This is a genomic window from Pseudomonas sp. NPDC098740 (assembly GCF_044760065.1).
Classification (GTDB): domain Bacteria; phylum Pseudomonadota; class Gammaproteobacteria; order Pseudomonadales; family Pseudomonadaceae; genus Aquipseudomonas; species Aquipseudomonas rossensis.
Genome location: NZ_JBIWAM010000035.1, coordinates 1 through 48,401 on the forward strand (window position 1 = coordinate 1; position 48,401 = coordinate 48,401).

The 48,401-nt window shown below is 57.8% G+C and carries 44 protein-coding genes and 2 pseudogenes; 17 read left to right on the plus strand and 29 right to left on the minus strand.

The window, feature by feature from the left end; all coding sequences use genetic code 11:
- Nucleotides 1–203: 203 nt before the first annotated feature.
- Complete coding sequence (locus tag ACIQU2_RS26915) at nucleotides 204–1,967, minus strand: cation:proton antiporter (RefSeq protein WP_403145259.1); 1,764 nt, start codon at nucleotides 1,965–1,967, stop codon at nucleotides 204–206.
- Between the two features lie 205 nt (nucleotides 1,968–2,172).
- On the opposite strand from ACIQU2_RS26915, the gene ACIQU2_RS26920 reads away from it, so the two are divergent.
- Nucleotides 2,173–2,655, plus strand: a complete 483-nt coding sequence (locus tag ACIQU2_RS26920) for an acyl-CoA thioesterase (RefSeq protein ID WP_074872148.1) — start codon at nucleotides 2,173–2,175, stop codon at nucleotides 2,653–2,655.
- Between the two features lie 92 nt (nucleotides 2,656–2,747).
- On the opposite strand, the gene pdxY is transcribed toward ACIQU2_RS26920, so the two are convergent.
- Nucleotides 2,748–3,620 carry a pyridoxal kinase PdxY gene (gene pdxY, locus ACIQU2_RS26925; RefSeq protein ID WP_403145262.1) on the minus strand — a complete coding sequence of 291 codons (873 nt, stop codon included), beginning with the start codon at nucleotides 3,618–3,620 and terminating at the stop codon, nucleotides 2,748–2,750.
- 120 nt (nucleotides 3,621–3,740) lie between these two features.
- Here pdxY and ACIQU2_RS26930 point away from each other — a divergent pair, with 120 nt between their 5' ends.
- Nucleotides 3,741–4,154, plus strand: a complete 414-nt coding sequence (locus tag ACIQU2_RS26930; protein WP_348125050.1) for a DUF3301 domain-containing protein — start codon at nucleotides 3,741–3,743, stop codon at nucleotides 4,152–4,154.
- A gap of 1 nt (nucleotide 4,155) precedes the next feature.
- Here the strand turns inward: ACIQU2_RS26930 and ACIQU2_RS26935 are convergent, their stop codons facing one another.
- Entirely contained in the window at nucleotides 4,156–5,127 is a 972-nt protein-coding gene (locus ACIQU2_RS26935; protein WP_403145266.1) for a CobW family GTP-binding protein, read from the minus strand.
- A gap of 27 nt (nucleotides 5,128–5,154) precedes the next feature.
- On the opposite strand from ACIQU2_RS26935, the gene ACIQU2_RS26940 reads away from it, so the two are divergent.
- Nucleotides 5,155–5,511: an NADH:ubiquinone oxidoreductase gene (locus tag ACIQU2_RS26940; protein ID WP_347803308.1), complete on the plus strand. Its 357-nt coding sequence runs from the start codon at nucleotides 5,155–5,157 to the stop codon at nucleotides 5,509–5,511.
- A gap of 4 nt (nucleotides 5,512–5,515) precedes the next feature.
- Here the strand turns inward: ACIQU2_RS26940 and ACIQU2_RS26945 are convergent, their stop codons facing one another.
- Nucleotides 5,516–6,166 (minus strand): DUF1826 domain-containing protein, encoded by a 651-nt coding sequence (locus tag ACIQU2_RS26945; protein ID WP_403145269.1) that lies wholly within the window; start codon nucleotides 6,164–6,166, stop codon nucleotides 5,516–5,518.
- The gene (gene zigA / locus ACIQU2_RS26950) at nucleotides 6,166–7,374 is read right to left on the minus strand and encodes a zinc metallochaperone GTPase ZigA (RefSeq protein ID WP_403145271.1); all 1,209 of its coding nucleotides are present in this window, start codon (nucleotides 7,372–7,374) and stop codon (nucleotides 6,166–6,168) included. The genes ACIQU2_RS26945 and zigA overlap by 1 nt, the downstream gene beginning before the upstream one ends.
- Before the next feature lie 143 nt (nucleotides 7,375–7,517).
- On the opposite strand from zigA, the gene ACIQU2_RS26955 reads away from it, so the two are divergent.
- A complete protein-coding gene (locus ACIQU2_RS26955; RefSeq protein WP_403145274.1) occupies nucleotides 7,518–7,895 on the plus strand; it encodes a glutamine synthetase in 378 nt (125 codons plus the stop codon).
- Here ACIQU2_RS26955 and ACIQU2_RS26960 read toward each other — a convergent pair.
- Entirely contained in the window at nucleotides 7,892–9,088 is a 1,197-nt protein-coding gene (locus tag ACIQU2_RS26960; protein WP_403145276.1) for an N-acetylmuramoyl-L-alanine amidase, read from the minus strand. The genes ACIQU2_RS26955 and ACIQU2_RS26960 overlap by 4 nt on opposite strands.
- Nucleotides 9,089–9,174: 86 nt before the next feature.
- Here ACIQU2_RS26960 and folE2 point away from each other — a divergent pair, with 86 nt between their 5' ends.
- The 7 genes from folE2 to ACIQU2_RS26995 are packed head-to-tail and all read left to right on the plus strand — an operon-like array spanning nucleotide 9,175 to nucleotide 15,285.
- A complete protein-coding gene (gene folE2, locus ACIQU2_RS26965) occupies nucleotides 9,175–10,071 on the plus strand; it encodes a GTP cyclohydrolase FolE2 (RefSeq protein WP_403145279.1) in 897 nt (298 codons plus the stop codon).
- The gene (locus tag ACIQU2_RS26970; RefSeq protein ID WP_403145282.1) at nucleotides 10,068–10,736 is read left to right on the plus strand and encodes a metal ABC transporter ATP-binding protein; all 669 of its coding nucleotides are present in this window, start codon (nucleotides 10,068–10,070) and stop codon (nucleotides 10,734–10,736) included. Before folE2 ends, ACIQU2_RS26970 begins: the two co-directional genes overlap by 4 nt.
- A complete protein-coding gene (locus tag ACIQU2_RS26975; RefSeq protein ID WP_403145284.1) occupies nucleotides 10,736–11,602 on the plus strand; it encodes a metal ABC transporter permease in 867 nt (288 codons plus the stop codon). The genes ACIQU2_RS26970 and ACIQU2_RS26975 overlap by 1 nt, the downstream gene beginning before the upstream one ends.
- Before the next feature lie 11 nt (nucleotides 11,603–11,613).
- Complete coding sequence (locus ACIQU2_RS26980) at nucleotides 11,614–12,489, plus strand: metal ABC transporter substrate-binding protein (protein ID WP_403145286.1); 876 nt, start codon at nucleotides 11,614–11,616, stop codon at nucleotides 12,487–12,489.
- The gene (locus ACIQU2_RS26985) at nucleotides 12,486–13,046 is read left to right on the plus strand and encodes a DapH/DapD/GlmU-related protein (RefSeq protein ID WP_046044954.1); all 561 of its coding nucleotides are present in this window, start codon (nucleotides 12,486–12,488) and stop codon (nucleotides 13,044–13,046) included. Before ACIQU2_RS26980 ends, ACIQU2_RS26985 begins: the two co-directional genes overlap by 4 nt.
- A gap of 2 nt (nucleotides 13,047–13,048) precedes the next feature.
- A complete protein-coding gene (locus ACIQU2_RS26990) occupies nucleotides 13,049–14,386 on the plus strand; it encodes a dihydroorotase (RefSeq protein ID WP_403145289.1) in 1,338 nt (445 codons plus the stop codon).
- A 17-nt stretch (nucleotides 14,387–14,403) separates the two neighbouring features.
- Nucleotides 14,404–15,285 carry a His/Gly/Thr/Pro-type tRNA ligase C-terminal domain-containing protein gene (locus tag ACIQU2_RS26995; RefSeq protein ID WP_403145292.1) on the plus strand — a complete coding sequence of 294 codons (882 nt, stop codon included), beginning with the start codon at nucleotides 14,404–14,406 and terminating at the stop codon, nucleotides 15,283–15,285.
- Nucleotides 15,286–15,308: 23 nt separating this feature from the next.
- Here ACIQU2_RS26995 and ACIQU2_RS27000 read toward each other — a convergent pair whose 3' ends face one another.
- On the minus strand, nucleotides 15,309–15,830 hold the full coding sequence (locus ACIQU2_RS27000) for a DUF3617 domain-containing protein (RefSeq protein ID WP_347803298.1): 522 nt from the start codon (nucleotides 15,828–15,830) through the stop codon (nucleotides 15,309–15,311).
- Nucleotides 15,831–15,962: 132 nt separating this feature from the next.
- On the opposite strand from ACIQU2_RS27000, the gene cls reads away from it, so the two are divergent.
- A complete protein-coding gene (cls, locus tag ACIQU2_RS27005) occupies nucleotides 15,963–17,402 on the plus strand; it encodes a cardiolipin synthase (RefSeq protein ID WP_403145295.1) in 1,440 nt (479 codons plus the stop codon).
- Here cls and cfaB read toward each other — a convergent pair.
- The 5 genes from cfaB to hflK (ACIQU2_RS27030) all read right to left on the minus strand — a co-directional run bounded on the left by cfaB (nucleotide 17,399) and on the right by hflK (ACIQU2_RS27030) (nucleotide 24,759).
- Nucleotides 17,399–18,583, minus strand: a complete 1,185-nt coding sequence (gene cfaB / locus ACIQU2_RS27010) for a C17 cyclopropane fatty acid synthase CfaB (RefSeq protein WP_403145297.1) — start codon at nucleotides 18,581–18,583, stop codon at nucleotides 17,399–17,401. The genes cls and cfaB overlap by 4 nt on opposite strands.
- A 224-nt stretch (nucleotides 18,584–18,807) precedes the next feature.
- Complete coding sequence (locus ACIQU2_RS27015) at nucleotides 18,808–20,718, minus strand: cation-translocating P-type ATPase (RefSeq protein WP_403145299.1); 1,911 nt, start codon at nucleotides 20,716–20,718, stop codon at nucleotides 18,808–18,810.
- Nucleotides 20,715–21,773, minus strand: a complete 1,059-nt coding sequence (gene hflK, locus ACIQU2_RS27020) for a protease modulator HflK (RefSeq protein WP_403145302.1) — start codon at nucleotides 21,771–21,773, stop codon at nucleotides 20,715–20,717. Before hflK (ACIQU2_RS27020) ends, ACIQU2_RS27015 begins: the two co-directional genes overlap by 4 nt.
- A complete protein-coding gene (gene hflC, locus ACIQU2_RS27025; RefSeq protein WP_403145304.1) occupies nucleotides 21,770–22,804 on the minus strand; it encodes a protease modulator HflC in 1,035 nt (344 codons plus the stop codon). The genes hflK (ACIQU2_RS27020) and hflC overlap by 4 nt, the downstream gene beginning before the upstream one ends.
- Nucleotides 22,801–24,759, minus strand: a complete 1,959-nt coding sequence (hflK, locus tag ACIQU2_RS27030) for a protease modulator HflK (RefSeq protein WP_403145348.1) — start codon at nucleotides 24,757–24,759, stop codon at nucleotides 22,801–22,803. The genes hflC and hflK (ACIQU2_RS27030) overlap by 4 nt, the downstream gene beginning before the upstream one ends.
- Before the next feature lie 221 nt (nucleotides 24,760–24,980).
- On the opposite strand from hflK (ACIQU2_RS27030), the pseudogene ACIQU2_RS27035 reads away from it, so the two are divergent.
- The 3 genes and pseudogenes from ACIQU2_RS27035 to ACIQU2_RS27045 form a co-directional block, all read left to right on the plus strand.
- Nucleotides 24,981–26,018 (plus strand): annotated as a pseudogene (locus tag ACIQU2_RS27035) (FAD-dependent oxidoreductase); the annotation flags it as partial.
- A 178-nt stretch (nucleotides 26,019–26,196) separates the two neighbouring features.
- Nucleotides 26,197–26,696: pseudogene (locus ACIQU2_RS27040) on the plus strand (Hcp family type VI secretion system effector).
- Complete coding sequence (locus tag ACIQU2_RS27045) at nucleotides 26,689–27,375, plus strand: DUF4225 domain-containing protein (protein WP_403145307.1); 687 nt, start codon at nucleotides 26,689–26,691, stop codon at nucleotides 27,373–27,375. The pseudogene ACIQU2_RS27040 and the gene ACIQU2_RS27045 overlap by 8 nt, the downstream one beginning before the upstream one ends.
- 350 nt (nucleotides 27,376–27,725) lie before the next feature.
- Here the strand turns inward: ACIQU2_RS27045 and ACIQU2_RS27050 are convergent, their stop codons facing one another.
- Nucleotides 27,726–28,199, minus strand: coding sequence for an Lrp/AsnC family transcriptional regulator (locus ACIQU2_RS27050; RefSeq protein ID WP_403145309.1), 474 nt, complete (start codon nucleotides 28,197–28,199; stop codon nucleotides 27,726–27,728).
- 145 nt (nucleotides 28,200–28,344) lie between these two features.
- Here ACIQU2_RS27050 and ACIQU2_RS27055 point away from each other — a divergent pair, with 145 nt between their 5' ends.
- Nucleotides 28,345–28,974, plus strand: coding sequence for a LysE family translocator (locus ACIQU2_RS27055; protein WP_403145310.1), 630 nt, complete (start codon nucleotides 28,345–28,347; stop codon nucleotides 28,972–28,974).
- A gap of 3 nt (nucleotides 28,975–28,977) precedes the next feature.
- Here the strand turns inward: ACIQU2_RS27055 and ACIQU2_RS27060 are convergent, their stop codons facing one another.
- From ACIQU2_RS27060 to ACIQU2_RS27115, 12 genes are all read right to left on the minus strand, one after another.
- Nucleotides 28,978–31,092, minus strand: a complete 2,115-nt coding sequence (locus ACIQU2_RS27060) for a hypothetical protein (protein WP_403145312.1) — start codon at nucleotides 31,090–31,092, stop codon at nucleotides 28,978–28,980.
- Entirely contained in the window at nucleotides 31,079–32,272 is a 1,194-nt protein-coding gene (locus tag ACIQU2_RS27065; protein WP_403145315.1) for a DUF3142 domain-containing protein, read from the minus strand. Before ACIQU2_RS27065 ends, ACIQU2_RS27060 begins: the two co-directional genes overlap by 14 nt.
- A gap of 51 nt (nucleotides 32,273–32,323) precedes the next feature.
- A complete protein-coding gene (locus tag ACIQU2_RS27070; protein ID WP_403145318.1) occupies nucleotides 32,324–34,354 on the minus strand; it encodes a pyridoxamine 5'-phosphate oxidase family protein in 2,031 nt (676 codons plus the stop codon).
- A 63-nt stretch (nucleotides 34,355–34,417) separates the two neighbouring features.
- Nucleotides 34,418–35,044, minus strand: coding sequence for a glutathione S-transferase family protein (locus ACIQU2_RS27075; protein WP_403145320.1), 627 nt, complete (start codon nucleotides 35,042–35,044; stop codon nucleotides 34,418–34,420).
- 130 nt (nucleotides 35,045–35,174) lie between these two features.
- Nucleotides 35,175–36,077, minus strand: coding sequence for a LysR family transcriptional regulator (locus ACIQU2_RS27080; RefSeq protein ID WP_403145322.1), 903 nt, complete (start codon nucleotides 36,075–36,077; stop codon nucleotides 35,175–35,177).
- Between the two features lie 136 nt (nucleotides 36,078–36,213).
- Nucleotides 36,214–36,657 carry a DUF3291 domain-containing protein gene (locus tag ACIQU2_RS27085; protein ID WP_403145325.1) on the minus strand — a complete coding sequence of 148 codons (444 nt, stop codon included), beginning with the start codon at nucleotides 36,655–36,657 and terminating at the stop codon, nucleotides 36,214–36,216.
- A gap of 297 nt (nucleotides 36,658–36,954) precedes the next feature.
- Complete coding sequence (gene argC, locus ACIQU2_RS27090; RefSeq protein ID WP_347803315.1) at nucleotides 36,955–37,893, minus strand: N-acetyl-gamma-glutamyl-phosphate reductase; 939 nt, start codon at nucleotides 37,891–37,893, stop codon at nucleotides 36,955–36,957.
- A gap of 74 nt (nucleotides 37,894–37,967) precedes the next feature.
- The gene (locus ACIQU2_RS27095; protein WP_403145327.1) at nucleotides 37,968–38,822 is read right to left on the minus strand and encodes a ThiF family adenylyltransferase; all 855 of its coding nucleotides are present in this window, start codon (nucleotides 38,820–38,822) and stop codon (nucleotides 37,968–37,970) included.
- Between the two features lie 17 nt (nucleotides 38,823–38,839).
- Nucleotides 38,840–39,295, minus strand: coding sequence for a GNAT family N-acetyltransferase (locus tag ACIQU2_RS27100; protein ID WP_347803280.1), 456 nt, complete (start codon nucleotides 39,293–39,295; stop codon nucleotides 38,840–38,842).
- Between the two features lie 41 nt (nucleotides 39,296–39,336).
- Nucleotides 39,337–40,059 (minus strand): 2OG-Fe dioxygenase family protein, encoded by a 723-nt coding sequence (locus ACIQU2_RS27105; RefSeq protein WP_403145330.1) that lies wholly within the window; start codon nucleotides 40,057–40,059, stop codon nucleotides 39,337–39,339.
- 15 nt (nucleotides 40,060–40,074) lie between these two features.
- On the minus strand, nucleotides 40,075–40,998 hold the full coding sequence (locus tag ACIQU2_RS27110) for an iron-containing redox enzyme family protein (protein ID WP_347803278.1): 924 nt from the start codon (nucleotides 40,996–40,998) through the stop codon (nucleotides 40,075–40,077).
- A 105-nt stretch (nucleotides 40,999–41,103) separates the two neighbouring features.
- Nucleotides 41,104–42,024, minus strand: coding sequence for a fatty acid desaturase (locus tag ACIQU2_RS27115; RefSeq protein ID WP_347803277.1), 921 nt, complete (start codon nucleotides 42,022–42,024; stop codon nucleotides 41,104–41,106).
- Between the two features lie 331 nt (nucleotides 42,025–42,355).
- Here ACIQU2_RS27115 and ACIQU2_RS27120 point away from each other — a divergent pair, with 331 nt between their 5' ends.
- Nucleotides 42,356–43,288 carry a LysR family transcriptional regulator ArgP gene (locus ACIQU2_RS27120; RefSeq protein ID WP_403145334.1) on the plus strand — a complete coding sequence of 311 codons (933 nt, stop codon included), beginning with the start codon at nucleotides 42,356–42,358 and terminating at the stop codon, nucleotides 43,286–43,288.
- A gap of 282 nt (nucleotides 43,289–43,570) precedes the next feature.
- Here the strand turns inward: ACIQU2_RS27120 and glmS are convergent, their stop codons facing one another.
- The 4 genes from glmS to ACIQU2_RS27140 all read right to left on the minus strand — a co-directional run bounded on the left by glmS (nucleotide 43,571) and on the right by ACIQU2_RS27140 (nucleotide 48,293).
- Nucleotides 43,571–45,403 (minus strand): glutamine--fructose-6-phosphate transaminase (isomerizing), encoded by a 1,833-nt coding sequence (gene glmS / locus ACIQU2_RS27125; RefSeq protein ID WP_403145336.1) that lies wholly within the window; start codon nucleotides 45,401–45,403, stop codon nucleotides 43,571–43,573.
- 1 nt (nucleotide 45,404) lies between these two features.
- Complete coding sequence (locus tag ACIQU2_RS27130) at nucleotides 45,405–46,181, minus strand: DeoR/GlpR family DNA-binding transcription regulator (protein ID WP_134421074.1); 777 nt, start codon at nucleotides 46,179–46,181, stop codon at nucleotides 45,405–45,407.
- A 202-nt stretch (nucleotides 46,182–46,383) separates the two neighbouring features.
- Complete coding sequence (gene glmU / locus ACIQU2_RS27135) at nucleotides 46,384–47,751, minus strand: bifunctional UDP-N-acetylglucosamine diphosphorylase/glucosamine-1-phosphate N-acetyltransferase GlmU (protein ID WP_403145339.1); 1,368 nt, start codon at nucleotides 47,749–47,751, stop codon at nucleotides 46,384–46,386.
- A 116-nt stretch (nucleotides 47,752–47,867) separates the two neighbouring features.
- Nucleotides 47,868–48,293: a F0F1 ATP synthase subunit epsilon gene (locus tag ACIQU2_RS27140; RefSeq protein WP_008155716.1), complete on the minus strand. Its 426-nt coding sequence runs from the start codon at nucleotides 48,291–48,293 to the stop codon at nucleotides 47,868–47,870.
- Nucleotides 48,294–48,401: the final 108 nt, after the last annotated feature.

Sequence of the window (48,401 nt, forward strand, 5' to 3'; positions counted from 1 at the left end):
TACATAGATGCAACGGGGCGGCGGTTTTTCAAAAGCGGGTAGACAGTGGGGGCGAGTCCATACATAGCAGCTGGCGCAGCCTGCGTTCGGCTGCGAAGCAGCCGCTAATCAAGCAATGAGGTGTTTCAGGGTAACCGAGTCGTCAGGTTTTACGACTGCTTCGCAGCCGAACGCAGGCTGCGCCAGCTGCTACAAGTGCGATGTCAGTGGCCAGATGCATCCTTGTGGTTGTCCAGTGTTTCGAGCAACGCCACCTGCATGCGCGTGTGAACGCGGATGAACCAGCGCCAGAGTAGCGCCGCTACAGCGGCCGCGACGACGACGATCAGCACCAGCAACTTGTTGGTCGGCAGAATACTGGCCGACAAGGCTGCCAACAGCAGGAAAATCACCAGCAGCGAGAGGATCGGGATCACTTCGGCGATCACCCGACGCACTCGCTGCGTGTGGCGGCCGGCCATCTCCGGCTTCACGCCCATCTCCGCCAACAGCATCGAGAGCGCCTTGAGCTTGCGATAGGCGGCGATCAGGAACGGTAGCGACAACAGCAACGCCCCGCCCCAAATCAACGCTTTCTGCCAGCTCGGATTGCTGATCCAGTCTTGCAGGTAAGCGGACATGCGCTCGGCGAAATAAGCGCCCGAGAAGAAGATCGCAATCACCAGCGCCAGATTGACTCCCACCTGCAACAGAATTCGCCGAATCATCGATGCCAGCAGCGCGCCCTCGCCCTGAGGCTGGATGCTACGCAGCCATTCGCCGTACATCCCCAATACCCTGCCCAGTCGCTTCGGCATCACCGCGGCAAGCTTGACCGACAGCGGATCAGCCGCGCGGATCAGGTAGGGCGTCAGCAACGTGGTGATCACCGAGACGGCAACGGCGACCGGGTAAAGGAAGTTGCTGGTGACCTGCAACGTCATGCCCAGCGCCGCGATGATGAAAGAAAATTCGCCAATCTGCGAAAGCCCCATCCCGACTCGAAGTGAGGTGCGTCCATCATTGCCAGCGATAAAGGCGCCAAGGCCGCAAGAGAACATTTTGCCCAGCACCACGGCCACGGTGATCACCGCAATCGGCCATGCGTATTGCAGCAGGATCATCGGATCGAGCATCAGCCCAATGGCGACAAAGAAGATCGCACTGAACAGATCGCGAACCGGTTCGATCAAGCGCTCGATTTTCAGCAATTGCCGGGATTCAGCCATGATCGCGCCAATCAGGAAGGCACCGAGCACCATGCTGTACTCAAGTTTGACCACCAGCAAACAGAAGCCGAAACACAGGCCTAACACCGTGATCAGCAGCATTTCATTGCTTTCGAACTTCGCCACGTAAGCCAGCAATCGCGGCACCAACAGGATACCGATGACCAGCGCGACGATCATGAACAGCGAGAGCTTGCCGACCGTGGAAAATACTTCGCCGGAACTGACCGTGCCGCTGACCGCGATGCTCGACAGCAAGGCGATGATGCCGATGCCAAGGATGTCTTCAACGATCAGCACGCCGAAGATCAGCTGCGCAAAACGTTCGTTCTTCATCTTCAGATCGTTGAGCGCCTTGACGATGATGGTGGTCGAGGAAATCGCCAGGATCGCGCCAAGGAACAATGAGTCCATGGTGTTCCAGTCGAACCAGCGACCGATCTCGTAGCCGATCCAGATCATCAGCACGATTTCCAGAAACGCCGCGATGAACGCCGTGGCGCCGACCTTGAACAGCTTTCGCAGGCTGAACTCAAGGCCCAGACAGAACATCAGGAAAATCACCCCGAGTTCGGCGAGGGTCTTGATGGTTTCTTCGTCGTGGATAAAGCCGAACGGCGGGGTGTGCGGGCCGATGATGAAGCCGGCGACGATGTAGCCCAGCACCACAGGCTGTTTGAAGCGATGGAAAAGCACGGTCACCACACCTGCGACCAACATGATCACTGCCAGATCCTGAATAAAACTGATGGCATGCATGGTGTGGGGCTCCTTAAGTTGGACTTTTGGAGGGTAACACCGCGACTTCAGCCGGAAAGGCGGTGCAATATATGGAAACAGATCGATCCGGGCGTGACGGCAGCCACCCGCCCGGCGTCCCGATAACTGTTGGTTTGAAAAAGCTGACGAGGCCCCCGCAGAGGTGCCGCCCTCCCGAAATTCTGCCTTGAACCGTGAGAACGCTATGGAACCCGGAAACGCACAACTGTCGATGACGGTATTGATGACCCCCGACATGGCCAACTTCTCTGGCAATGTCCACGGCGGCACCTTACTCAAATACCTCGACGAAGTGGCCTACGCGTGCGCCAGCCGTTATGCCGGCCGCTACGTGGTGACCCTGTCGGTGGACCAGGTGATTTTCCGTGAGCCGATCCATGTCGGCGAACTGGTGACCTTTCTGGCCTCGGTGAACTACACCGGCAACACCTCCATGGAGGTGGGCATCAAGGTGGTGACCGAAAACATCCGCGAGCGCTCGGTGCGCCACACCAACAGCTGCTTCTTCACCATGGTCGCAGTGGATGACGACCGCAAACCGGCTGCTGTCCCGCCACTGCAACCGCAGAACAGCGAAGACAAACGCCGCTTCATGCAGGCCCAGCAACGTCGGCAGATTCGTCAGGAGCTGGAAAAGCGCTATCAGGACATCAAGGGCGACGCCTAAATCAAAAGATCGCAGCCTGCGGCAGCTCCTACGGGGTACGCGTTCCCGTGTAGGAGCTGCCGCAGGTTGCGATCTTTTCGCTGTGACCCCGATTACAAACTGATCGCCGTCGCCTCGAACCGCACCCGGGGATGGGCAATCCGGTCCTGAGCCCGTACCAGCTCCAGCTCATAGTTGGAGCAAGCCTGGGTTTCCAGCAGCACTTCATGCACCGCCGACGCGGCGAATTCGAAAGCCGCCACCAGGCTATCGCCCAACAGGACGCGAGCCAGAAACAGTCCGGAAGTCAGGTCGCCGACGCCCACGGGCTGACGCGGGAACGCCAGCAGCGGGCGGCGCAAATGCCAGCTGCCTTCGGCTGTCACCAGCAACATCTCGAAAACATCCGCCGGTTTACCGGGATAGTCCAGATGCTTGACCAGCACAGCCTTCGGACCGCGAGCCAGCAACGCTCGCGCCATGGACAGGCAATCGAACAACGATTGCGGCTTGCGCCCCGAAAAGCTGTCCAGCTCCAGCTGGTTCGGGCACATGAAGTCCGCCACGGCAGCCGCCTCCTCCAGCAGAAAATCGCTGACTTCCGCGGGCACGCTGCAACCCTTCTCCGGATGGCCCATCACCGGGTCACACAGATACAGTGCCTTGGGATTCATCGACTTGATCCGCGCCACCCCCGTCAGGATCGCCCGACCCTGGGCAGCACTGCCGAGATAGCCAGACAGCACGGCGTCGCAGTTGCCCAGTTCGCCAATCGCCGCGATGCCTTCGACCAGGTCGGGAATCTGATGCGGCGCCAGCACCTCACCGGCCCATTGGCCGTACTGGGTGTGGTTGGAGAACTGCACGGTATTGAGCGGCCAGACATTCACCCCGACCCGCTGCATCGGGAAAACCGCGGCGCTGTTGCCAGCGTGGCCGAACACCACGTGGGACTGGATGGCGAGCAGATGGGGCGTACGTTTCATGCGGTGGGTTTTCCGTCAAACGATTGAAATTCAAGCCGCGCAGTATGCGACTAAACGCAGCCTGTACGACAGACCGGCGACGCAGTTAAGCTGACACTATCTTGTTGGAGCAACGTGTTGATGCTGACCCTTGGAAATATCTTCGTCCTGATGCTGCTTGCCACCGGTGGCGCGTGGTTATGGCACAACCATGGCTTGCGCGAGCGCGCGCTGGAGCGGGTCAAGCTGCATTGCGCAAAGCTTGGAATCGAGCTGCTGGACGGCAACGTGGCCTTGAAGAAGATCGCGTTCATTAAAGACGCCAACGGCCGGCGGCGCCTCGCCCGTGTGTATAACTTCGAATTCACCGTGACCGGTGAAAGCCGTCACAACGGCACCATCACCCAGTTCGGCGCCCACAGTGCGCAGATTGAGCTGGCGCCCTACCCGATGCCGTTCGACGACACACCTGCGGTGGCCGATGTAGTAAAACCGCGCGCTGAGGTGATCGAGATGAGTCAGTGGCGGCAAGAACACACTAAATGGCGTCCTTGATTCAAGTCTTGCTCGACCGGCAGTCGGCTAGATCTCTTTGTAATGAATCAACATCCTGCGGCTCGCTGAAAATCAGCTCGATACGTGAATCACGCCGCCATTCGCTGGGCTGCCAGTCCAGCACCGGGTTTTCCAGCGCATTCGCCGAAACCCAACCGTCGACGCTGTGGATAACCAGTTTCGCCCGCCGCCAGGCAAGGCTTTCAAGCCAACGGCCAACGAGCATCGCATCGAAAGTCTGACTCGGATGCCAGCGCCACCCAACGCTCCAACCGCCCTCCTGTTCCTGACTCAAGCAAATTGGCAGCGCAGGATCGGTCCAGATGGCTGGCAGCTGTGCCAATCCTTTGGGCACAACGAAGTTATCCACACCCGCTACAGCCTGAACCCCAAGCCCTGGTAGCTCACTCAATGGCAACGCGGCTTGCTGCGTCCAGTACAACGGACGCGCCGGCAACTGTGCGGCGATTCGCTGGCGATCAGCGTCGTCGATATTTTCGGCTTTATTCATCAGCAACAACCCGGCGCTCTTGAGCGCTTCCTGTTGCGCCACCGGCAGCGCTTTGCCGGCAGCAAGTGCCTGGGCGTCCAGCACCAGCACGCAGGGTTGAACAGCCAACACGCCTTGCCACGGCGCCTCACTCAATTGCCTGAGCAATTGCGCCGGATGCCCCAGCCCGGAGGGCTCGATAAACAGCCGATCCGGCCGCGCCTTGCGCAGCAAACGTCCGAGGCCGATCTGAAACGGCGCGCCATTCACGCAACACAAACAGCCCCCGGCCACTTCACCCAGTGCGATACCATCGGCGTCCCGGGTCAGCAACGCAGCGTCGAGGCCGATCTGGCCGAACTCGTTGATCAGCACCGCCCAACGCTCATTTGCCGGCCGCTGCGCCAGCAGGTGCTTGATCAGGCTGGTCTTGCCGGCACCCAATGGGCCAGCAATGACGTGAGTGGGAATGTTCTGCAACATGATCGAAGTTTTCTGAGGAGGTCAAGGATGCGGTTGATGGGGTTGTCGGTGCTCTTGGCGCTCATGTCCGGCGACGCGCTGGCCCAGGCTTGCGTGGTACATAGCACGGCTGCGCGACTCGACGTGAAAATCTGCCAGCAGAACCGCAACATCCCGGAAAAGCTATTCGCCGATGGTTTCTGCCAGCCGAACCTTCCTGGCCAGAAAGTCGAAGTGCAGTACGTCGACCAATGCCCCACCGGCGCGTTCGGCGTGTGCAGCAACGCCCAAGTCGCCAATATGCCTTACCGGCAGGATATTCACTATTACGGCGTAGCCACGGATGCGGCGTATTTGAAGCCGTTTTGCGAAGCCCAGAGCCAGGGAACCTGGCTCAAACCGTGAGCCGCTAGCTCAGCCAGTCGAGCGTCAGGATCAGCCGCCGCTCACCGGACACAAGCTGTGGCGACCGGTGAATAAGGCCGAAGCCTTCGTTGCCATGCCATTTCTCGCCTTTGAGTAACGCGACTTCGCCGCTGGCGATCTGCTCGATCAGCGAATCGTCCTGGGGTTCGACTTCGGCTTTACCCAGTTGTCGGCGATCCATCGCACCTTCCTTCAGCCACTGGCTGCCGATCCCGCAATACGTGGTGATCAGCCGCACCGGAACGTGATCGACGTGGAAACGCGGGCACATGGCCTTGTCCAGGACCCGCAAGCGCAGGCCGACACGCTTGGCGCCCATCAAACAGGCGAAAGCACTGACCAGCCAGGAGACGTCAGCGATGAAACCTTCGTAACCTTCGAGATCGCTGAAACCTGAGGCTAATCCGTGAAGATTGGGTTCGGTGTCGTCGCTGGGCAGTTCCAGGACCCGCGACTCGGCTAACGGCTCGTTCAGGGACAGCAGCAAACGCCCGAAATCAGCGATGTGCGCCGGCAGTTGGCGCTGCCAAACAGCGAGGTTAACGCCGTCATCCAGTATTCGGGTCAGCGCTTGCGGCGTCTCAGCTTGAACCTGATAAATGATCGGCCGCAGTTTCAGACTGGGTGCCAACATCAGGCTGCCGCCTCTTCATGCCACGGGCCGAATGGATCTGGCAGTAAGCGCCAGCCCTCGACACCCAGCGCCATTTCATCGTCGGTCAGCAGGCAATTGTCGAGTTCGGCGGTGAGTTGCGCGAAGTCGATGTTCTGGCCGATGAACACCAGTTCCTGACGGCAATCGCCGGTGGCTGCAGTCCAGTTTTCCATGATCCCGGCCGTGCTTTCTTCGTCCTGCGGCCACTGGGTTTTCGGCACGAAACGCCACCAGCGCCCGGCGAAACCATGGCGCATCAATCCGCCGGCCTGGGACCAGCTACCGGCGTCCATGTGCTTGCTGGCCAGCCAGAAGAAGCCCTTGGAGCGCAGCAGTTTGCCGTTCACCCACGGGCGGTCGATGAAGCTGAAAAAGCGCTGCGGATGAAACGGTCGGCGTGCTCGGTAGGCTGTCGAGGCGATGCCGTATTCCTCGGTTTCGGGCACGTGTTCGCCACGCAATTCCTGTAGCCAGCCCGGCGCCTGAGCGGCCTTCTCGAAGTCGAAACGACCGGTATTCAGGATCTTCGCCAAGGGAATTTCGCCCATGACCATCGGGATGATTTCCGCCTGGGCGTTAAGCCGCTCAAGGATCGCGATCAGCTCCTGGCGTTCGCTGCTGCTGATCAAGTCGATCTTGCTGATCAGAATCACGTCGGCGAATTCGATCTGCTCGATCAACAGGTCGGTGATCGAGCGTTCGTCTTCCTCGCCCAAGGTTTCACCACGGGAAGCGAGACTTTCGGCAGCCTCATAGTCGAGCAGGAAGTTCATGCCATCGACCACGGTGACCATGGTGTCGAGCCGGGCGATGTCCGCCAGGCTCTGCCCTTCTTCATCGCGGAAGGTGAAGGTTTCCGCCACGGGCAGCGGCTCGGAAATTCCGGTGGATTCGATCAACAAATAATCAAAGCGACCCTCCTTGGCGAGTTTACTCACCTCTTCCAGCAAGTCTTCGCGCAAGGTGCAGCAGATGCATCCATTGCTCATCTCCACCAGTTTTTCTTCCGCACGATTCAGGGTGACATCGCGCTGAACTTCACCGCCATCAATGTTGATTTCGCTCATATCATTGACGATCACGGCGACGCGCAGGTTGTCGCGATTGCGCAGCACGTAGTTGAGCAGCGTGCTTTTGCCAGCGCCGAGAAAGCCCGACAGGACGGTTACGGGGAGACGATTGGGCATCAGGTATTCCTCACAGAGATGCCCGGTCGCAGTGTCGGGCATAATTTGATGTTATAGTATAACAACACAATCAAGCCACTCTCCTCTTGCCCACGATGACAAAGGGCACGATGCTCAAGCCCGTTCGGTCCGTGAGAAATCCTATGCGTGTCGCCCTGAAAATAATGCTGATGAGCGTTTCGTTGCTGATTGCTGTCGACGCCTGGGCGCAAATCCCGAGCCTGGCCAAATGCACCCGAAGCGCCAATCTGCTGGCCTGCGTGGATGGCGACGGCAATGCCTACAGCGTCAACACCGTCGGGAGCACGATCTATTTGCGGGGCTTCGAAGCGGCCGGAAAACGCCACTGGGCACAGACCAACAGTCGCTACGGACAACTCACGTTTTTCACTGGGCTCGCTTCCGATGGCGAGGCCTGGGTCGGCTACAACCGTCGCGTCGGCTGGACCACCATCAATCGGTTTTCCAGTTCTGGTGGCAGCAGCGGCAAGTTCACCTGTAGCCGAATTGCGGGATGTTAGGCTTGGGATTTTTTTTGCTCTTGCTGCCAAGCGATGTAACTGTTTACCGGCGGATTTTTCTGGAAGTAGCGCTGTAACCCTTCGAACAAGCCATCGGCTACGGCCTGCTGATGGCGCGCGGTGACCAGTCGCTGACTGTCGCGAGCGTTGGAGATGAAGGCGGTTTCCACCAGGATCGACGGCACGTCCGGCGACTTCAGCACCGCAAATCCCGCTTGTTCCACGCGCTTCTGATGCAGCGTGGTGATGCCCGCCAGACTGCCGAGCACCGAGCTGCCCAACTGCAAACTGGCGGCGATGGTCGCGTTCATCGACATGTCGAGAATGACCCCGGCGAGCATCGGGTCCTTGTCTTTGAGATTAAGCAGGTTGGTAGCCCCCAGCAGGTCCGCGCCGTTCTCCCGTTGCGCCATGAAGCGTGCCGTGGCGGAAGTCGCTCCACCTTCAGACAAGCAATACACGGAGGCGCCTGACGCGGTGAGACGCGGCGCCGCGTCCGCGTGCACCGAGATGAACATGTCGGCGTTGTGCTTGCGGGCAATCTCCACGCGTTTACGCAGCGGTACGAAGAAGTCGTCGTTGCGCACCAGTTTCACGTCGAAGCCCTTCTCGCGCTTCAGCCGCTTGGCCAACAACTGGGCGATAGACAACACCACGTCTTTCTCACGTTCACCTTTGGCGCCGACCGCACCGGGGTCTTTGCCGCCGTGACCAGGGTCGACTACGACGATGATGTCGCGCTTGGAGTGAGCCTTGTCGACGGACGCCTTGGGCGAAGCCGCCATTTGTATCGGTGAAGCAGTGTTCAGATCAAGCACCAGTCGATGACCCTGACCGTCCTGTGGCGGCAGCAAAAAACTGGCGAGCTGCACCGGGCCGCTGAGGTCGAGGACGATTCGCGTATCGCCCTGGCCGAAGGGCCCGGAGCGTATCGAGCGAATCACGGTGTTGCTGAGCGCCAACTGACAGAAGTCGCCACTGAGGTTGGCACCACTCAGATCGATGATCAGCCGTTCGGGGGCGCTCAAGGAAAACGTCTTGTATTGCACCGGCCCGCTCAGATCGAACACCAATCGCAGCTTGTCATCCGAACGCCAGAGCCGCGCATTGCGAATCTGTGTGGCCGAGACGCCAAACGGTAAAGCGAAGGCCGCGCTGGCCAGGATCAAGTTCAACAACTGACGTCTGTGCATGATGAAAGCCTGTTCATAAAAAAGGCATGGTTGATTTTAATGTAATAACATAACATGTAGAATCGACTCCCACGATGGACCTGCTCATGAATGCGCTGACTCTGCCGGATATCGCCGCGCAGGCCTCACGCCAAGCCCTGCCACTCGACTGGGTGGGCATGTGCGGCATTGCTCTTCCTGTTTTATTCGATGGCCAACGACTGAGTGCGAAAGCCGACGCCGGCGTTAGCCTCGATGATGGAGAGGCGCGCGGGATTCATATGTCACGGCTGTATTTGGCGCTGGAAATACTTGAGCAAGAAAACCTGACACCTGCCTTGTTGCGGCGAGTTTTGCAAAGTTTTCTCGAGACTCATGAAGGATTGTCCAGCAGCGCGTACTTAAAAATACACACCGATTTACTGCTCAAAAGACCGGCGCTGGTCAGTCCATTGGCCGGCTGGAAAACCTATCCAGTGAGCATCGAAGCACGTTTGAAAAACGCTATGTTCCACGTGGAACTAAAAATCGACGTGCCTTATTCCTCGACCTGTCCGTGTTCGGCCGCGCTTTCCCGGCAATTGATTCAGCAGCAATTCGTCGATGACTTCGCCAACAAGCCGCTGCAACATGCCGATGTGTTGGCTTGGCTCGGCTCCACAAAAGGCATCGTCGCAACGCCTCACAGCCAACGGAGCAATGCGAAATTGCGGCTTCGAGTGGACGACTATCTGGATGACTTACCGCTGATCGCGATCATCAACGACGCCGAAGCGGCCCTCGGCACCGCCGTACAAACCGCCGTAAAACGCGCCGACGAACAAGCCTTCGCGTTGGCCAACGGTCAAAACCTGATGTTCTGCGAAGACGCCGCACGACGTTTGAACCTGGCGCTAAAACGCTCACCCGGCATCAACGCCTTCCACATACGAGTCGTCCACGCAGAAAGTCTTCACGCGCACGATGCGGTCGCCGAAAGTCGCTGGAACTGGGAGGCCGCATGATTCATTGCCAAGCCTTGCGTTGGGGTGCACCCGGCCAGCCACTGACTCCTACCGTGGATTTCGAACTGGCCAAAGGAAGTCTCACCGCCGTAATCGGTGCCAACGGTTCGGGTAAAAGCAGCCTGCTGAAAGTCATCGCGGGCTTGCAAAAACCGCTGACCGGCAAAGTCATCCTGGATGTTCAACGCAAGGGCAAGCTGTCGTTCCTACCCCAGCAACAACACTTGGACCGCCAATTCCCCATCAGCTTGCAAGAGCTAGTGGCCGCCGGTTTCTGGGGTAGCACGCAGTCTCCCGAGATACGCAGACAACGCCTCAAAGCCGTCCTGGAAAACTGGTGTCTGAGCGGACTGGAACAGCGCCCATTGATGGCCTTGTCCGGCGGCGAATTACAGCGTGCCCTGCTCGCCCGTTTGAGCCTCGCCGACGCACCATTGCTATTGCTCGACGAACCCCACGCCGCCCTCGACGAACTCGGCCAAGCGCTGCTCTGGACACACATCCACGCCTGGCATGCCGAAGGCCGAACCCAGGTGATCGTGTGCCATGACCTGGCCGCCGTTCGCCAATACATTCCCCAAACATTGCTGATCAAAAGCACCGGCTGCGTCCTTGGGTCGAGCGTTGATCTGATCCATCAACAACCACATACGCGGGTGGCCTGATGCTCGCTGCCGCTCATCTTTGGCAACCGTTCCACGAGTTCGTGTTCATGCGGCGAGCGCTTCTCGGCGGGTTGGTTCTGGCATGCAGCACCGCACCGTTGGGCGTGTTTTTGATCCTGCGACGCATGAGCCTGATCGGCGACGCTGTGGCTCACGGCATTCTGCCGGGGGCTGCATTGGGCTTCTGGTTTGCCGGATTGAGTCTGCCGGCGCTGACCGTCGGCGGCCTCGGTGCCGGTCTCGGCATGGCCGGACTCGCCGCCTGGATCACCCGTCGCACCGGCCTGCGAGAAGACGCCAGCCTCGCCGCGATCTACCCGATCTCCCTTGCCTGCGGGGTGCTGATCCTCGGCATCGCCGGCAAACGTCTGGACCTGTTGCATCTGTTGTTTGGCTCGGCACTGGCGGTCGATGGCCCGACGCTGACCGGCATGCTGTGGGTCTCCGGCTTCAGCCTGATCGCCATGGCGTTCATCTACAAACCGCTGTTGCTGGACACCCTCGACCCACTCTTTCTGCAAACCGTCAGCCGACTCGGCCCTCTGGCTCACGGCGTATTTCTAACCCTGGTGGTGCTGAACCTGGTGATCGGTTTTCAAGCCATCGGTGCGCTGATGGTCGTCGGTTTGATGATGTTGCCCGCCGCCGCGTCGCGCTTCTGGAGTCGTCGCTTGCCGACATTAATGGCCATCGCCGCCCTGCTCGGCTGCCTCTCGGTGTGGCTCGGACTGTTGCTGTCGTTCTACTACTCGCTCCCCAGTGGCCCGGCGATCGTGCTGGTGGCTGGCGGTTTGTATCTGCTGTCCGTGGTGTTCGGACCGGTGCACGGTTTGCTGCGCCGCCCGCCTTTGCTCACATCCCAATGAGGTGTTACCCGATGCGCGTTTTGCTCGTGCTGTTCAGTTTGATGCTGTCGATGTCGCTGTCTGCTGCGGAAAAACTTCAGGTAGTCACCAGTTTCAGCATCCTCGCCGACATGACCCATCAAGTCGGCGGCGACCATATCCAGATCACCAACATGGTCGGCCCGGATGCCGATGCTCACACGTACGAGCCGACGCCGGACGACGCCAAGGGGTTGCTCAAAGCCAAACTCATTATCAAAAACGGCTTGGGTTTCGAGCCATGGCTGGACCGTCTGGTGACCAGCACCGAGACCAAAGCGCCAGTGATCAGCGCGAGCCACGGCGTCATCCCGCGCTCCCTGGATGAAGATGGCGAGACGATTCCCGACCCGCACGCGTGGCACAATCTGGCGAACGCTGACCTGTATGTCAGCAACATCACCAAGGCGCTGATCGCCGCCGACCCGACGAATAAAAACGACTACGAACGCAACAGTCAGGCCTACCTGAAACAGATCTACGCGCTGCTTGCCGAAGCCAAGGCCAAACTCGGTTTACTGCCACCGGGCAATCGCAAAATCGTGACGTCCCATGACGCCTTCGGTTATCTCGGTCAGGCTTACGGCATCGACTTCATGGCGCCTCAAGGCCTGTCCACTGAGCGCGAACCGTCAGCCGCCGAAGTCGCCGCACTGATCACCCAGATACGCCAGGCCAAGGTCAAAGCGGTGTTCATGGAAAACATCAAGGATGCACGCCTGCTCAAGCAGATTGCCGATGAAAGCGGCGCGCACATCGGTGGCACGTTGTACTCCGATGCGCTCGCGGAGACCGGTCCGGCCAGCACCTTCGTCGGGTTGTTCGAGTACAACCTCAACACCCTCTACGACGCGTTGAGCAAGCCATGATCCGCAAGAATCCTTCCGGTGATTTGCCGGTGATAGCGGAATCTGCCTACGTGGACAAAACCGCCATCATCTGCGGCAAAGTGGTGATCGGCGAGAACGTCTTCGTCGGTCCTTACGCGGTGATTCGTGCCGACGAAGTGGATGCCTCAGGCGAGATGGAGCCGATCACCATCGGCGCCAACTCGAACATCCAGGATGGCGTGGTGATCCACTCCAAGTCCGGCGCGGCAGTGACCATCGGCGAGTTCAGTTCGATCGCCCACCGCTCGATCGTTCATGGTCCGTGCAAGGTTGGCGACCGGGTGTTTATCGGTTTCAACAGCGTGCTGTTCAACTGCGTCGTCGGTGACGGTTGCGTGGTGCGGCACAACTCGGTGGTCGATGGCCGCGACTTGCCCGAAGACTTCTACGTGCCCTCCACCACCCGCATCGGCCCAAAGACAGATCTGTCGCAGTTCCCACCGGTGAGCGTCAGCGCCTCGGAGTTTTCCGAGGACGTGGCGCGTACCAACGTCGACCTGGTGCGTGGCTACAAAGCCCTGCAGAACGAGTTCTGACCATGAGCAGCGTGCTGATTCGCAATGCCCGGCTGGTGAATGAAGGCCGTGAGTTTGACGGTGATCTGTTGGTGAGCAACGGTCGAATCGTGAAGATCGCCAGCAGCATCCACGGTGAAAATGCCGACCTGGAAATCGAAGCACAAGGGCAATGGCTGCTGCCCGGAATGATCGACGACCAAGTGCACTTCCGCGATCCAGGCGCGCCAGACAAAGGCAGCTTCTACACCGAATCCCGAGCCGCCGTGGCTGGCGGCATCACCAGCTTCATGGACATGCCCAACACCAATCCGGCGACCCTGACCCTCAGCGCACTGGCCGACAAAAAGCGTCGAGCGGCGATCAGTTCCGTCGCTAATTACGGCTTTCATTTCGGCGTGAGTAACGACAATCTCGACACCATCGCCGCGCTGAATCCCTGTGAAGTAGCCGGCGTCAAAGTGTTCATGGGCGCTTCGACCGGCAACATGCTGGTCGATGACCCTCAGATTCTCGAGCGGTTATTCGCCGAGGTGCCGACCCTTTTGTTGGCCCACTGCGAACACACGCCCAGTATCGACGCCAACGCCGCGAACCTGCGCGACTTGTTCGGCGAACACATTCCAGCGGCGGCCCACCCGCTGATCCGCAACGCCGAGGCGTGCTTTCGCTCCTCCTCAATGGCCGTGGACCTCGCCAGGCGTCACGGCACCCGACTGCATGTTCTGCACCTGACCACCGCCCGCGAACTGGCGTTGTTCGAAGACAAGCCGCTCGCCCAGAAACGCATCACCGCCGAAGTCTGCCTGCACCACTTGCTGTTCGATGACCGGGATTACCCGAGCCTCGGCAACCTGATCAAGTGCAACCCGGCGATCAAAACCCAGGCGGACCGCGATGCCTTGCGCGAAGCATTGCTGAGCCATCGGCTCGACGTGATCGGCAGCGATCACGCGCCTCACACCTGGGATGAAAAACAGCGGCTATACAGCCAGGCGCCTGCCGGCTTACCGTTGGTGCAACATGCCCTGCCCGCGCTGCTGGAATTGGTCGCGGATGAAGTTCTGCCGATCACCACGCTCGTGGCCAAGACCAGTCATCGCGTCGCCGATCTGTTCGCCATTCCCGACCGCGGTTATCTGCGCGAAGGCTATTGGGCCGACCTCGTTCTGATCAAACCCGAACCCGGCGGTGTCGCCGTGTCCCAGCAGCCGATCCTGTCTCAATGCGGCTGGACACCTTTTGCCCGACAGCGTTTTCGCCACAGCGTCGGCAGCACGATCGTGTCGGGACAAATTGCCTGGCACGACAAACGTCTTAATGACAACTGTCAGGTATTACCTCTACGGTTTATGCGCTAGCACTGGAGAGCACCGACATGATTCACATCACCCTTAGCGACGGTTCATTGCGTGAATACGACCGGCCACTGTCGGTGTACGAGTTCGCCGCGAGTATCGGATCCGGACTGGCAAAAGCGGCGGTGGCCGGCCGAGTGGACGGCATCTTGGTGGACTGTGAGTTCATGATCGAGGCCGATGCCCGGGTCAACATCGTCACGCCTCAAGAGCCCGATGGGCTGGAGATCCTGCGACGCTCCTGTGCACTGATGCTGGCCATGGCCCTCAAGCAACTCCATCCACAGGTGCAACTGCACGCAGGAACGGTGCTGGGCGACGGGTTCTTTTATGAATTTTCTGCCGAGCGATCCCTAACGCAGGCAGATCTGCCACTGATCGAAGCGCGCATGCAGGCTCTGGCGGCGACCAATCACTCGATCCGCCGTCAAGGGAAGACGCAGCTGTACCGCTTGGGGAACTTCGAGTCTACGACAGTTGGCCCGCATGTCCCCGCGACCAGAGTGCTGCAAGCGTTCACCCTCGACCACATCAGCGGGACGTTGCAGCAGCGGATTTATGGTACGTGCTGGCCCTGCCAACAGGAGCTGGAAAACTGGCGGACGCCGCCACACGTCATCATCGTCAGCATGGACGAACGTCAGGCAGATTACGCGCAATCGGTGACGGAGGCATTGCGCCGAAGTGGCGTGCGCGCCCGCGCGGATCTGCGTCACGAGAAAGTCCGTCAAAAAATTCGCGAGCACAGTCAGCATGTACCGTATCTGGTGGTGATCGGGGAGAAAGAAAAGGAAGGCGGGTTTGTCAGTGTGCGCAGCCGCACTGGGAAGGATTTCGGCAGGATGAGCGTTGAGACGGTGTGTGAGTGGTTGAATCAGGCCCGCTCCTACACGGTCATGTAGGGCGCGGGCCTGCTGGCGAGCCTTTAAGCTCTCGGCTTGACGGTCCCGCAATCCTGCCCCAACCACACGGCGCGGCTATCGAGGCTGCCCTTCTGCTGAATGCCGGTGGCGTTGAACGTGCCATTAACCTTGGTGGTGAACTCACGATCACTGAGGAAAGTGGCGACACCAGTGCCCTGCGCTTTCGGACAGCTGAAGCGGAATTTCCACTGATTCCCGGTGCGGTCAGTGATTTCCTGCTTGCAACCCGACTGTGGATCGGTCAGCGGAATGTCGTCGCTCTTCACCTGTTCCGGCGTCAGGCAAGCCCGAATCCCCTTGCCGCCCATGGTGATGCCCTGCTTCTCCAGCTGCGCACGCTGTGCCGGGGTCATCTGGCTCTGTATCTGGCCAAGGATCAGCTGCAAATCCGGGAGATTCTGGTCATCGACCTTCATGTTGCTTGTGGTCATTTCCCACAAACCAGGCTGCAGCATCTGCGCCTGAGCGGCCACAGGAAGTGACAAACCAATAGCCATGGCCAAACCCAGCAGACGAACGTTCATCGAGTAACTCCTGATCAGTAGTGGCCGTTAGACGTCAGCCAGCGGCTTCGGTTCATGGGCCAATTAAATAGCGACATTCTGCACGGAACATGGTCTGTTAAGCATTGAATCTTCAGGAGCAAGGCTGCCCCCATGGATTACTTTGGACCGCATATTTTCGGCTACATGATTGCACTGCTTCACACGTTGGGCCTGATCGCTGCCATCCACGCCGTGCTCACCGTCCGGACCGCCCAGGGATCGATCGCCTGGGCCCTGTCGTTGCTGTTTATTCCCTACCTCACGCTCATCCCCTATCTAGTCTTCGGCCGCAGTACCTTCGATGGTTACATCAAGGCTCGGCGCCAGGCCAACGAAGAAATGCGCAAGGCTATCTCAGAGCTGAACTGGCGCCCTTGGGTAGAAGAGGCGCTGACCGCTCGCGCCTCAAGTGCTTACGCGTCCTTGAGGGCCATGCCGAAACTGGGGCGCATGCCGTGCCTGGCGAATAACGAAGTGCGTTTGCTGATCAACGGCCAGGCCACCTTCAACGCCATTTTTGAAGCCATCAGCAACGCGAAGGAAGCGGTGCTGATTCAGTTTTTCATCATTCACGACGATCGCCTCGGTCAACGCCTGCAAACCTTGCTACTGCAGAAAGCCGCCGAAGGCGTGGCGGTTTATTTATTGTACGACCGCATCGGCAGCCATTCCCTGCCTCACAGTTACGTGCAGCCGCTGCGCGATGCCGGCGTCGAGGTCAAAGCCTTTGCCACCCGCAGCGGCTGGCTCAACCGCTTCCAGGTCAACTTCCGCAACCACCGCAAGATTGTGGTGGTCGATGGAATGCTGGGTTTCGTCGGTGGGCATAACGTCGGCGACGAATACATGGGCGAGAAACCACCCCTCGCCCCGTGGCGCGATACCCATGTGCAAGTACGCGGGCCGGTGGTTGCCTGCATGCAGGAATCTTTCGCTGAAGACTGGTTTTGGGCTGCCCGCTCATTGCCGCCGCTGATCCTGCCGGACGTTTACCCGGACGACGGCGTGCTCTGCCAATTGCTCGCCAGCGGTCCGGCGGATTCCTACGAAACCTGTTCGTTATTCTTCGTCGAAGCCATCCATGCGGCAACCGAGCGGGTGTGGATCACCAGCCCTTATTTCATCCCCGACGAAGCCGTGTTCGCTGCGTTAAGGCTGGCGGCTATGCGTGGCATAGATGTGCGGCTGCTGCTGCCCTCACGACCGGACCACCGGATCGTCTACGCCGCCTCCAGCCTTTATGCCTTCGAGGCCGTGCGCGCTGGCGTGCGGGTGTTCCGCTACGAGCCTGGCTTCCTGCATCAGAAAGTGGTGTTGATCGACAGCGAAATCAGCGCCATTGGCAGTGCCAATCTGGACAACCGCTCGTTCCGGCTGAATTTTGAAGTGATGTTGTTGACGGTCGACAGCACGTTTGCCGCCGAAGTAGAACAGATGCTCAACGATGACTTCGCCCAGGCTCACGAGATCGCCAAAGAAGAAAGCCGGGAGACCCGCCGCCTGCAACAGGTCGGCATGCGGATCGCCCGGCTTATTTCACCGATTCTTTAAGGTGTATAGATATCGTCGCGAGTCCATGGCAGTTCATGGCTGCCATCGGGGTGGGCTTTCACCGCGAGAATCTGATGCAGATTGATCCAGCCCTTGGCGAACGCGTAAGCGCATCCCGCCAGGTACAGCCGCCAGATCCGTAAGGCCTGCTCTGGTACCAGCCTGGAAGCCGCTTCCAGATTGTCTTCCAGGCGTTCGCTCCAATGGTCCAGGGTACGCGCGTAGTGCAGGCGCAGACTCTCGACGTCGACGATCTCCAGCCCTGCTTCGCTGATCTCGGCAGAGATCATCGCCAGATGCGGCAGCTCGCCATTGGGGAACACATACTTCTCGATGAATTCACCGAAACCGCGCCCCACTGGACGGCCATCGATGTGCTTGGCGGTGATCCCGTGGTTCATCACCAGGCCGCCCTCTTTCACCGCACCGAACAAGGTTTTGCAGTACTCGGCCAGATTGGCGTGGCCAACGTGTTCGAACATGCCGACACTGACCACTTTGTCGAAGCGACCGTCCTGAGGCAAGTCGCGGTAGTCGAGCAGTTGCAGTTCGACCAGATCGTCCAGGCCTTCGGCCGTCACGCGCTCACGGGCAAGTTCCAATTGCTCTTTACTGAGTGTGATCCCGAACACCTTCGCGCCACACTCCCGCGCGGCATACCGTGCCAGTCCGCCCCAGCCGCAACCGACATCCAGCAGGTATTCACCTGGTTGCAGCCGCAGTTTGCGGCACAGGTGGCGGAATTTGGCTTGTTGGGCTTGCTCCAGCGTTTCACTGCCAGTCTCGAAATAAGCGCAGGAATACGCCATGTCGCTGTCGAGCCACAGCTGATAAAACGCGTTGGAAAGGTCGTAGTGGTAGGAAATCGCCTTGGCGTCGGTCTCCTTGTCGTGAGCAGTGCGCACTGGCTGACTATCCTGGTCTCCGAGCAACGCCTGGGTCCATTCATCACAGACGCGAATCACCTCGCTGATGGAACCTTCCAGCTCAAGTTTGCCTTCGACAAACGCCGTCCCGAGCGCGTCCAGGCTTGGATGAGTGAACTGGGTAACCATTTGTGGGTCCTTGACCACAATCGTGACGCTGGGCGTCGGCCCCAGATTGAATTCATGGCCGTCCCAGAGTCGCAGGCGTAGAGGTAACTGCAGATTCTGTAAGGCCGGAGGAAGGTGCTCGAGCATGGAGAGTCCCCTTGTTTCAGACGTCTGATGTGAGGGTAGACCATCCTGTAAAAATAGCTGGCTATCGATTTAATAGCCGTTTCTATGATTCGTAGCGTTCGGACCAAACGCCGCGAATTCACCAAAGTGATTGCCCTCACCTAGATGACTACGAATTCGTCGTACAGTTCTCAAAACTTGAAATCGACCGTGATCGCGCTGTTTAGAGCATTCACCCGGCGTGCTCAATCCTCATCCTTAAGCTTGAGCAATGGTTCCTGAAAACGCAGTAAACGCCCGGCGTTCCCCAACACCAGCAACGTGCTGAAGTTGTGCAACAGCGCAGCAATCATCGCGCCCGCAGCGCCAAGCCAACCGAAGGCGGCGAAGGCTACAATCGCCAGCGTCCAGCCCAGACCGATGATCACGTTAACCTGCAACGTGTGCCGGCATTGGCGACTCAAGCGCACACACGTGCCGAGTCGACGCAGGTCGCTGCCGATCAGGACGATGTCGGCCGAAGCCAGCGCGATGTCCGCCCCGCCCGCTCCCATGGCCACGCCGACCACACCGGCCTTGAGCGCCAGCGAATCGTTGATCCCATCTCCCACGACCATCGGCCGGAAGCCGCTGCCGATTTCCTTCAGCACGCGATTGAGTTTGTCCTCGGGCAATGCTTGAGCTTCAACGTCGCTGATCCCGACATCCCGCGCCAATGTGTGCGCGACGCTTTGCCGATCACCTGTCAGCAGCAACTGCCGGCCCAACCCCAACTCACGTAGCTCGCTCAAAGCAAATCGAGCTTCAGGTTTGACGCTGTCGGCCAGCAACAGCCAGGCGAGGAATTCACCGTTGAGCGCCAACCCGGCAATCGGGCCATCGTGGTCGGGGACACTTGAAGTGGCGATGCCCAATTGGGTGAACAACTCGGGACGACCGAGCGCCGCCTCGCCCTGCTCCGTCATCGCCACCACACCCAGCCCCTGACGCTCGTGAATGTCCGAGAGCAGCAGAAAATGTTCCTGGGTGACCAACCCGGCGAGCGCGCGGCTGACCGGATGACTGCTGGCAGAACCGAGACTGGCAGCGAGTTTAAGGACGTGGCTGCGATCCTCGAGCGGACTGTCGATGGATTGCAAACGCAAGGTGCCAAAGGTCAGGGTTCCGGTTTTGTCGACCACCAAGGAAGTCAGGTCTGCCAGCTCTTCGAGGAACGCGGAGCTGCGAATCAGAATCCCGTGACGAGCCGCCACCGCCACGCCGGCAATCGCCGTGGCCGGCGCGGACAACACCAATGCACAAGGACAGGCCGCCACCAACACCGCGAGCATGGCCTGGGCATCGTTAGTGACGAACCAGGTCACGGCGGCCAGCAGCAACACCAGCACCATGTAGCTACCGGCGTAGCGTTCCAGCAAACGCGTGATCGGTGGTTTGGAACGCTCGGCACTTTGCATCAGCGCAATGACTTTTCCGAGGGTCGACTCATTGCCGGTGCGAGTCACTTCAATACGCAGCAGACCGTCGAGGTTGATCGCGCCGCCGAAGACTTGCATGCCGACGCCCGCCTCCATCGGCACCGATTCGCCAGTAATCGAAGCGGTGTCCAGGCTCGCCTGACCGGACAGCACCCGACCATCCGCCGGCACCCGATCACCCGCGCGCACCTCGACGAGGTCGCCGGCCTTGAGTGTGCCGTTATCGACTTCGACGATAGCGCCATCGGCCTGAACTTTGCGCGCATGGCTGCGCGTCAGTTTGCCGAGGGCGCGAATCGCCTCTTGGGAACCGATCACGCTGCGCTCTTCCAGCACGTGACCGAAGATCATGATGATCGGCAGCAACGCTGCGGTCAGCAGATCACCCGTGGCCCACGCCCCCAGCATGGCCAGGGCGATCAATTGATCAGTGATCCCGTGCAGGCTCGGATAACGCAGGCTGTACCAGGCTGAACGCATCACGGGCACGGCCACCAATAACGAAGCAAAGCCCAGCAGCAATTGACTGACGCCCGTCTGCTCCGGCGACAACCAGCGCCAGGTCAGGCCGAGCGCGAGCAGGCCAAGTGCGAGCATGGCCAGGGTCAATTGGCGGGCGGCGCTGCGTTGTTCAGCCGAGGACAACATGCTCGGTGCGGCGGCGGTTTGGGGGGTCATTGTGCTGCTCCCTGAATGATCAGGCTGGAATCGTCTTTCGGGTTGACCGTGGTTACCGAACCGGCTTGACCGAGAATCTTCGGCATCCGTTCGCGGTAGATGCGCAGCAGCATTTGCGGGTCGGTCCCTTGTTGTTGCGCCTTGGCCAGGCTCAACACCGTGGCTGTGTCAGCCGAGGCTTTGGCCAGCCGTTCGCTCGCTTGGGCGTGAGCGACCTGCAGCGTGCGATCGGCTTGTTCGTTGGCAGTCTGAGTCAGTTTCTCGGCTTCAGTGCGAGCATTGGCCACAGCTTTGTCGGCTTGTTGACTGGCGGTCAGTACAGCATTGAAGGCGTTGACCGCTGGCCCGGGCAGACTCGATTGCACGTCGACCCGCGCCACTTCAATGCCTAATCCCTGCCCGGTCGCGGTCAGGTCAGCCAGGCGCTGATTGATGCCTTGCACCAGATCACCGCGTAGACGTTCGCGTCTTTCGGCAGCCTGTTTATCCGCGCCGATGAGTTCCGGTCGCGCCACTAGAATGGTGTCCAGATCTCGTGCGGCAGTAAGAGCCACCGCGCTGCGAGTCACCAATCGATCCAATGCCGGCAACACATGTTCGCCTTGAAGAACGAAGGCATACGGCTCGGTGACTTTGTAGAAAACCCGCACATCCAGTTGCACCACGCCCGCGTCACCGGTGAGCAAATAACCGGAGCCGGCGAGTGCATCGCTGATCGGTGTAGCGAAAGTCGCGAATCGGTCTGCCTGCAACGCGGCATCGGTGCGCAGCAGGTTTTCCACCCGACGCTCCATCACCCGATCCGCCGCGGGCAACAAAATCACCTGTTCAAACGGACGCGGCCAGGCCAATAGCAGGCCAGCATTCTGGATGCTATCCAGCGCGCCGAAGTGCAAAACCACCGCGCGATTTTGTGGATCGACCTGCCGCACATTGGAAAATGCCCACACCAAAGCGGCCAGTACCGTCACGGCGTAAAGAGCCAAGAAAGCCAATCGCCCAGCCTGAATCCAGGGACTGCTTAACTCATTTGTTCCACGTGGAACTAATTTCATGGCTGCGACCCGGGCTTGTTATCAAGGGTCGGCGGACCGTCAACCAACACCCGGAACGGCGCAGCATCGGTGCGCAGAATCAGTTTTGTGCCGGGCGTGACGATCGTGCCTAGTGTGTCGAGGGAGCGCAGCAGGTTGTAGAGCTGTGGCGACCCGGCGTAGGCGCGGCCATAAATCTGTGCGGCTTCGACGCGCGATTGTGCTTCGATGTCCGCCGCTTTTACCGTGGCGTCAGCCTGCACGATGCGCGCATCACGTTCGGCAGCGGAACGGATTTGCGCCGCTTCGCGCTTACCGATGGCCGTGCGTTCGGTGGCGATTGTTTCACGCTCGGCACGCATGCGATCGACCGTAGCGGTGAGGGTTACCGACGGCAGGGTCAGACGCTCGATACCGACTTGAACCACCCGCACGCCATAAGTGGTGAGCAACTGCTGATCGATTTGCTGACGCAGCTGCGCTTCAAAATCAGCAATGTGTACTTTATTGGCGTCGGTGTTCACCAGGTTAGCCAAGTCAAAACTGCTGGCCGTGGTTTCCAGAGCCGAACCCACAAACGTACGAATCTGCCGCGCTGCTTCGTCCGGCTGATTCTGTACGGCGCGCATGAAACGTTGCACGTTGTCCGGATCACCCTGAACCTGCCAGGCCACGTAAGCCTGCACGATGATGCGCAAACCGTCCCGCGTACCCACATCCTGTAAACCACTCGAGGTCGTGCGCAGTCGTAGATCGACAGGAATCGCCGCTTCAAAAGGAGCAGGCCAACGCCAGCCAAGACCTGGTTCCAGCAATACCCGCGACGGATTGCCGAAACGCGTGATCACCGTGGCCTCCCCCGAACGCACCTGCACTAGGCTCGCTGCCGCGATGGCGAACGCTACCAGTAACGCTGCCCAGCCCATTCGCCGCCATGGGAATGGGCCCGCTTCTTGGGGATCACCGTGGTGGTGATGTCCGTGGTGATGCCCGCCATGGCCGTGATCGTGGCCAGTGTGGTCATCGTGATCGTGAGTGTGCGACTGGCTCAATTGGCAGCTCCTGGCTGAGCGGTATTACGCGCCGGCGCAGGGTCAGCCGGCAGCGTGAATGTACGGAGGTCGATGGTCGGCGCGTTACTGCTGCCGCCCAGACGATGATCGAGCACCAACAACCTGGCATTGGCCAGGCCTTGGGACAGTTGGCTGAAGTACTGCTCCAGCAAGAAGGCCTGGCCGGCGCTGGCGTAGGCCTTTTGCTCGGCACCGAATCTCAAGTCAGCCGCTTGGGCGGTGGCGTTGATTTCACGAGCGCTGGCCGTCGCTTGATCGCGAGCGATGCTGGCCTGCAGTTGCGCCTGATTGGTGGCCTCCGCCGCCGCACCGCGCTCGCGGGAAATCAATGCCTGGGCGCCAATCTGCGCAGCCTGGACGCCGTGATAGGCATTGGCAGCACCGGCCGGTGGATGAATTGCCTCGACCACCGTGGCGAGAATTTCCACGCCGCTATCGAGTTTCTGCAAGTCAGCCTGCACCGCCCGACCAATCTCTTGGGCGAGCCCTACCCTGTCCTCGCCAAGCAACCCGTCGAGGGTTCGCGAAGCGAAATCGTGGACCAGAATCCGGCTGGCGGTGCTGCGGATCAGCGTCGGGACATCAGCGCTGTTGTAGGTCGCGGCCAACGCCGCTTGATCGCTCAGACCGATGCGATAGACGAAACGCACATCCATGTTGACGATCTGAAAGCTCTGCTTGTCGGCTCGGCTACTGGCAATGACCTGGGATTTGTCGTTCACATGGCTGGCGTCCCACAAGCGATTGGCAATCGCGGGCGCCGGGCCTTCGGCGGGTTCGGCCACGACCGGCGCCGGTGTGTCGCCAACACTGGTGGCCAACTCGTGAACCACACCGTTTTCGACGTTCAACACTCGACCCAGAGGCCAGGGCAAACCTGCGTGCAAACCAGGACCGAATACCTCCACCGGTTTGCCGAATCGCTCGTAGATGCCTCGCCCTTGCATGGGGATTTCGTGAATGCCGGTGAGTGACCAACCGACAATTGCCACCACCATCAGCACCGGAAAAAACGCCCGACGCATGTAAGTGAAGGCCCAGATCTGCCGCAGGTCGATGCCGAAGCGGTTGTGCAATTCGTGCTGCAACGCCAACAAGGGTTGCGGCGGCCAGCGCAGCATGTCGGCGACGAAGCTGCGCGCCAGCAACGCAGGTTCGAGTTGTTCGCGCTGCGGACTGAACAACGACAGCATGGCACGCAGCAGTAGTTCGGCGGCGACCAACCCTGGCAGCAGGCCGATCAGCACCGCCAGACGCACCGGCCAGACCGAAGTTTCGCCTCCTAACAACAGGCACAAAGCGCTGAGCACCAGGCCAATGATCGCCACCCGTGTCAGCTGCGCCAGCGATGCTGCTTCGGGCCATTGGGCGACGTTTTCCTGCGCCAGTTGACGTTCCAGCACCAGCAAACCGAAGGCCAGCAACAACGACAGCGCCGCACCGACGCTGGCCGACAACCCCAGCGTGGTGGGCGGCAGTGCCAGGTTCCAGACGTGTTCGATGCTCAACAACGTCAACAGCGACCAACCCGCGAGCCACAGCGTCGGGGCGCCGATCTGCACCAGCATCCGCAGCCATCGCTGGCTGAGCCGATCCAGCAGCCGTTCGTACCAGCCCACCGGGGCAACGACTTCGTCAGCAACGACGACCTGCACGACCGGGTTCAACGCCCGCGCACGCCATTGCGTCACCCACCAGGCCGATTGCAAACCGGCGACCAGCACCAGCAAACCGGCGCTCTGATTGACCAGCAACGCGGGCCAGAGCGACTGCGGCGCAAACAGCCCGACAAAAAACGCCAGCAACCAACCTGTCGCCGCCAGAGCGCCCAGACCGATTGCGAACTGACGCAATCGTCGCCCTTGAAAAACCGCCTGCTGGAAACGCGGCAGCCCGGCTACTTGCGTCCCATCGACATCGAGATCGACTTGCATACCACCCCAGTGTTTATCGTTGCTCATATCGCAATTCGTTACGATATAACGAAAGCCGTGAAATTTCCGTTCTTAAATGCTGTATCTAAAAACGCTCAACCTGTCGCTTGGCTGAAGCCTTGACCGAAAGGCTGCGGAACGCACATATTACGTTCGTAATTTTAGCGAAGGCCTACTTTTACCCATCCTGATCCCCGTTCACTCCAGGAGTACAACCATGAGGCAAAGTGACGGTGACCGATAGCCAGGGCGGCAAGACCGAACTGAACACCAAGGACATCATCATCGCCACCGGCTCTGAGCCCACTCCCCTGCCCGGTGTGGACATCGACAACAAACGCATCCTCGACTCCACGGGTGCGCTGTCGCTGGCCGAAGTGCCCAAGCATCTAGTGGTGATCGGCGCCGGAGTGATCGGTCTGGAGCTGGGTTCGGTGTGGCGGCGTTTGGGCGCTCAGGTGACCGTGGTCGAGTTTCTCGACCGGATCTGCCCCGGTGTGGATGGTGAAGCGGGCAAAACCCTGCAACGTTCGTTGAGTAAACAGGGCGTCAACTTCAAGTTGAGTTCCAAAGTCACCAGCGCCACAACCTCGGCGACCGGCGTTCAGCTCAGCGTCGAGCCCGCGGCTGGTGGCACCGCCGAACTGCTTGAAGCGGATTACGTGCTGGTATCCATCGGACGCCGGCCTTACACCCAAGGCCTGGGGCTGGAAAACGTCGGCCTCGCCACGGATAAACGCGGCATGCTCGCCAACAAGGGCCATCGCACCGAAGCCGCTGGCATCTGGGTGATCGGCGACGTGACGTCCGGTCCGATGCTCGCTCACAAGGCCGAAGACGAGGCCATGGTCTGCATCGAGCAGATTGTCGGCAAGGCGGCCGAGGTCAACTACGACCTGATCCCCAACGTGATCTACACCAAACCCGAACTGGCCAGCGTCGGCAAGACCGAAGAGCAGCTCAAGGCCGAAGGCCGCGCCTACAAGGTCGGCAAATTTCCCTTCACCGCCAACAGCCGGGCAAAGATCAATCACGAAACCGAAGGCTTCGCCAAAGTGCTGGCCGATGAGCGCACCGACGAGATTCTCGGCGTGCACCTTGTGGGCCCAAGTGTCAGTGAAATGATTGGCGAATATTGCGTGGCCATGGAGTTCAGCGCCTCCGCCGAAGACATTGCCCTGACCTGCCATCCACACCCGACCCGCTCCGAGGCCTTGCGCCAGGCGGCGATGAATGTGGAGGGGATGGCGACGCAAATGCAAGGCTCGAAACGCATACGGAAATGGCACAGCCTTGGTTGTGCCAAACGAAACAATAGAGTGGTGACCGACACGATTTACCCTTTCAAGAAATACAGGCATTTTCAGAAACGACCTACATAAGTAGCTACCTCCCTTGCCTTAAACTCCCCCCATTCTGACCACAAGGAGTGGGCGCATGGCGAGTCATAGCTACATGACTATTACCGGTAAAAAGCAGGGTCTGATTTCATCCGGCTGTTCCAGCCAAGACTAATCGGCAACAAATGCCAGTTTGGGCATGAAGACGAAATCATGGTGTTGGCTTACGCCCATAGTATGTTCACCGGCAGTGATGGCAGTACGTCAGGCGGGCGAGGCAAACATATGCCTATTTCCATTACCAAAAACATTGATAAATCTTCACCACTGCTAGCCAGTGCTCTGGCTGAGGGTGAAGAAGTTGAGTGCAAGATTGATTTTTATCGCACTGCTCCTGCTGGCGGTCAGGATAAATATTATTCAGTGAAAATAACGGGCGGTCGTATTGCGAATGTAAATCTTCAAATCCCACACGCTATCCACATGTCTGACACGGAGCCGCAAGAGCTGGTGTCCATTCGTTACCGAGATATTAGTTGGACGCACATCCAAGCGGGTACAAGTGCCTATAGCACGTGGGGAAACGAAGATGAATGAGACGTCATGTGATATCCATGACGTCAACAAAGCCGCTGCGGACCTGGTTGCATTAGGTTGTGCAGTAGGCGCTACACATTTTCATGACGGTATTACGCAGCTTCAATTCAATTCGATGGTTTCTTCTTATGCCAACGAAATTATCAAGGCCGTTGATGAAGGGCTCATCACTGCGTGGGAGGGAGTTCAATCGATAACGAACGAATATGCAGAGCTATCTTCCAAGGCGATCTTTTATGCTCAAAATGGCATAGGTGTTGTTGCTGGCGCCATGCAAGTTGAGGTAGGTGTAGCGGTTACTGTAGGCTCAGGTGGATGGGCCGCGCCATTGGGAGAAATGTTTATTGCGCATGGCGCCAATAATATCTATGAAGGCTTTGGCAATATTTATAACGGCCCTGAAACACCTAGCGTGCTAGGACCTGTGCGGTGGATTTATCAAGACGCTGTAGGAGGCGAGTACCAGGGAGATATGCTCTACGGTTCTATGGACTTACTATTATCTGGCATTGGTATTATTAGACTAATACGTAAGCCTGACTCGGTGCAGCTATTTAGGCATGACCCAATAAATTACGAAAGGGCGTACATACAAACAGGGAAGGCAGCTCTATTTTTCGAGGCTCTTGTTGACTACATCACATTAAATTCAATGCTTTCTAAAGAAAAATCCGAATAGACACAAGGCGCTATACCGCCATTCAAATCAAATTACGCCACGTAATTTTTTGACTAAAAAACGAAACCAGAAAACACAGAGAATAATATAAGTAACTATATAAGCAATGCGCAAAATCATGCCCTCCATGGGTATGAAGTATTTTATTACCCGCACAATAAGTGCCGCATAAAGACCATTGCTCCCAAGGACCAAAAGAAGCAGTGCAAAATAGTAACGAATATTTTCAAAATTCATGATTAAAGTGTTTCACACATATAAAACACAAGGCTAGTTTATCCACCAGGATTAATCAATTCCCGTTTAAGTTTTGGCTGCTGCGAAGTATTGGATCAACCCGTGTTCGCGATCTACTGTGGTAAATGCTCCAACGGCAACGCCCCCGGCGTCTTTACCGTATGAATCGCAAAGTTGCTGCGGATGTCACTTACACCTGGCAACTTCAGCAAACGCCCCGTGAGGAAACGGTCATAGGCGCGCAGGTCCGGCACCACCACTTGCAGCAAAAAATCCGATTCCCCTGACACCAGAAACGCCGAAATCACTTCGGGTAGCGCCGTCACGGCCAGGCGAAAGGATTCGGCCTGCTCATCGTTGTGCCGTTCAACCTTGACCCCGACAAACACCGTCAGCCCAAGCCCTACTTCGTCGCGATCCAGATTGGCCTGGTAACCGCGTATCACCCCGGCCTCTTCGAGCATCCGTACCCGGCGCAAACAAGGCGAAGCGGACAGACCGATCTCGTCGGCCAGTTGCACATTGCTCAGGCGACCGTCCCGTTGCAGCGCAGCGAGAATCTTGCGGTCGTAGGCGTCGAGTTTCATGGTTTGGCAGATCCTGATGGTTTACCTGCAATTGAGTGGCAGGTTATGCCAACCAGAAGCATTTTAGAAGCGAACTACGCAACCACCTGCCCTGCCCTTCAGCCCTAGACTGGCCGTACCGAATCGACAACGAATGGGGTGCAACGTGGCAGGACTCTGGGTGTTTTTCATGGCGCTGGCGGTGGTCTATCTGTTGCCGGGCCCGGACATGATCCTGTTGTTGCAAACCGGTGCCCGTCAGGGCAAAGGCGCGGCGCTGGCCACTGCGGTGGGTCTGGGTGTGGCCCGGGGATGCCATGTGGCGTTGGCAGCGCTGGGGTTGGCGGCACTGTTCAAGGCTGCGCCCTGGACGTTCGACGTGGTACGCCTGGCCGGGGCCGCGTATCTACTGTGGATCGGCATTCAATGCCTGCGAACCACCATGCTGCCGAACTTGAACGGAACAGACGCCACCACCGAGAAACCTCGCTGGCGCTCAGCGATCCAGCGCGGTTTGCTCACCAACCTGCTCAACCCCAAAGCGTTGCTGTTCTGCTCGGTGCTGCTGCCGCAGTTCATCGATCCGCACGCCGGGCCGGTGCTCGCGCAATTTGCGACCCTGGGCGTGGTGTTGGTTGGTGTTGGGCTGTTGTTCGACAGCGCTTACGCACTGACCGGCGCGGCGCTAGGCCGTTGGCTGCAACGCAGTCCTTCGGCCCAGCGCCTGCAGCAATGGCTGTTTGGCAGCCTGTTGATCGGCTTCGCCGTGCGGCTGACCTTTGTGCAACAAGCTTGAGCCTTACCGCGTTTTACGGCGGCGATTGATCAGCAACAGCGCCGCTGCCGTGACCACTATCACACCGCCAATCTGCAACGGTGTTTTGTAGGGCCGCAGCTGCGAACGCGCGGCATCGGTGACCTGGGTCACATAGCGTTTGTTGGCGCTCTGAAAGTCTGGATCCTGGCACTGATGACCAAAATCGCCGGCCCACACCACATACGGACCTTCCTCGACATACCGACGGTAGAACGCGCTTTGCTCTTGCAGGCTGGTGCCCCACGACGAAGCCTTGCACAGCACCGAAGCAAACGCCTGACTGCTGCGGGGCAGGTGATCAGCGGCTTTGCTCGCCAGAGCCGTGGCGACAAAACGGTAGTGGAAACGCTCATCAGGCTGCGCCACCGTGGCTTGTTGGCGCTGCACTTCACCCTCGGCCATCAGCGGCCCGACCTTGAGCTCGGGCGCTTCCAGACTGTAATTGCCGCCGAAGGTGGCGTAATCCGGGGACAGCTCGTAGCCCAACAACTCCATTCCGTCGAAACGGGCCAGTGTCGCGGCATAGTAATAAGCGAATGCCCGTTTGGTCGGCCACCATTTGGATTCAGCGTCGTGGCGCAACTGCCCGTACCACTTGGCCTTGGCCTGCAAATCGGCGTTATCGAAGTAGGCTGGCGCTTCGTCATACCGCTCTTCGCGCAGCAAGCGCCGCCCGAGCAAATTGCGCAGTTTCGCCGCCACCGATAATTGCACGTAGTTATCGCGATCCTGTTGGGTGAGTGGCGCTGGTGCCGGCACTTGAGTGTCGACGTATTGCTTGAGCTCATCGACGGTCAACACCCGCTCGGCGACCGTGGCGGCGTCGAACCAGTAGACATCTTTACTGCGATAAAGCTGATCGAACGCTTGCAGATAATCCCCGCGTTGCAACGCCAGGATTGCGCTTTCACCCTCGACCCGACACTTGGGCTGAAGCGTTTCGAAGTCCCAATCCGGCGTCCGCCGCTCCCCCCACGACTCATTCTGCGGGAAGGCCTGGGCAGCCTTGGCATACGCTGCGGCAGCCGCGTTTTTATCGCCATCGCGCACCGCCAGTTTGGCCCGCAGCCACCACGCCAGTCCGCCATCACCGGCGTGTTCGAGGAACTCCTTGGCGCTGGTGTAATCACCCTGTTGATAATTCACCGCGGCCAGCCGATCCGCGTTGTCGAGGCTACCGTAGGTGCTGTTTTTCAGCAGTTTGATCAGTTTCAATTCGTTCGGCGGTTGATCACCGAATGACCAGCCCAGTCGGCTGATCAACGACGCCGTCACCAGTTGCTGTACCGGTTTTCCCTTGAGCAACTCGGCCAGTTGATCGTCAGGCATCGCCGCGAGGTCGGCTACCAACAGTTTCAGCGAGGTGTAACCCACCGCCGAACCCTGAAGGTTTTGCGTGGCGTAAAGTTCGATGGCGCTGTTCCAGTCTCCAGCGGTGCGGGCCACGCGGGCCTCTTCGCCAAGACTGGCGACGCCCAGTTCCAGAGAGTCACTGAAGCCGTCGATGCTCAGTTGACGGGTCTGCTCGAAAGCCTTTCTAGACTGAGCCAACAGGTCAGGGCCAGCGTCCGCTTCGGAGCTCATGGCAAACAGCGCCCGGCCTAACGAGTAAGCCGCCCAGGTGCTGCGTAACGCCCGTTGATCCGCCGGCAATGCCAGCACCTTCTGGAAGTACTCGGCTGCCAGTCCATGATCACCGGCATTGAATGCCACCGCGCCGGCCAGATAGAGCTTGAGCTCAGCCGGAAGGCTCGCGCCCTGAATCTCGACCTGATGCGCATCGGTCAGGCTGCGTAACTGTTTCACCAGCGTTTGCTGCTCAGCCGTCAAACCGGACTGCTCAGCCTTATCCCGCTGTTCTGCGTAGTCGGGCGCATCCAGGTTATAGGCGGTTTCGGTGACGTTCTTCAGCCCGGCGACCGCATGCCCGAGGCGACTGATTTCAAATCTGAAGTTACCTTCCGGCAGTTCCGCCAGCGACTGGCCGCGGTTGTCCAGCAGACGCATAGGGAAATCCGGCCCACAGGCCAGCGCCGAACCCAGCGGCAGGCTGAGGCTCAGGCAAAGCAGATGGCGGGGCCAGTTACGGGTAAACATTCGAACCTCCTTGATCAATATGTGCGCAACGAGCCCAACCAATGGCGCGCTGCCCGCCGGCCGCTATTCGACCGTCGCGCAGGCGGGTGAAGGTAAGCAGATCCGGACGCTGTTGCAACGCATAACCGGCCAGCGCATCGGCACCGTCACAGCCCTGCACCGCGAGTGTCAGGCGTTCGGGCCAGGCGCTGTCGAGATTGCCCTGATTGCTGAGGCTGATGTCATAGAGGTCGTTCTGCTCCGAGAGTTTCAGCGCCAGTCGACTGTCGAGTGCATCGCCACGCGCTACGGCGCCCAGAGTCGTCAGACTCCAGGCCCGGCGGTCGCTGGCCAGCGGCAGACGAAACCAGATCAGGCCCGCCAGATGCGCCGGTGGATCGTTGCGCAACTCGGTCCCGAGCCGGCTCAGTTGCTGCGGATCGGCGAGCAATTCCCGGCGTTTTCCGCCCTGTTCGATGGGCACTTCGCTTTCCACTACCGGCGCACCGTCACCCGGCAACAACGCCACACCGTAGGCCGGCAGCGCCAGATAGAAAGGTTTCGAAGTGATGCGGCTCCAGGCCTTGGTCCATTGTCGGGCCTGATCCGCGTCAAACAAGCCAAGACGCGGATTGCTCACCGCATGCACCTGCAACACGCTGCTGTCGACTGTGGATAACAGCGCCGGCAATTCGGGGCTGTCGAGCCAGGCCGGCAATGCGGTGATACTCAGCGGAACAGAGGCCGGCAGAACTGCGCGCAGGTGCGTAAGAAATTTGCGGTAGGTCGGTAGCCGAGCATTACCGGCATCGTGGTCGATTTCCACACCGGAGAGATTCAGTCCCTGCCCTTGCCAATCGCCGAGCACCTGCAGGATCTGCGCGGTGACTTCGTCCCGATCCAGCGACTTGAGTTGGCCGTCGAGACGAATCACCGCGATCAGCGGCCGACCATCACGCTTGAGCAGCGCCGGATCAATCCGCGCCCGGCTCCAACCGGCCTCAGGGAATGCCTGCAAGGCCAGCACTCGCAGGGTGGAAAAGTCAGCGCGGCTGTCCCTCAGCGCCGCTTCGTGGGCCGGTGTCCATTGCCGTTGCCAGACGTAGAGTTGCTGATCGAGCGCTGGCGCGTCCTGTCGTTCGCAACCGTTGAGCAATGCCACTGCAACAATCAACGCCGACAGACGAGCGAAAAAATACATAACCGAATCTGATCCTTTGTCGCAGCGGCCAGAAGCTGCGTTCGGCAGATGCTACAGGTCGAGGACCAAAGGCTGCGACCCCTGCGCCGGAATCGCACAACAAATCAGTACTTGTCCGTCATCCGGCACTTCCGCCGGCGGCTGTGGATAATTCACCTGGCCGCTGATCAGCCGGGTCTTGCAGGTCCCGCAGGAACCGCCGCGGCAACTGAATTCCGGGCGCAATCCACGGCTTTCCGCCAACTCCAGCAAACTGCCCCCGTCGGGTTGCCAGCGAGCCTCTTTAGCCGAGCGCTGAAACACCACCGGCACCGAGGTCGTAGCAGCGGGCGGTTGCTCGATGACCACCGCATCGGGGTCCGGCACCCGGCGCAAGGTCGAGGGGCCGAAGGTTTCGGCGTGAATCCTTGCATCACGGATGTCCAGTTCCCGCAGGCCGTCGTACAGCGCTTGGGTAAAACTGCCCGGACCACAGAGGACAAAATCCAGCTGATCGTAGTCCTCCACTTCAAGGAGGGTCTTGAGCAGCGCGGTGTCGATCCGCCCCGTCAGGTCGAAATCCTCACCCTCCAAGGCCCCGGCTTCCGGCTGACTCACCAGACGCAGCACCCTGACCGCATCACCTGCGCCATCGAGCAAGCTATCCAGCTCAGGACGAAACGCTTGATCGGCCAGCGTGCGCGAACTCTGGAAAAACCAGGTCGGCCGGATGCGGCGGGTGCGCAGGCCTTGGTAAACCACCTCGCGCAGCATCGACAGCAGCGGCGTGATGCCGACACCGGCAGCCAGAAGCACCAGCGGCCGACGTTCATTAGGTGCCACGGTGAAATGCCCTTGAGGCGCACGGGCCTCCAACAGATCACCGACGCGCACCTGTTCATGCAAGTGCGAAGACACCAAGCCTTCACGCTTCACGCTGATGCGGAAAAAATCATCGGACGGCGCACTCGACAGGCTGTAAGTGCGGATGTGCACCTCGCCGGCAATGTTGAAGCGCAGCGGCAAATGCTGCCCGGCCTGAAACACTGGCAACCCCGCGCCATCGGCAGACTCCAGATAGATTGAGCGGATGTTGTGGCTTTCCTCTTTGATGCGCGCCACCCGCAGCGGCCGCCAACGATCGCCCATGGCCTGGGCTTGCAGACGGGCATTGGCCTGTGCCCAGGTGCCGGTCAGCAAACTGGTGGGTGACACGCCGTCGAAGCGCCACCGCAGAGCAAGCGCGGCGGGCCGACGCACCACGCTTTCGACCTCAAATGTCCACAAGCGCTCAGCCCCTTGAAACGCCTCGATCTGTGGGCCTTCAAGAATGATTTCGGTACGACCGCTGAGGTGCAGCAGGTCTCCCGAACTGAAATCGATAAACAGCAAACCGGCCCGGGGATTGAGCAGCAGGTTGCCCAAGGTGTTGAAAAACAGGTTGCCGGCGAAATCCGGAATGGTCAGGCGATTACCTTCTACCTGTACGAAACCGGCCTGGCCGCCGCGGTGGGAAACGTCCACCGAGTGTTGGCCATCAACGTCCACGTAACTGGCGACAAAGAACGTATCGGCCCCCGCGATCAGGGTTTTGGCCGCATCATCCAGCCCGTTGAGGTGTTGCGCGATGCGAGTCGACGGATCCGCCAACGGCACCGAGCGAAATTGCCGCAATTGGATGTATTGCGGGCAATTGCCGAAGGACTGCTCCACCGTCACATCGAAGCCGCCCGCCGTCATCGCGCTGACTCGGCCGTTGAGGCGGTTGCGGCGACGGGTGTGCAGTTCGATCCCCAGCAGGCCGATGGCCGCACCCTCCGTCAATTGAGCCGGATCGTCGGCGCCCGGCAGGCTGCGAAATTGCAGTGCGCCCGGCTCGGGCGAGTGAGCGAAGCCCGGTTGCCCTTCGAGAATACTGGCCCAAGGATTTCCGTCGGCATCCACCGCGCCGTACAGCATGAACGGCAGTTGCTCATAGAACGTGCGGTGCTGATCCGGCATCTCGCTGCGAATCACCTTACGACCGAGCACCTCCATTCGCTCGGCAATGCCCACATGAACCTGCAACTGTTTCTCGCCAGCGTGCCACGGTGAACGGTCCATAACGGCATCTCCCCTGCGCCATGGGCGCAGTGTGAACGGCCCGACAATGCCGGGCCGCAAGCATCAGACAGTTTTTTGCAGGCCGGCGACGGTGCGCGGCATGCCGACAAAACCCGGCAAGGCTTCGATGCGCGCCAGCCAGGCGCGGATGTTGGCGTAGTCCTCCAGGGACACGTTGCCTTCTGGCGCATGGGCGATGTAGCTGTAGGCCGAAACGTCGGCAATGGTTGGCTCGGCGCCAGCCAGATATGGCGTTGCTGCCAGTTCCTGATCGATCACTTTGAGCAAGGTGTGGGAATAAGCGATCACTTCTTCAGCGTTGTAAGCTGCACCAAACACCGTGATCAGCCTCGCTCTGGCGGGGCCAAAGGCAATCGGCCCAGCGGCAATCGACAACCAGCGCTGAACCTTCGCCGCCCCGACCGGATCGGTTGGCAGCCAGCGGCCATTGCCATATTTCTGTGCCAGGTAGACCAGGATCGCATTGGAGTCAGCCAACACCACACCTTGATCATCAAGGACCGGAACCTGACCAAAAGCGTTGAGCGCGAGGAAATCCGGTTGCTTGTGCGCGCCCTTCGGCAAATCGACAAAGATCAGCTCGGTCGGCAGTTGCAGCAGGGACAGCATCAGCTCCACACGGTGAGCGTGGCCGGAACGTGGAAAGTTGTAGAGTTTGATCGCTTGCATGGTCGACTCCGCTGGGTGGTGGCGCTGTTGAACAGTGTTCAGCACCGATGGGGCGCTATCTTCCACCCGCAACCAAAACAACAGAATAACCAGCCAACGCAATCCATTATTTCACCCAGCGAAATAACCCTCACGCCTGCAAGGATGGATGCTCACGCAGCGCACTCACCGCAAAATCCACAAAACTGCGAATCCGTGCAGGGGCCTTGCGCCCGCCCTGATAGACCACATGGATAGGCAAGGGCGGCAGTTCGAAGTCCGCCAGAACGATTTCCAGCTCACCGGAAGCGACTTTGCTCGCTACCTGATAAGACAGAACCCGGGTCAATCCCAAACCCAGGCATGCCGCCGTAATGGCCGCCTGATTGGCCGTCACCACCAGGCGCGGTGCTGGTCGAACACTCAGCGGCTCTCCCCCTTCGAGGAACGGCCAGGTTCTCGACTGACCGATAGAGGACGTTGCAATAACCGGCGCCTGAGCCAGATCCTGAGGATGTCGAGGTCGACCACGGTCCGTCAGAAAGTCCGGCGAGCCGCATACCACCCGCCGAACCTCACCCACCCGAATGGCGTGCTGATTACTGTCGGGCAACTCACCGATCCGCACGGCGACGTCGACCCCCTCCTCGACCATGCTGACCACTCGATCGACCAGCAACCCATTGATGCTGACCTCAGGAAACTGCGTCAGATAATTCACCATCACGGGCGTGACAAACAGCTCACCGAACAACACCGGCGCAGTAATCGTTAATTGCCCACGCGGTTGGGTATGGCTGCCCGCCGCCGAGTCCTCGGCTTCCTGCACCTCGGCGAGAATCCTCCGACAGTCTTCCAGGTAACGCTGACCTGCCTCGCTCAAATGCACACTGCGGGTGGTGCGCGTCAGCAGCAACGTGCCGATGCGTTTCTCCAGCGCCGCCACGGCGCGAGTGACGCTGGCGGCCGACAGGCCCAGACGCCGCGCCGCCGCCGAGAAGCCTTGGTCTTGGGCGACGGCAGCGAAGACTTGCATTTCCTGGAATCGGTCCATGGGCTCCCCAATGAAATGAGACAGCGACCCCCCGCGGATCGCTTGTACCCAGTAGCGTACCCTCGCTGGATCGGCGACGCGATTTTAGGCGCATGTTGCCGTTCACAATGGCTTCGCGTAACGGCTCAGAGGGCTCTCAACACAAGGCAATCGAAAGCTCGCTCGACTTGAGATCAAACGCCTCGCGGGAAGGACCAATCTCATGAAGTAGCTGCAATCGATCATGAGCCTCGTGCAAAGTCGGAATATGGTCATCATCAACCCACCACATCACAACACGTGGTTTGGTGATAGGCAGAAACCACTCGGCCCCTCTCAAACGAAATTCATTGTGCGGCGTTTTATATAAGAAGTCTTTCAGCGCGGCAGGGCTTTTCCACAATGAAAGGGTATAGAGATACCCTTCACCCCACAGCTCATCGAGCAACTTTTGATCTTCGTTTACTTCCCGCCAAATAAAACCGGGGTGAGCCTCTGCAAGTCCATTTACATACGCCGTGGAAGAATAAAAGCCTTCCATACGAGGGTCCACCTTTGGATACTTAGGTTTGACCAAGTCAAACTGCGCAAGAATAGCCATTACTAATAGTCCTTTAAAATAAAGTACATGCTGCCCAGCTGACTGGGCTATCACAGTTACAAACGATGTGTTTTATTAGTTCCAGGCAAGTTTGTACTTGCCCGAAACTTTTAAGTACGGATAGTTGTTCTATTTCAAAATTGAAATATACAAACGCCACACCCTGATGAGTGCTGCAGGAGGTTGTGAAACTTCGAGAGTGCGAAGGTGACGCGAGTGCGTCGCCCTCTAAGTTTTTAAACCGGATAAAAAACCCTGTAGCCGTGAATACTCATGGCTACAGAGGTTACATAGCTTTCAGCTTGCCTGGCCGGCCAGCATGAGATTGAGGTTCTGGACAGCAGCGCCCGACGCCCCTTTTCCTAAGTTGTCGTAGACCGCGGCGAGCAGAACCTGGCCGGTTTTTTCATCCGAAAAGACATAGATGTCGAGTCGGTTGGTGTCGTTGAGGTATTCAGGATCAAGCTGGGTCACCGTCTGGACCTGGTCCAGTGGAACAACCTTGATGAATTCAGCATTCGCATAGTGTTTGCTCAGGCACGCGTGGATACCCTGAACCGAGGCCCCAGCAGGCAACAAGCGCAAATGAAGCGGCACATACAACACGATCCCCTGGCGGTACTTACCATAACCAGGCGTGAAAATAGGCCGGTACTCCAATAACGCTTCGGCCATCATTTCCGGAACGTGCTTGTGATTGAGGTTCAGGCCATAGCCGCGATAGGGAGCGTCTGTATGTTGTGGGTGATCCAGGTTCTCATAGGCATCAATGAGTGATTTGCCGGAGCCGGAATACCCGGATATGGCGTGCACGTTGACAGGGTAGTCCTTGGGCACAACCCCGGCTTCCGTCAATGGACGCAGTAAGGCAATGGCCCCTGTCGGGTAGCAACCTGGATTGGACACACGCTTGGCCACCGAGATGGCCTCAGCCTGGCCTGCGGTCAACTCGGGCAAACCATAAACCCAGCCTGGCGTCGTACGGTGAGCAGAGCTTGGATCAAGTACACGCACCCGAGGATTTTCAATGAACGAAACAGCTTCAATCGCCGCATCGTCAGGCAGGCACAGGATGGCAATATCACAGGCATTAAGTGCTTCAGCCCTTTTTACCGGGTCCTTGCGTTCGGCATAGGGTAACTGCAAAAGATCAATATCATTGCGACTACTCAGACGCGAATGTATTTGAAGACCAGTAGTACCGGCTTCCCCGTCGATAAAAATAATTGGCTTCATATTCACGAAATATCACGATAATGAGTGTATTGGAATTTTATCATACCTTTACCCACTGTGCAGCCTGACGTTTTTCAGGCGTGCTGCTGACTAACTTTCCGAGTGGTACTATTCTTAAGTCCCCTCACACCCTCATTAACGAAAGTCTCCTCAAATTTTCCAGCCATAAAGTCGATTTGATAAACATAGGGCACCGGTTTAAAAAACATATCCCGATTCAATAACTTAGCAAGTGTAAAAGTCGCAGTCAGTGTCGTGGCCAACAAACATGCAGAGCTCAGGGAGGCGACTTTGCGTCCTTCAAAGTCCAGTTTTGGATCTTCCAGATAAGCTCGATGCAAGCGCAAAGGGTCAAGTCCGATGCCGAAATTGACCAGCTTTTCAGTCTCACTTATATCCGGCGTCAGCGAAAAATAATCTTCGAAGGACATGGATTGCGGATGGAAATGGTGCAACGTACCGCCAAACCCGATCGGGCAGGACACCACCGCAGGAATACCCAACTCACGGGCCTTTTGGTACATGAGAATGCGCGGCTCGATAACGAAGTAGTCCATGGCATCGCAGAGCATGTCGACGCCCTGTAGAAAATCATCAACCGTTTCTGCGCTGACACCTTCGTACTGCTCTATGCGCAAGGCGGGATTGATCGACAGCAACCGCTCGCGCAAGACATCGGCTTTCTTCGAACCGACCGTATGGGTAGTTGCGCCAAACTGTCGATTGAAGTTTTCCGGCCCGAAGATATCGAAGTCAGCAATTTTGATACCACCAACCCCCATGCGTACCAATGTCTCGGCATGGGTATAGCCCACACCGCCACACCCGGGTACGGCGATGGTCTTGTTTTCCAGCAGGTCCAGTTCATCTTCACTGACCAACCCGATCATTCGACTGTAGATAACTTCGCGTGAATATTCGTTTTGCATAATAAATCCCTATATTCTCATTTGGCGACGTAATGAAAGCCAACGATTCCAAAACCGTGTCGCGACCAAAAAGACTGCGCCAGTGAATTGCTAACGAACGTATCAAGACAGACGTGCTCACATCCCTGATCGCGGGCCAGGGTCTTCAGATAGTCCAGCAGTTGTGCGCCAACTCCCCTGCATCGACGGCCACCCTCGACAATGAAATGATCGATATATAGATATTTGCCACAGTAGATTCTTGTGTTCAGCCAATAACCCGACAAGCCCACCAGATCAGGCCCTTCAAATACCCCGACACATCGCCAATTCAACACCGCGATCGCTTCCAATCGACTTAACAGCACTTCTTTAGTGAGGCTTGGATAAAAAGCCGCCAGCAACGCAAGCGTCCTGTGCAACTCATCAGGCCGTAATTCCCTGATCGTTAACGTTGGGTGGCCCGTTGTGTCCATACATTCATACTTTGTCATAACTAACTCACCCAGGCGGCCGACGTATGCAAAGGGCCTGATCAATGAAACTCAATAACCAATAGATCTCGATACCCCATATCTGCACCCGGGATTATTTCAATAGCCGTCGTATCGTGAAATACCGTATCGTCCCTGAATACGACCGTCTGACAGGGTTTCTCCAGGGTTCCCACATAAATCGGTTGCTGATGCATGATATCGACCAGCGTGGTTTCTCCCCCGGCCACGCCACTCCGATCTACCATGAACAGGCAACTGAATTTTACACCGTCACGATGTTTACCCTCAGGCACTGGCAACCCCTGCATATTGGGCGTCGCAAGAATCCGATTGAAATAGGTATTGATCTTCCAGCTTTGAACGTCCTCTATCTCGCTGTAAGCATTAGCCAGTTCCAGCAGGATTCTCCTCAGTACTTCGTTGTCGGCCATCTCCGCCGTCACGGGGGCGAAGTGCCTGTCGATACCACCGTTTAATGGGTTGAAGTATTCAGGTTGAGAGTAAGGAACATGGGGCTGCTGTTCCAGGCGATTACCGTCTGCATACCACTTGAACTTCCCAAACCGGCGATAACGATACCTACCGCCGTCGTTCATGTATCGATCAAGTTCAAGCTCATTCCAGTAGTTCTGGAAGTCTGACCAACCTGCCATATTGGAAAAATCCAAACCGAAAAGATCGGCAGCACTGCCCGCCACAAATCGACTATTCTTCAACGCCCAGAGGGTCTGCGGCTCGACACTGGTAATATGTGCTTTCATATTGTTTCTCTATTATCACTTCAACAGAATCTGATTAGATTTGATAGCCAGCTCGATACTTTTGTAATAATCGACCGCGACGTTGTATCGGATGAGACAACCCACACACATTTCTTCAATCGCTTCTGGGCACGACTCAGCCAGCGGCATCAGTACACGATAGAGAAGTTGTTTACCGTGATTTGCATCAATTGTTATATGCATATCATGGTAATAAATTACGTCTTCAGGCATGCCCAACCGACGCATCGCTTTTACCGTCCTGGAAAACCGGTAAGGCGCAGTATGCTCAAGGATCGCCAAGGCCCCCAGCAAACGCGGGTGATACTGTCGACGCAACGCGTACATCAGTAAAAGATTGCCGTTTTTCAACGCTTCAGCCGGCGCTTGCGGAACGCTAACCTGCGGCCCCATGAGTTCACGCAATTGCTCCGCAGACTTACGAAACAACACGGTGTGCATTTCGGACAGTGTGCCCAAGCCCATCTCGTCCCAGTAGTTTTCCGCAAGCGCCAACTTCATATCGCCTGTCATGCCCAGTTGGGCCAGAGCGATAACGTCGTCGAAGCGTCCGTCGACCTGCTCCTCCATCGCAATGTAGAAACTCAGCTCTTCCAGCGTTGATTCGTCAGCCAATCGGTTAAAAAAAGGGGCGACTTCTCGACGATGGGCTGCATGCAAACGGTTGTACCACTTTAGAAACTCGGATGCGTTTTTTGGCAATGAGCTTGTATTAACGCGGCCTTCTTCATAGGCGTTCCATTCATCTTCCAGCACTTGAGTACGCGCATACTCCTCATGATACGGTGCCGTTTTATAAGCACTCGGCTCTGCCAGCTCTCGTAGATAAAATGAATTAAGCTCCGTTTGTGTCAGCAACAAATCCACTGCCGATGGCGCATTAGTCTGCTTCCGCGTCATACTATTTTGCAGATCCATATCTATTCCTTTTCATTGCCCGGGACGAGCGCCATCCGGGAGAGGCTATCTATATCCACCTCTGAGAAAACTCGATTTCTAGTTTTGCAGAAAAACAGTTTCGACTTACTGTTTTTTGACCATGGATCGTATCAACCCCAAATAAAATGTTTTATATGACACTTCCAGATACTTACACTTTTCGTGAATTTTTTCATGCAGATCGTGTAGACGATCAATCGGCAAACCAGGCATGAGGTGGTGTTCGACGTGATAATTATTGCCGTTCGTAAACCAGTTCATGAACGCATTACTTTTGATCGTTCTTGTATTTTCGAAAGGATCCGTAGAATCGGTCGCGCAACGAAAATGCTCTGGCATTTCAATCAAGGCGTGTACCGGAGCCGCTACCAGCATCAACGGAAGAATCCAGAGATAAAGGATGATCTCAATACCAAATTTTACGGAGATTGCGGACAGGAATGTAATCATTAAAACCATAACGAGATGGTCTCGTTTAATGCGTCTGGAAACGCTAATATTTACATTCTCATAATGAGATCCCAGCGCGATCACTACATTCTTAAAGAACCTTGGGTAGTGCGCAATCATCAACAATCTGGTCAGCAGCGCGCTTACCGAACGAAGGGACAACGCACCGTATTGGTCGCCGTAATCAAAAAATTCCCGATTTTCTGGTGTTCCCAGGTATCGGTGATGATGCATGTGACTGGCTTTGTAATCGGCATATGACACCAGCATCGGCAGCCCGAGTAATATACCGAAGAACTCGTTTAACTTCTTATTCCTCAATCCTTGCGCGTGTAGTACCTGATGCTGAAGTTCGACACCATGTGCATACATTGCCCCCAGGAGAACAATCCCCGTAACCACCTCCCAAGTGTGTTCACTCAGTGCCAAATATCCTCCCATTACAATCAGCACTGTGTATATTGCAAATTTCAACGCAAACGTCACATCACTTGATCTGCTTTGTATATCTGCCAATGCCAACCGACTGGCATTATTAAATGTAGTTCTCTGCACAACTCACTCCGTCGAACTGAACAATACTTTAACTGAGGTTTATCTTTTAGCAGGGCTTGGCACACTGTTTCGTACTTTGCTTTTATTAAGTCATTTTGTGTACCTTCTACAGTAACTCGTGTTAACTATGTCCTCCTCGGTCTTTGAGCGCGTAGTTATCTACTCTGCTTGGCTCTGTGATCAATCAATCCTGTTTAATAGTTTTAAATAGGTACTAGATAACACACAGACCCACTGTGAAGATTTACATCGTTATGCCCTCAGCGCCGATTTTCAATAGGTTCGATTCCGAAGTAAAAAAGATATTGTTGATCCCCCATAAGGAAAACGGATGTTCGATTACAAATTGCTTTCTGCTCTTTCTGCGGTCATTGAACAGGCCGGTTTCGAACGGGCTGCGCAGGTGCTCGGTTTGTCGCAGCCGGCTGTATCTCAGCGCATAAAGCTATTGGAGGCCAGGGTTGGTCGCCCCGTATTGGTACGAGTCACTCCACCCGTGCCTACGGAGATTGGCAGACGTCTGCTTTATCATGTCCAGCAGGTACGCTTGCTCGAACGAGACCTGCAAAGCCATGTTCCGGCGCTAGACGAAGACGGGTCGCCGGAACGTCTACGCGTTGCCCTGAACGCGGACAGTCTGGCCACATGGTGGGCACGATCGGTGGGGGACTTTTGTGCCGAGCAAAACTTGCTGCTGGACCTTGTGGTAGAGGATCAAGCGGTCAGTCTCAACCGTATGCGCGCAGGTGAAGTTGCTGCGTGTGTTTGTGCAAATGAACGTCCGATGGCAGGCCCACGCAGCCTGCTACTCGGCGCAATGCGATATCGGGCGGTTGCGAGTCCTGCGTTCATTGCCCGACACTTTTCCAATGGCATAAGTGCGCAGCTCATCGCTCGTACACCAGCACTGGTGTTCGGGCCCGATGACTTCTTACAGCACCGTTACCTGGCGTCCTTAGGCATTCACGGTGGTTTTCAGCATCATTTCTGCCCTTCCTCCGAAGGTTTTATACGCCTGACAGAAGCCGGTCTCGGGTGGGGGCTGGTCCCTGAACTACAGGTTCTTGATCATCTGCAACGCGGCCTGCTGGTCGAACTTCTACCTGACAAACCAACCGATGTGCCGCTTTATTGGCACCATTGGCGCAACAGCGGGCAGTTATTAGGACAATTGACCGACCACCTGGCGCAATCATCCAAACGATGGTTAGTCCCTCTGGAATCACCGGCACGTATTGCTCGTCACTCCGCGGTAGTTCAATAAGTAACTGATGACGCCTTCACACCATCATCTAAAGATGAAGAGTGAAAGTCAGCAGCGCGGTGGCACGGTGATCGAAACGTCAAACGCAACAGCCCAGGCAGTTGTGAGAAAACAGAAGGCTATTAAAGGAGGGAAAGAACCAAAGCCGCCGACGCGCCCTGGGTGTTACAACGATAGGAATGCGGGATTATGGCAAATAAGCTGTCAGGAACGGCATCACTCTGCACCTTCCTGACAGCCTTTATTCATGAAATACACAGGCTTTTCAGGTCTGTGGATAACTCACTCTACCGTCACCGACTTCGCCAGGTTACGCGGTTGGTCAACGTCGGTGCCCTTCAATACGGCCACGTAATACGAGAGCAACTGCAGCGGAATGGTGTAGAGGATCGGCGACAGAATGTCGTGAATGTGCGGCATTTGCACAACATGAGTGCCTTCGCCATTGGTCATGCCGGCCTGCTCGTCTGCAAAGACGATCAGCTCGCCGCCACGGGCGCGGACTTCCTGGAGGTTGGATTTCAACTTCTCCAGCAGCTCGTTGTTCGGTGCCACGGTGACCACCGGCATATCGTTATCCACAAGCGCCAACGGGCCGTGTTTCAGCTCGCCGGCCGGATAGGCTTCAGCATGGATGTAGGAGATTTCCTTAAGCTTGAGCGCCCCTTCCATTGCCACCGGGAATTGCGCACCACGACCGAGGAACAGGGTGTGGTTTTTCTCGGCGAACAGCTCGGCGATTTTTTCGACGGTGCCGTCCATGGCCAGGGCTTCGCCGAGGCGGGTTGGCAGGCGACGCAGTTCTTCAACCAATGTAGCTTCGACGCCTTTGGCCAACGTGCCGTGAACCTGACCCAGGGACAAGGTCAGCAACAGCAGACCGACCAACTGAGTGGTAAAGGCTTTGGTCGAGGCCACGCCGATTTCGCGACCGGCCTGGGTCAGCAGAGTCAGATCGGATTCACGCACCAGTGAGCTGATGCCGACGTTGCAAATCGCCAGGCTGGCGAGGTAACCCAACTCTTTGGCGTTACGCAGAGCAGCCAGGGTGTCGGCGGTTTCGCCGGACTGGGAGATGGTCACGAACAGGGTGTCGGCCTGCACCACCACCTTGCGGTAGCGGAACTCGCTGGCGACTTCGACCTGGCACGGGACGCCGGCCAGTTCTTCGAGCCAGTACCGGGCAACCATGCCCGCGTGGTAACTGGTGCCGCACGCGACGATCTGCACGTTGCGCACTTTGGCGAACAGCTCGGCAGCCTGTGGACCGAACGCTTGCACAAGCACTTGATTCTGGCTAATGCGACCTTCCAGAGTGCGCTGCACCACGGCCGGTTGCTCGTGAATTTCCTTGAGCATGAAGTGGCGGAATTCGCCCTTGTCGGCGGCTTCGGCGCCATCGCGGTACTGCACCGATTCACGTTCGACCACTTGGCCGCTCACGTCCCAGATCTGCACGCTGTCGCGGCGAATTTCGGCGATATCGCCTTCTTCCAGGTACATGAAGCGGTCAGTGACCTGGCGCAGGGCCAACTGATCGGAAGCCAGGAAGTTTTCACCCATACCCAGACCGATGACCAGCGGGCTGCCGCTGCGGGCGGCGACCAGACGATCCGGCTGCTGAGCGCTGATGACCGCCAAACCGTAAGCACCGTGCAGCTCTTTGACAGTAGCCTTCAGGGCCACGGTCAGATCAGGCAGATCCTTGAGTTTATGGTTCAACAGGTGAGCAATGACTTCGGTGTCGGTGTCCGAGGTGAACACGTAACCCAAGGCTTTCAGTTGCTCGCGCAGGGCTTCGTGGTTCTCGATGATGCCGTTGTGCACCACCGCCAGATCACCGGAGAAATGCGGGTGAGCGTTGCGCTCGCACGGCGCACCGTGAGTGGCCCAGCGGGTGTGGGCGATACCCAGGCGGCCGGCCAGCGGTTCTTCGACCAGCGCCAGTTCCAATTCACTGACCTTGCCCGGGCGCCGCAGGCGCTCAAGCTTTTGGTCATTGGTGTAGACCGCTACACCGGCACTGTCATAGCCACGGTATTCAAGGCGCTTCAGGCCTTCGAGCAGGATGGCGGTGATATTACGTTCTGCAACTGCGCCGACAATTCCACACATGCTATTTCTCCTGATTGACAGCCGCGAGGATCAAGTTGATTCCGCGGGCCTGAATCTGATCCCGTGCCTCAAGCGGCAGGCGATCATCGGTAATAAGGGTATGGACGCTGCTCCAGGGCAGCTCCAGGTTGGGAATCTTGCGGCCGATCTTGTCGGCCTCCACCATGACAACCACTTCCCGGGCGACTTCAGCCATGACCCGGCTCAGTCCCAGCAGTTCGTTGAAGGTGGTGGTACCACGAACCAGGTCGATGCCATCGGCACCGATGAACAACTGGTCGAAATCGTAAGAGCGTAGTACCTGCTCGGCCACCTGCCCCTGAAAGGACTCGGAATGCGGGTCCCAGGTACCGCCGGTCATCAACAGTACCGGCTCATGCTCAAGTTCACTCAAGGCATTGGCGACATGCAGGGAGTTGGTCATCACGACCAGGCCCGGCTGCTGGCCGAGTTCCGGAATCATCGCCGCCGTGGTGCTGCCGCTGTCGATGATGATCCGCGCATGCTCACGAATTCGTGTGACGGCAGCGCGGGCGATGGCCTGCTTGTATTTGGACACCGGTTGACCAAGGTCGGCCACCAGCTCTTGAGGCAGGGTAATCGCTCCGCCATAACGGCGCAGCAGCAAGCCATTGGTCTCAAGCGCCGCGAGATCCTTGCGGATTGTAACTTCTGACGTTTCGAAGCGCTTGGCCAGCTCATCCACACTGACTTCGCCCTGCTCATTGAGCAAGGCGAGGATGTTGTGACGGCGTTGAGGTGTATTGCGTTTCGACATGGCTTGGTAAGTTTCGATTCGAAAGATAACGGAAGCAATCAAAACCTATTGTCGAAACTTCGTCAAGCCAGCATCAGAAAAAAGATTTGTGGATAACCCATAAAAAGATCGCAGCCTTCGGCAGCTCATACAGGGCATTTGTGCTCACCCTGTAGGAGCTGCCGAAGGCTGCGATCTTTGATCTTTTCAATCTGTGGATAACTCAGCTCTTCTTGATTTTCTCAGGCCGCTTCCAGCCATCGATGTTCTTCTGCCGCGCACGGCCCACGGCCAACTGCGCGTTATCCACATTCTGCGTAATGGTCGAACCAGCAGCAGTGGTCGCACCCGAAGAGATATCCACAGGCGCAACCAACGAGTTGTTGGAACCGATGAACACATCTTCACCCAGCACGGTTTTCCACTTATTGGCACCATCGTAGTTGCAGGTAATGGTGCCCGCGCCGATGTTGGTACGCGCGCCGATCTCGGCGTCACCCAGATAGGTCAGATGACCGGCCTTGGCGCCCTCGCCGAGATGAGCGTTTTTCAACTCAACAAAGTTACCCACATGTGCTCGTGCTTCCAGCACGGTACCTGGACGCAAACGGGCGAACGGGCCGGCATCGCTGCCTTCGCCGAGAATCGCGCCTTCGATGTGACTGTTGGCCTTGATCACCACACCTTTGTGCAGGGTACTGTCCTTGATCACGCAGTTCGGGCCGATCACCACGTCGTCCTCGATAACGACCTTGCCTTCGAGGATCACGTTGATGTCGATCAGCACGTCGCGGCCGACGGTGATTTCACCGCGCACATCGAAACGAGCCGGGTCACGCAGGGTCACGCCTTGAGCCATCAAACGACGACCGGCACGCAGCTGATAGTGACGCTCAAGCTCGGAAAGCTGCTTGCGGTCGTTAGCGCCCTGCACTTCCATGGCATCGTGGGGTTGCTCGGTGGCCACCACCAGCCCGTCGCTGACCGCCATGGCGATTACGTCGGTCAGGTAATACTCGCCCTGGGCGTTGTTGTTCGATAGACGGCTCATCCAGCCACCCAATTGCGCGAAGGGCAGCGCCAGAATGCCGGTGTTGCCTTCAGTGATCGCTCGTTCGGCTTCGTTGGCGTCTTTCTGCTCGACGATGGCTGTCACCTTGCCGTCGGCGTTGCGGACGATGCGGCCATAGCCGGTCGGGTCGTCCAGCTCTACTGTCAACAAACCCAGTTGCTGCGGCGCTACTTGCTTGAGCAGACGCTGCAGGGTCTCGACTTCGATCAATGGCACGTCACCATAAAGAATCAGGACGGTGTCGGACTGAATGAAAGGCACCGCTTGAGCAACCGCGTGGCCAGTCCCAAGCTGTTTGTCCTGCAGGACGAAATTCAGATCATCAGCCGCCAGACGCTCGCGCACTGCATCGGCGCCATGGCCGATCACTACGTGGATGCGCTGTGGATCAAGTTGCCGGGCGCTGTGGATAACATGGCCGAGCATCGAGTTGCCGGCAATCGGATGCAGAACTTTCGGCAGTGCCGAACGCATGCGAGTGCCCTGACCAGCAGCGAGGATAACGATTTCTAAAGACATGACTGGCTACCAATCCTGGGTGGTCAGCGGCTGCGACCAGGTTATGAATATCTAAAAAGAAAAAAGGGTAGCCGAGGCTACCCTTTTTAATCAATCGCACAACAAGCGGTGGCCTATTAGTGGCCGAACTTTTTGCGGATCTGCTGGACGGTGCGCAGCTGAGCTGCGGCCTCGGCCAGACGTGCGGCAGCAGAACCGTAATCGAATTCTGCACCACGGTCATGCAAGGCCTTCTCGGCAGCCTTAACGGCTTCCTGAGCGGAGGCTTCGTCCAGGTCGGCAGCACGTTGCACAGTGTCGGCAAGTACCTTGACCATGTTCGGCTGAACCTCGAGGAAACCGCCGGAGATGTAATACACCTCTTCTTCCCCGCCCTGCTTGATCAGGCGGATCGGGCCCGGCTTGAGATTAGTGATCAGCGGCGCGTGACCCAGGGCGATACCAAGATCACCCAGTGCACCGTGCGCAACCACCATCTCGACCAGGCCGGAGAAGATTTCCCCTTCCGCGCTGACGATATCGCAATGGACTGTCATAGCCATCTGATTGCCTCAACCTAAATTAGCGCCCGTTGCCGGGCGCCGGGATTACAGTTTCTTGGCTTTCTCGATCGCTTCTTCGATGCCGCCGACCCAGTAGAACCCTTGTTC

Excerpts from the sequence above, each read along its gene's own strand:
- ACIQU2_RS27095 (WP_403145327.1), bottom strand. The coding sequence starts at position 38,822 with ATGCAAAACGAATATTCACGCGAAGTTATCTACAGTCGAATGATCGGG.
- ACIQU2_RS26945 (WP_403145269.1), bottom strand. The coding sequence starts at position 6,166 with ATGTTGGCACCCAGTCTGAAACTGCGGCCGATCATTTATCAGGTTCAA.
- glmU (WP_403145339.1), bottom strand. The coding sequence starts at position 47,751 with ATGTCTTTAGAAATCGTTATCCTCGCTGCTGGTCAGGGCACTCGCATG.
- ACIQU2_RS26985 (WP_046044954.1), top strand. The coding sequence starts at position 12,486 with ATGATCCGCAAGAATCCTTCCGGTGATTTGCCGGTGATAGCGGAATCT.
- cfaB (WP_403145297.1), bottom strand. The coding sequence starts at position 18,583 with ATGCTCGAGCACCTTCCTCCGGCCTTACAGAATCTGCAGTTACCTCTA.
- ACIQU2_RS27080 (WP_403145322.1), bottom strand. The coding sequence starts at position 36,077 with ATGGACCGATTCCAGGAAATGCAAGTCTTCGCTGCCGTCGCCCAAGAC.
- ACIQU2_RS26960 (WP_403145276.1), bottom strand. The coding sequence starts at position 9,088 with ATGCACAGACGTCAGTTGTTGAACTTGATCCTGGCCAGCGCGGCCTTC.
- ACIQU2_RS27130 (WP_134421074.1), bottom strand. The coding sequence starts at position 46,181 with ATGTCGAAACGCAATACACCTCAACGCCGTCACAACATCCTCGCCTTG.
- zigA (WP_403145271.1), bottom strand. The coding sequence starts at position 7,374 with ATGCCCAATCGTCTCCCCGTAACCGTCCTGTCGGGCTTTCTCGGCGCT.
- cls (WP_403145295.1), top strand. The coding sequence starts at position 15,963 with ATGGATTACTTTGGACCGCATATTTTCGGCTACATGATTGCACTGCTT.
- ACIQU2_RS27000 (WP_347803298.1), bottom strand. The coding sequence starts at position 15,830 with ATGAACGTTCGTCTGCTGGGTTTGGCCATGGCTATTGGTTTGTCACTT.
- ACIQU2_RS27105 (WP_403145330.1), bottom strand. The coding sequence starts at position 40,059 with ATGAAAGCACATATTACCAGTGTCGAGCCGCAGACCCTCTGGGCGTTG.
- hflK (WP_403145302.1), bottom strand. The coding sequence starts at position 21,773 with ATGAAATTAGTTCCACGTGGAACAAATGAGTTAAGCAGTCCCTGGATT.
- ACIQU2_RS26915 (WP_403145259.1), bottom strand. The coding sequence starts at position 1,967 with ATGCATGCCATCAGTTTTATTCAGGATCTGGCAGTGATCATGTTGGTC.
- ACIQU2_RS27050 (WP_403145309.1), bottom strand. The coding sequence starts at position 28,199 with ATGAAACTCGACGCCTACGACCGCAAGATTCTCGCTGCGCTGCAACGG.
- ACIQU2_RS26995 (WP_403145292.1), top strand. The coding sequence starts at position 14,404 with ATGATTCACATCACCCTTAGCGACGGTTCATTGCGTGAATACGACCGG.
- ACIQU2_RS27045 (WP_403145307.1), top strand. The coding sequence starts at position 26,689 with ATGAATGAGACGTCATGTGATATCCATGACGTCAACAAAGCCGCTGCG.
- folE2 (WP_403145279.1), top strand. The coding sequence starts at position 9,175 with ATGAATGCGCTGACTCTGCCGGATATCGCCGCGCAGGCCTCACGCCAA.
- ACIQU2_RS27070 (WP_403145318.1), bottom strand. The coding sequence starts at position 34,354 with ATGGACCGTTCACCGTGGCACGCTGGCGAGAAACAGTTGCAGGTTCAT.
- glmS (WP_403145336.1), bottom strand. The coding sequence starts at position 45,403 with ATGTGTGGAATTGTCGGCGCAGTTGCAGAACGTAATATCACCGCCATC.
- ACIQU2_RS26940 (WP_347803308.1), top strand. The coding sequence starts at position 5,155 with ATGCGGTTGATGGGGTTGTCGGTGCTCTTGGCGCTCATGTCCGGCGAC.
- ACIQU2_RS27085 (WP_403145325.1), bottom strand. The coding sequence starts at position 36,657 with ATGGCTATTCTTGCGCAGTTTGACTTGGTCAAACCTAAGTATCCAAAG.
- ACIQU2_RS27060 (WP_403145312.1), bottom strand. The coding sequence starts at position 31,092 with ATGTTTACCCGTAACTGGCCCCGCCATCTGCTTTGCCTGAGCCTCAGC.
- hflK (WP_403145348.1), bottom strand. The coding sequence starts at position 24,759 with ATGCAAGTCGATCTCGATGTCGATGGGACGCAAGTAGCCGGGCTGCCG.
- pdxY (WP_403145262.1), bottom strand. The coding sequence starts at position 3,620 with ATGAAACGTACGCCCCATCTGCTCGCCATCCAGTCCCACGTGGTGTTC.
- ACIQU2_RS27110 (WP_347803278.1), bottom strand. The coding sequence starts at position 40,998 with ATGGATCTGCAAAATAGTATGACGCGGAAGCAGACTAATGCGCCATCG.
- argC (WP_347803315.1), bottom strand. The coding sequence starts at position 37,893 with ATGAAGCCAATTATTTTTATCGACGGGGAAGCCGGTACTACTGGTCTT.
- ACIQU2_RS26990 (WP_403145289.1), top strand. The coding sequence starts at position 13,049 with ATGAGCAGCGTGCTGATTCGCAATGCCCGGCTGGTGAATGAAGGCCGT.
- ACIQU2_RS27075 (WP_403145320.1), bottom strand. The coding sequence starts at position 35,044 with ATGCAAGCGATCAAACTCTACAACTTTCCACGTTCCGGCCACGCTCAC.
- ACIQU2_RS27140 (WP_008155716.1), bottom strand. The coding sequence starts at position 48,293 with ATGGCTATGACAGTCCATTGCGATATCGTCAGCGCGGAAGGGGAAATC.
- ACIQU2_RS27015 (WP_403145299.1), bottom strand. The coding sequence starts at position 20,718 with ATGACCCCCCAAACCGCCGCCGCACCGAGCATGTTGTCCTCGGCTGAA.
- ACIQU2_RS26920 (WP_074872148.1), top strand. The coding sequence starts at position 2,173 with ATGGAACCCGGAAACGCACAACTGTCGATGACGGTATTGATGACCCCC.
- ACIQU2_RS27065 (WP_403145315.1), bottom strand. The coding sequence starts at position 32,272 with ATGTATTTTTTCGCTCGTCTGTCGGCGTTGATTGTTGCAGTGGCATTG.
- ACIQU2_RS26935 (WP_403145266.1), bottom strand. The coding sequence starts at position 5,127 with ATGTTGCAGAACATTCCCACTCACGTCATTGCTGGCCCATTGGGTGCC.
- ACIQU2_RS27120 (WP_403145334.1), top strand. The coding sequence starts at position 42,356 with ATGTTCGATTACAAATTGCTTTCTGCTCTTTCTGCGGTCATTGAACAG.
- ACIQU2_RS26930 (WP_348125050.1), top strand. The coding sequence starts at position 3,741 with ATGCTGACCCTTGGAAATATCTTCGTCCTGATGCTGCTTGCCACCGGT.
- ACIQU2_RS26975 (WP_403145284.1), top strand. The coding sequence starts at position 10,736 with ATGCTCGCTGCCGCTCATCTTTGGCAACCGTTCCACGAGTTCGTGTTC.
- ACIQU2_RS26980 (WP_403145286.1), top strand. The coding sequence starts at position 11,614 with ATGCGCGTTTTGCTCGTGCTGTTCAGTTTGATGCTGTCGATGTCGCTG.
- ACIQU2_RS27100 (WP_347803280.1), bottom strand. The coding sequence starts at position 39,295 with ATGACAAAGTATGAATGTATGGACACAACGGGCCACCCAACGTTAACG.
- ACIQU2_RS26970 (WP_403145282.1), top strand. The coding sequence starts at position 10,068 with ATGATTCATTGCCAAGCCTTGCGTTGGGGTGCACCCGGCCAGCCACTG.
- ACIQU2_RS26955 (WP_403145274.1), top strand. The coding sequence starts at position 7,518 with ATGCGTGTCGCCCTGAAAATAATGCTGATGAGCGTTTCGTTGCTGATT.